Source organism: Terriglobales bacterium (genome assembly GCA_035567895.1).
GTDB lineage: Bacteria > Acidobacteriota > Terriglobia > Terriglobales > Acidobacteriaceae > Gp1-AA112.
In genome coordinates, this window is sequence record DATMPC010000013.1 from 1 (window position 1) to 57,671 (window position 57,671).

The following is a 57,671-nucleotide window of genomic DNA, read 5'->3' on the forward strand; positions in this document are numbered from 1 at the left end:
TAGCGTAGCTCCGCAAGTTGTCGGCGGCCCCGATCATCCAGTCTCATGCCCTGCAGGATCGCAAGCACAAGGTGGGATTCCCGGACCGCAGTCGAAAACCGGACTGCGGCAAAGCGAAGTTGTGCGCGCAACGCTCGCGCGTAATCACCGCATGTTTGAACTCATGCAGGACCCGGCGGTCGATCGCGTGGAGGTTGGACGCAGCGAGGATAATCCGAACGAATCTGCTGTCGTTCTCTTGTTCAATCAGAGGCCGAGGCTTCCCATACCTTCACAAATCGACGGGGTCCGCACCCGAGTGATCTTCAGTCCAACAGTGGCATCTCCGCAGGGAGGACAACACGAGATTGCCGCAGTGATTGCAGATTCGGAACTCAGCAAGGCTCGCACGGCAAAGGAGCAACATGCGGAAGAGCTAATGACAAATGCTGCGATCCTCGGTGTAGGTGTAGGAGCAAGTAACGACAGTCCAGGAGAAGCGGCGTTGGTGGTATTTGTCGAGGCAGGTAAATCCGCAGTTGTGCCAAATTTGATCGACGGAGTTCGCACTCGTGTAATCTCAACCGATCCGTTCCGCACATTCAATTGGGGCAAACGTACAGCAAATGCGTGTTCGCGAAAGTGACTATAGTGGGTGACTGTGCTTAGGACAGCCGGTTGTTTCTGGCCGCGCAGATCAGTTCGCATTTCAAAATCCCCGCATGGGAATTAAGATTAAGCTCGCGAAAGTCTCCGAACAGGCATGATCTCCATCGTCCACCTCACCAGTCGTTCCCCTTCAAAGCTCGGAGACGAACTGAGCTTGGCCGGCTACCGCGTCTTCGAAGCTCTCGCTATTTCGGAAGTACTCCACCTCCAGGAACACGAAAAGATCGACGCTGTGATTATTGGAGCTGATGTCGACGATGCAGAGGAGAAGGCGCGTCAGCTTCGCGGCACGATAACAAGACTCGAGCCTGATGCGACGGCAGCCTACCTGCAATGGGAACTGTCGCTGCTGTTTCCAGGCGTGAACGTCCCCGTCCAATGAAGTCACTGCAAGTAACCAGGTACGCCATTTTCAACCGACGCCGCCCTCAAAAGGAAACTTAGGCTTGGATATTTCGCCACTTGAGACATGCGCTCTCATGGCGGCATCGCACACGGCATAGCCCCAATTAACGAGGCGTTGCTGCAAACTCCTATCCATTTCCTTCAAACGAGTGGGAGTATCAGCGAGTACGCTCGTATTCGCAAAAGGCGCCGGCAATGCGTCAGCCAATTTGTAATTCGCAATGTCCGTGCGGATGCCCCAGTAAGCGCCTTTCCGCAGCCCAATCGCGAAAGAACCGACCACCCAACGTTTGCGTAAGCTGCCAACCTCATTATTTAAGAGCTGCAAGATCCGATAGCTGTGCAGAGCCCAATCGGTATGCGGGTGCGGTTCGTCTGCAGTGGCCCCACCTCCGTCGGAGACGAGTATGGTGTCATATTCCTTCCATGCAGTCTCAAGACCTAAATTGTCGTAGACGCCACCGTCGGTAAGGATTGCCTGCTCCGTGTATGGAGGTTTCTGCAGATCGCCCGCGCTAGGCAGATCGAATTGTTTTGGATCGAGCTTCAACTTGACTGGCGAAAGCACCGGAGGAAATGCTGAGGACGCTCCCACCGCAATCGCCAGTTCTGTCTGAGGATTGAGCACCAAGCCGACACGGTAGTCGCCCATGAATTTTCGACTGAAACGCCACAGAACTTTTGTTTGAACATTAGTCGCATTGATGACAAATCGAGGGCCTTCCGAATCGCTCGGCAGATCCTGCAAGGTGCCCGTACCGAAGAGGTACTTGCGGTAAGCATTCGCTACCTCATCCGCGATGCTCTTAAACGGATTCAGAATCCCTCCGAAAATTGATTTTTCGTCGATAGTGTGGCCGGCAAAGTCCATCACTGGCTTAATGACTTCGTCGACCAGATTGCTAGCGTGCCCATTTTGGTCGAAAGCGAGCTTCTTCCACTTAAGCCCGAGAACTCCCGCAGTAATCGATCCCCCGGAGACGCTTGAGACGCGCACCAACTTCTTGAGCCAGCCGAGTTCGTTGAGGCGCCAAAGTGTCCCAAGGTGAAACACCACGGCGCGGTAGCCGCCTCCAGACAGACATAACGCCAGTCCAGGACGCGGCTGTTTGGCTTGGTCGTCATCGGAAATAAACCGAATGGGATCGAGTAGTTTGCGATATGCATCGGTGTCTTGCGGCATTTGAAATCTATTTCTTCCGCTTCAGATAGCCCACGTATTTATCGGGCCGAGTAGTATCGACGACCACACTCACGAGTTCCCAACTCTGGCCGCCCAAATCGTTTGCTTGGTTAAGTAGGTCCGGAGCGGTAGTCGACGTGATCAACTTGTATTCCCAGTTCTGTCCGGTCGGCTGCGGCGTGGGACCTGGACCAGGCCCGGGCCCAGGACCGGGGTTGAAGCTGATAGAAAGCACTGGATGAATCTCGATGTTGTTCGGCGAGCGGCCAGTCTGTTTGTGCGCGCGATCAAAGAATCCAACGCCTATGATCTCAACGGGTATTCCATTCATTTCATTCCAGCTACCGTTGAAAGCAGGACTCTGAGTTTGTTGTTCGAGCGACTGACGGGCACCGGTGACGTTCAGTGGGTTACCGGACTGAAAGAATGGCGAGCTTGTTCCGAAGGTACCGTTGCGCCCCGAAAGACAGCCCGGGTCAGGAAGCTCCGCTACAAAACTGTGTCCGGTAACCGGAACCCCGTTGTTTTCGTCCGAAAACTGCAGAGTCTCGTCTGTCATGACCAGGTGATAGTCGCTGTCGTCCGTTGCTTGGCAACACTCCTTCTTCCACTTCACCAAGCGTGCGGAAATTCGGTAGAGATGTGTCTCGTCCGGAACCACTCGAGTTGTGTTGTTGGTTGGAATGCTGGGCTGATGAATCGAAAGCAGGTCTGAAACCTGTATTGGCGTGATGTTGTTGAAATTGATCTGCTGAGCGGCTGGATCAGTGCCGTCTTTTACCGCCCATCGCTCCGTGCCCCCGCAGTGTTGGGCTGGAACAATTTGGGCAGAGGATACAACTAGGAACGAAAGGATCAATGCTCGAACTTGCATAGGCCACTCTCCGCTAGGCGTAGTATTCGGGGCCGGTTTGGGATGCACGGCACTCTATCACGGCCGTGCCGATTAGGGAGAAGGGTTCCATAACGGGCTTCTCTGGCGGGCCGCCGCTGACGACCGTAACCGCATCGCTGCTTCTCCTCACCGCCGATGAATCGGGATATCGAGGGTGTCTACCCTTGAAGTGTCGGTCTCGGCCCTGTAGAGCACGTAAGGCCCTTGATGGACTTCTAGCAAATATCGGCCAGGTCTTACTTGAGAAAAACGGAATACGCCCCTCTGATCAGTGTTACCAATCATGCTTGGAAACTTGGAACCGCTTGGCGGTCTCAATTTGATTTCAAGATTTTCAATACCTCGTTTGGTCTGGGCATCGAAAACGCGGCCGGTAAACGACTTGGCGGTCTGTGGATAAGCGAGAACCACGATTAAGCACCCGAGAAAAACCATGATCGTGGCGTTCCTGAACATGCGGTGCCTCACTTATAGCTCGGGGGGGTAGGTGTGTCGGTTGTTTTATATTCCGAAGGCTCTAGAATCGTTGGTCTGAATTTTATTTCGACTTCCCCCTTGCCGGATTTCTTCGCGGTTTGGCTGTCCAAGACATGCTCGTTCGCGATAAGTAACACTTTGTATTCTTGATCGCCTGTTCCTATAAAGGGAACTGGGACGCTGAAGGAATCCCCCTCTCTGGTAACTGCGTATGGAGCCACAGACGCATAAACAAGCGCAGGATAGACGTTCGTGTTCGGGACACCAGTGAGTTTCACCGTGACGACGTGGGGATATTCCGTCAACTTAGACAGCTCGGCGAAGGGATAGATCAACGGAAAGAAGCCCAGAGCAAATAGCGCAAGCGCAGGATAGTTACTCTTGAAAGTGAAGCCCCCCGGCAACCCCACCTCCAAGGGTTGCTGCGATTCCTTGTCGACATAGATCTTCTGCTTGTAGATCAACCAGATGCCACCGGCAACCATCACCAAGCCTGCGAACTCCGTCATGAAAAAGAGCACGATTCTTGCATCCATGTGCTCTCCTTTCGGTTTGCCAATCCGGACTTGATATCGATCAATCGACAATAGTCCAGTGCTAACAACCGGCATGATGCAAGCCACTTGCCAAAGCCACTGCGGGAATAAGAGTTCCCTTAAGTTCTTGACGGCACAAGATCGCTAAAGAGAAATGCCCTTGGATCGAATCTTCCGTATGAACATAACGGTTTGTCTCATCACAACTTTGTAGCCGACTGGTTAACAGCGACGGCTCTTCTAGTCGAAATCGTAGAGGCAAAGACCCCGCTACCCGCAGGCTACAATTTTCAGCGATATGTGCGGACGATATCGACTCACACGGGCAGACCGACTCGACAGGCGGAGCGGCAAATCAAGGCAGCCTTTCCACTTCGGGATGAAAGACGACTCACTGTTTGCCTTTCAGGTATATGGAACAGGTGGAAGCCGCCGGTGGGTCCACTGATCGAGTCTTGCGTCATAGGATTGGTCTGGCATTTGGCTTGCAACATTCCGAATCGGGCTGTAGCTGTAAGTTGAGGGCTGATTTGGTATACGGCCCAAGTAGATTAGGCGAATCTATGGGTTTCGGAACCCCCACATTTCTTCAATGGCGAAGCTTCCCGACATGACAGACCTGCGCCTCCTGACGAGATGCTAACTGCAGCCGAGTATGGCAAGAAGATATTAGCGGTACAGGCTGTAGAAGTTCTTCACCACCAGTCAAACCGATTTCTCTGCCAAGCCACAGAAGCAGAGATCGAGAGAGGATAAGTAAAATGAGCGCCCTTACACATAATGTCGCATTGGTCTCGGATACCCCGGTTGTCGACTCCAGCCAGGTCTCGGCGGTCGCGGCGGCGTTACAAAAGCAAGCTACCCGCGACTTCGGCCCGATTTGGGAGGTCGATGCTACGGTTGCAGCATTCGATGCACTGGAATCGGTGCCCGTCGACTATTGGCCGGTGATCCTGCGGGACGACATCAACCAGCCAGGAGCCGCCGGTTACCACACCGACGATAATGGACAACCCTTCTCGCTCGTTCAGGCCGATGCCAACTGGCCCTTGACCGCGAGCCATGAAGTTCTGGAAATGCTGGCAGATCCATTTGGCAGCCGAACCATCGCCGGAGCCCCTCCGACCGGCGCACCCGATCCAGTCTCGAGCTTCGAGCGTGTCGTCTACTTGGTTGAAGTCTGTGATCCCTGCGAAGACGCGCAATTTGCGTACACCGCCAATGGCGTGCCGGTGTCCGACTTCATCACCCCGGATTACTACAATCCCATTGCCTCCGAAGGAGTCCAGTACAGTTTTGGGGGCAACATCGAGGCCCCACACACCGTACTGGAAGGCGGGTACGTCAGCTTCGGCAACCCAGTCGACAATCACTGGTACCAAGTCATCGTCCGGAACGGTCAAACTCAATTACGAGACCTGGGAGTGATCAGCTCTACTCACGGCAAAAGCCTTCGTGAATTAGTCGATGAAAAGGTTCGCGAAGCCAGAAAGGACGAAAATTACCGGATCATGCCTGCTATGAAGAAGGCGGTCAAAGGATGGCCTCTCGCTAAAACAAGTACTGCACGGGCCAAGGCGTTGCGCAATTACATGAAGAAACTGGCGTAGGATTTGAGGGAGAGCTGCCCCCTCGAGGAGGAACCTCGCAAGAGGTTTGTGATGCCAGACAACCAGTCTCACACCGAACAGGGACAAGTCGAGAGAGCCAAGCGACTGCGTGATCGTATCGAAGGATTGCGGCGTGGAGCACAGGTGCCTGACCACGCACCGAAAAACAAGTCCATTAAAGAACAACTCGATGAGCGGGCGCGAGAACAGGAGCAAGAACCCTAGTGTCGAGTCCGCCCGCTCCTCGCTGATCGACGTTATGCTGTGAATGTTTCTTGGGTTCGCGTCAGCTAGTACCAGGCACTCTGGCTTCGCCGCATTTGGGAACGGTCGACCCTACCCTGCAGGCTTCCTTGATGCTCCCTGTTTCCGCCGATTTCTACCGACCGAGTAAAATCCGTCCATGTGTGGGCGCTACCGATTGACGCGTGCCGATAAGCTCGCGAATGATTTTGATGCCGTCTGCGCCAACGACGGAGATCTAACTCCACGCTACAACATCGCCCCGACCCAATTAGTGCCAATCGTTCGGATGAACGGCTCTACGCGAGTCATTTCTTCCATACGCTGGGGCTTGATTCCATCCTGGGCGAAAGACGCATCTATGGGGCAAATCAATGCCCGGAGCGAGACTCTCTGTGAGAAGCCAGCGTTTCGCGAAAGCGTCGAGCGACACCGCTGTTTGATTCCAGCAGATGGCTTCTACGAGTGGAGGCGGAGCGGAACGACGAAGCAGCCTTTCCACTTCGGAATGAAGGATGGGTCTCTGTTTGCGTTCGCAGGCATATGGGATCAATGGAAGCCGCCGGAGGGTACGTTCGTCGAATCATGTGCCATTCTCACGTTACGAAAACCGTACAAGAAGATCCGTTCCCATTTCAACAAAGGAGGGAACACAAAGTCCGGTGAGCCTGCTACACAGCCGTGCTCATGGACTCTAAGGAACTTGACAAACTCAATCTTGATGTCAGGCAGTTCTTTGACTTCGACAATCACCCGCACGTTTATCACGTCTCTATTTTGAAAAGGAGACTTTTCGTTTCGCGAGAGCTGGAGTGCCGCTAACCACGCCGATATTGTTGCCCGGTTCGAGGCGGCTATCGAATGGATCAAAGTAGTGATGAAGCAGGATAACGAATCAAGTCGTTTCCCGGAATGTGGATCACGGAGGAGCCAGATCGTGAGATACCTCTCTTTCGGCGAACAGTTCTATTGTGGAATGACACCCTCCTATCCGCCATTGACAACTTTCTCGAAATCGACTAACTTCGCTGCCCAATCCTGCTTCACTACCCTGGGCTTTCTTCTCACTGACTTTCCGCGAAAACCAAAGTAGTGGTGTTCTCGGAATCAGCGTCCGTATTCTCAACATGCGAGGGAGGATGCAGAACATGGACCCTTTCGTAATTTCTGCTTGGAGTCGGGCGCTAGAGCGTATAGCAATCGTCGGTCTCTCCGGACTGTCGTTGATCCTTGGTTGGGACTTGTTTCGAAGAGGCGTGCTGGATTCGCAAAGGGCCGAGTTTAAGGCACATACCTGGTCCGCAAGACTTCAACATGTCGGCCCTGGCATTTTCTTCGCTCTTTTCGCGACGGTGGCATTTGTGTCTGCGATCTCCCACCCTTTAGAAATAACGACCGGAAAAAAGGCCGAGGAACAACCGAGAGCTACCGCAGTATCGGCTGTTCCCTCAAGGACAGCAGAGGAAGACAAGCTCGTCTACGCAGAGAAAGCGGGCGCGTCGAATGATCGCGATGTTGTGGCCGCAATAAACACGTTTCATCTCCTTGCGTTGCCCCCCTTATCCCAAAGGCTCGACGAGGGCAACAGAAACGCGATCAATAAGGCCGATCAAACTTTGGATGTTTACAAAAGGTCTTTAATGTTTGCGCACTTCGGGCAGATGAGCCTTCAATTTTATTCCATCCACGATAAAGTTTCGTATGATCCCGCAGTACTGCGACAACAATCGGCTGACTTTCAGAACACATATTCAGAGATCGAGGCCTGGGACCACGACACGTTTCTAAGGAGTCGCTAATGCAATGGCAATGGATTGTTGTTTTCCTTAGCGTTGTAATGCCGGCACTTGATGCGCAAACGTCTCAACCTCCAAGTGAACTTATGTCTCCATCACAGATCAACGCATTGTGGAAGTCGTATGCGCAAAATGGAGATCGCCTCATATCTGACATTCGTCCGAGGTTCCGCCGCGCCTTGAATCCTGAAGACAGATCTCTCGAATCGAGTCTCGACTACGAAATTAAGATCACTGGAAACACGAATGCTTTTTCGTTGCCTAACCACCAAACCATAATCACATCAAGCTTTCTCCAGGTTATAGATTCAATGGCAACAGTCATGGCAGCGGCCCAAGCGTTCAATACACCCGAATGCTTGGGGTCTTATGTGGAGTATTTGGGAGAAGGAACGCGTAATAACACTTGGCTAGTGGCGCACGGTCGACCAGCGGAACCTGTGGCAATGGCATTCGGATATTGGCAGCTTCGAAAAGACATTTGCGGGGGCCTGACTGAGGCGACATTTCGAAGCAATCAGAAAGCCGATGATCTTCGCGAATACCTGATCCAAGGCAGTCTTATCTATCTCATCGGCCACGAATTTTGCCACCACAAATTTCACGATAACACTTTCAGAATGGTGAAGCCCGAGCAGAAAGAAAGGGATCAGGCGAGAGGTTTTGACGTGACTCGCGAAGTGACACCCTCTGAGCAGGTTGCAAAGGAGGAACGAGCTGACCTTTTCGGTTTTCGAAAGATGGTTGAAATGGATTACCCTCCAATGGCAGCCATGCCAGTCCTTGTGTTCTTCGTAGGTATCGAAGGATTTTCACCGGAGGCCTTAGGGGACGACGACGATCACCCAGCGGCAGTAGTTAGATTTAAAGACATGATCGATGAGACTGAGAAGGATTCGGCTTTCATGAAGCTGATAAACGAACACCATTTGGAGACGCAATGGAACGCATTTAAAGCACTCGGAGGACAATTTAATTAGCTACGGAATGCCCGGCTCACCAAGCTGCCCATCATTTATTCACGTCTTTACTACGTCTTTGATCGGCTCCACGTGAAGGTCACGATCTGCTGGACCGTCCGCTATCTTGCGTCCCATCAGCAGCATCACGCTTCCAAAAAACTGACCACACTAGTGACTTGTCCGGCTATCCGAGACAATTCACAATTCGGCTGTGGCTTCCCTCGTCTTGCTCAATACGGTCTCACCTTCGAAGCTGACGAAGTCAGATTCTCCAGCAGAAGATCTTTATGGGAACGAAAGCAGCGACACAACAGGCCTACGAGAAGCCTCAGCAGGCGGAACATGGACCGGACTTATACCAGATGCCCAAAGTTCGGCTAACAGCCATGTCGCTGAATTCAAAGCCAGACAGAATTTTGGCGAAGCACAGTACTCTGCACCCACCCAATACACCGTGCGTTAGGGAACGTTACACGGGTTCCATTTTGGGCATCAGCGCAAATTTGGCTTCCTGCCTCTTTCCTAATTCTTTGTGGCGCTTCGTAAATAGATAAATGTAAACAAAATCGACAGCGGTGGAGATCACTGCTGCGGTCAGCAAAAATGGCATATGCGGATATCGCATGAATACAAAGACGCCGATCATTCCGGTGCCGAGCGTACGAGTCCAAGCTGTCCATCTCGACCAGCCAACCAGGCTCTTCTGACGCAACATAAGCGGGATGTACAGAAATGAAATCGGCAATTGACAGATATAAGCCGACAGGAAGCCACCCACGTCTAGTCCTTGCTTAACAAACGTCCCATAGAAGAACGCCGCGCAGACGAAAACAACAATACAAGCTGGGGTCCAATATCTCCGGAGCAATGGAATCTCCGTTTGCTTCCAACCGTACCTGAGTACCAGATAAAAAATAAGCAAGTCGAGAAAGAACCAGGCCTTGTCCGCCCAAACCGCGAGCAAACCCAGATCGGTTCTGAAGATCAGTGCCCAATTGATCTCCCAACCCAAGTTGCTCGCCGCCGCAAATGCCGGCATCTCCACGACTCCATACTTAAATCCGTTGCGGATGTAGATGAAGTACGCAATGACCCACAGATATGCGCCGACCGCGTAGATCGCGAGCTGCAGGGCGGTGTAGTCCTTAAGATTCAAAAGAGCGTGCATGGATAAAGTGGGTGTGAACAATATCAAGAAAAACTCCCATCCGCTAGTCGGGCACCAGAGCTGGGTGAGCGCCTTCCGGGAATGTCCACTGACTCACGGCTTCAATCCGCTCCCCTAGATTTCCCTAGTTTTGAAAGTTCAATTCTAGATTTCCGGGGCACGACCTGATCCTGAAACGTGACCTATTCGTGACCAATATTTCCGAATGAACCCTCACCGAACCCTCACCAGACAAACTCCCCAAACTTGCAAACAGCCTGTAAATATGCGGGTGTGCTGCACTCTTGAAATATGGGAGGGGGGACTCAAAATGGCCCTATCCTGCGGATACCTCACGGCCGCGGGAGCTTGGAGTTGCCGGGGCAGCTACGCGACCGTCGGCACACAATTCCAGTATTGGTCTGTCATTTTGTCTTGCTCACCGCGTGATAGGCTCCAGCCCAGAAGAAGACGACTCCTGTTACCTTTCCGTTCTCGCGAGTAAAAAACACGCGAATGGGAAGTTCACGGGCGACGAAGCCGTCTTCGGTTATGCCCAGCAATTCGACTGTGCGGCCGTTGGGATTGTTGAGCATGAGCTTCTTTCCGTCGAATGCAATGTCGAACGCCGCCTGCCCACTGCTGGCCGCGTAGTGCCCCGCATATTCCGCATAGATCTCGGGACGAACTCGTAAGGGTACAAGATCAGAAGCTTGCAGCGCAGGCTGTTCGGCTGGCAGCTCGCGAATCCATATATTCCTGAACCGGACGGGATCATGATGATCCTGCAGCGACAACGGAAGTTTGTCCGGCGTCGCGACATAGGGCGGCCGGTCATGAAAGCCGGTCGGTCCGGAGGGCTCCACAGCGTCCTGAACCAGAACACCATTGTGTACAACTGTCAGCCGCGCAGCCTTGGTGAGGTGCCCTGTTGCCTCAAAGCGAGCCTGGCGGAAGAAGATGTCGTATGTCTGCCACTCGCCCGGCGGCTTGGTTGCATTTGCCAGAGGAGGGTACTGCCCATAGATCGCCGCAGTAGTTCCGTCGGCGTATGTCGGGTTCTGCCATGTATCGAGGACTTGCACCTCGAACAACCCCATGAGGAATACGCCGCTGTTGCCCCGCGCCTGAGAGTCGCCCCTGCCCACCGCCGGCGAAGCCCACTCGACGTGAAGCTGACAATCGCCAAAGGCCTGCCGCGTGAACAGATCACCGGAATCAGGCATCACCTCAAAGTAGCCGTCGGCGACTTTCCATCAATCCGCTTGGTGGAAGTCTTGCTGCCTCGGTATGCAGCATCGTGAGGAACTCGTTCGTTAACACTGGACCGCACTCCTCCGGCAAGACTGAGTGCTCCGTTTGCCGTGGTCCTGACTTGGAATTCTCCTCGCCACCGTAGGTCACAGTTATCTCCTTGGGTGCCTCTCTGTTGTACCGTTCCCTCAGAGCATCAAGTGAAATGGCACCCATTTCCCGAATCCGCTTTTGAGCAAAAGGAGTCTTGAGCATCGTGTCAAAAGACGGCACCTCTCTCGGAATTGTCGCGCTCAGCAAAGATGCATTGACTCCGTTCCCCAATTTAAGGCTCCCGTTCTTACACACCGTTATTGGCACGGCGAATCCGTTGTATACCCGGTCGTTTGCAATACGAAATCGTCCAAAAGAACAGTTCACAAATGGACAAACTCGCTGACCGTTTCCTCGCACTAGAAGAATGTCTTCATCTCCTATCCCGAAGAACGGCATGTGATCCACGAAAAGCAGCCGGTCAGAATGATCTAGTCCGCCAAGTGCTCGAATTGTCAAGGTCTCACCGAGTACCCGGCCGCGCACAACTTTCAATATCTTGTAAGTCACAAAAGCATAGGGAAGCGAATCGCCATCGCCCGTTTGATCTGACATTCGGTACTCGATCCGGACGACCTTCCCGTGAATAACTGCGTCAGCCAAACTCACCGAGCGGGCAAGATTCAGCGTGGAATCAGCACTGGCAAACTGTGCTGCACCGTACTGGCCGTCGCTGAGCCAAAAAAAGACGAGTACCGCTCGGCAGATTCGTACCGCCGTAACTAGATAGTTATTCGCCTTATTTGATGAGTGTATTGAACTTCTAGTAGTAGCTTGAAGCAGATGGAAATCTGCCGCGCATTTGCCACCGGCATCCATGGAACTCTCCTTGAAGGAACTTGGGCCGATGAGCCTTCGGGCCGCGCGGACCGTAATGGCACTTCAAAGACGATTCGCGAATGCAGTTTAATGAGGAGATGATGTTGAGTGCGAAATATTACCTCTCTTCAGCGGCTTCAAACGCTCTTTTCGAGCTCGCGAAGTTCGGCCGGTAAACGTGCTTCTAGGCACGGGGCGACATACACAGTGTTGGCAAGGGTCTAATTGGGGAGTGCTGCCGCGGTTGAATCATAATGGGAAATATCCGTTTGTCAAGACGTTTTTTGGTACGGTTTTCAGAACAGCCCGCAACGGACCCACCAGGTGGGTGCCCTACTCTCCGTCCGCCGCGGCGGAGAGGGTAGGCTGCGATGAAGTATGCAACTCCGGGTTGAGTTTTCGATTTGTACCATTTCCGCAAACGGGAACGTCAAAGCCGTTCCGAGCAAGGCATTGCCAGCAGCATGTTAGCCTCACCCGACTTGGGCAAATCTTAAGACTTTCCCGTAGGGTTCCCGTTGTTTCCCGTCGATCTCCCGTTGTCCCCGTAACGGGCTCCCGTCGTTTCCCCGTAACGGGAAAACAGTGGACAACTGAAAGCCAAAATCGGAGACTCTGGTTTCCCCGACAAGCAAGGCACTAGAGAGTTCGCGCACGAGAAGAACACCAAGGCGCCGGAAGGAACGGCAACCGGAGCCGGTTCGGGCGCGGTGATCGGTGGCACTTTGGGCTGGCTGGTCGGAATCGGCGCGCTGGCAATCCCCGGCGTTGGGCCGTTTATCGCGGCTGGCCCGATCATGGCCGCTTTGGCTGGAGCCGGAGTGGGCGGCACAGTGGGCGGCATCACGGGAGCCCTCATTGGCATGGGCATTCCCGAATATGAAGCGAAACGTTACGAGGGCAGACTCAAAGAGGGCGGAATTCTCTTGTCCGTCCATTGCGACGATTCCAACTGGACAAAGAAAGCAAAAGAAATTCTAAAGCGCACCGGCGCGCAGGATATAGCCTCTACCGGAGAAGCGAGTGCCGATTCGGAAAAGAGGGATAAACCTCTACCCAGAGCTGTTTAGGCACATTTCCATGCTAAGGACGAGAGCCCTGCAGAAGCAGGGCTCTTATTTTTCAACCGTTATCGTGCGAGATATCGCTGAGCAACAGTACTCGCTTGAGATGACGACGCATCAGAAGTAAGAGCGACATAGTTCGGTGAAAGCACGCAGAAGAGCAGTTAAAGGAGAAGCCATGAAGAGTTTTTTTGTCGGGATAGGCCTGGGATTCGGAGTAGGTTTGCTGCTCGCGCCCGCAGCAGGTTCGGAAACACGGAAGAAAGTGATGGAGAGACTCACCCCGCTCGCCGATCAGCTGCACGAATCGTCCGAACCTATCGTCAGCGCAGTGCGCGAGTCCGTTGAGAGCCTCACGGACACGGCGAACGAACCGCATCAGCCAGACTCGATCGGCGAAGGTCAGGCGGAAGAAGCCTCTCGCCTCCTGGTGATCCTGAACTCCGCGAGCAAGACGAAGTTAATGAGCGTCTCAGGAATCGGCGATGCCACCGCGCGCCGCATCATCGAGAGCAGACCATACAACTCGGCGGATCGGCTGATAGAGGACGGGATCTTGTCGGAAGTAATCATGACCACGCTTAAGAAGACACTTCTCGTCGACGACGAAGCTGCTTAGGACTGGTTTACCGCGCTGGCGCGAAACCGAGAGGTCCCTCGCTCGGCAACAGAAATCTTTACCTCCAATTGGAAGGACTGAACCGACTCATGAGCGAGGCCTCTTTCGTAGTAGATGTCTATCATCACCCCGGCATCGAGAGCGTGGAAGGCTATCCCAAACGTGCGAATAACGAGGTGAGAGCCCACGCGATCGCTGAGCAGGTAGCTCGTGAACTCCAGTGTTCCGGAAACCCGGGAGAATATCTCGTGACGGTATGCATAGATCAGACCCTAGTGGCGACGCAGGTGGTCTTAGTTCCTGCGTCTTGAGAAACCACCCCAACACGGGAAGCTGTGAAGAGATTAACTGACAAGACTCTTTCCGCGTCCTAAGACTTACTTTGGCTTTTGGTTTTGGTATAGAGTCTTGCGCGCTGTGCTTGCTGAATCGGATGTGCAGCTTCACTTTGTGCTCCACTGAAGTTGCAAAGTGGCTGCAACAGCGAAAAGCTGCGCCAGGTTAAGGCACTGACCCGAACTGCGTAGAAATTCTTTGTCTTTTTCTGCAATTCTGTGCGATCAGCAGCCCTCGACCTTCCAACAGATGCATCCCACGTTCAAGGAGAGTATGGCTTATGAAGATGGAGTCGTTACGGGAACTATTTGTCGAAGAGCTGAAGGATCTGTATTCCGCGGAGAATCAAATCCTTAAGGCTTTGCCCAAGATGGTCAAAGCTGCGTCGTCGAAAGAACTGAAAGAGGGCTTTGAAGAGCACCTGGAGCAAACCAAAGGACACGTGGAGAGACTGGAACAGATCTTCGAGGATTTGGACGAGAGCCCAAAGGGCAAGAAGTGCAAGGGCATGGAAGGGCTGCTCGAGGAAGGCAAGGAGTGGATGGAAGAAGACGCCGGGCCTGAAGTAATGGACGCTGGGTTAATTGCAGCCGCTCAACACGTGGAGCATTACGAGATGGCCGGATACGGCTGCGTGCGCACCTACGCCGAGTTACTGGGCAACAAACGCGCCGCGCAAATCCTGCAAAAAACACTGGATGAAGAGAAGCAAACCGACAGTAAGCTCACGAACTTAGCCAGCAAGATCAACGTGGAAGCGGAGAAGGCGGCTTAGCCGTCCACCCGCAGTAGCTCCTGCTGGTGAGCCCGTCCGCACGGCTCACCTCAAAGCGGCGGCTCGCCAACGTCTTTCAATCGGGAGGCTGGTCGCGGTAATTTTTTTCTGGGGCCTATCGTCATATCGCCAAAATCGCTTTATTTCCGGGTTTAGATTCACTGAGTTGCAGAAGGCCGAGGGAGCACGAGGGAGCAATCCAGCGCTCGTGCCGGCGTATCCCTTAGAGCTGAAGTTGAAGATGTAGCCGCCTAGCGACAGGTCATAGCGGAAGTCGAAGTCGGGGTTAGCGTTGCCGGTGTCGTCAAGCGCCGCCGAGGAATTGATGTTAACGCGCGTCACGTTGACGGCGTGAACGACAATCGACGAAGACGACAGATTGTTGCCGTTTGCATCAGAGAGTTGGAGCTTAATGGGATAGGCGCTGCCGCTCTTCTTCGCGACGTTCTGGTCGTAAAGCGGGCAGATGTGATAGCGAGCCTGTTGGATCGGCGCTAGCCGCTCAGCGACGACGAAACCGATTGCTTTGTTCACCCAACTTTCACCCTCTGCGCTCCACTAATCATCCCTACAGCCGTTATACCCCGCCACTGTCAGGCTTGACAGTGCAGGGCAAGGAACGATGTGCGGCGGTCTTTCCAACCAGGCGATAGCCGCTCACGCCGAAGAGGGCTAGTTTTCATTTCGAGTGACGGGGCGACTCTGAAGTCATGGGTCAGGACGGAGTCCCAGCACGTTGTCCAGAAGTCGGCTTATGGGAAGGTGCTGCAGCTTCCTTGCGTTCGCGAGAGATCTCCTCGAAGCCCGTTTCTGGATAGTTGCCGACGACTCACCCGCTGACCGCCCGATTCTGGAGGTTGTGAGTGTAATGGCGATTTATCAACAGCAATCGCTGCAAGGATCTGTACAAACCTAATAACCAGTGGTCGGGAGACCCATCGACTTCTGCTGCCGCAAGCGCGAATCGCACTCTGGGCCGATGATTTGCTCTTCTTTGGTGACCGACGGACGCAGCCAACGAGAAGAGACCGGAACGCCGGCTCGTAGTTTTTGCTGTTGTATTAACTTGCCGAAATCGAAAAACTGAATGAACCAAGTGGATTCTTCAGACACCCGTGGCATCGGCAACCGCAAAGGATGGGACGAAATATCTGCATCGACCTTTAGTGTAAAGGGTATCCCGTACTCATCGAGAGCAGTGTGCCTGAATCCGGAACCAACAGAAGATCCGTTCGTGGAAATCTTCCCTCCATTCGCCTTTGCTAGGTGCAAGCCTCTGAGTTCTCCAGTGGATTCGTAGTCGGCGGCAACTAGTACGTAATCTGCCTTATTGCGAATTAGTCTGATCAGACTGATGGAGCTGACCGGCGGTAACGCGCGCGGGGCATCAGCAAGCACAGCTGGTGTTTCAAGTCCGGAATCATAGCCGTTGGAGAAAAATGCGATGGCAACCGAGCTGTAGTTGCTCTCGACAGGCCGATTGTAGAAGCACGTCTTCTCGACGTAAACCGTGCCGAAATCTCCGGTGAGGAGCAGATCGGATTTCACCGTTCGATCCAATCGGCCATCGCGTTTGGTTTCCAGATATAGCGATCGGTGGGCGTCAGAATCGCCATGATTCCTTTCCATATGGTCTACCGACGTTAAATTCGCTCCATAGAAGAAGAGGTAGTACGATCCCGAGACCGGCTCGAACAGCGATTCGGAACCAACAGGGATCAATCGTCCATCACGATCAAATTGCATTCCGGGAAAGAAGTGGGCTCCAGTTCTTGTTTGGCAAGATGTGAGAGCAGCGAGCCAAATTAGCGCAATCGAGACTAATACAAACGTTTTCACCGAGGGGTCCCGTCGATGAGCGATCAGAGGAGGTTACGCTCAAAAACGACGGTTGTAAGTGTAATAGCGATGTTTCATCAATCACGGCTATTTCTCGTGCGTTATGCTCAGCACTTTGCCGTCCCTCTGTCTGACCTGGGCGCTTGCAACTCCGCCTACACAGGCATCGGTGATCATGTTGCCATGCTGATCCTTGCAATAAAGCGTTCCCCAGACCTTCCAAATTCCGTCCCGCAAACTAGCTTTGAACGGTCGCTCTGACGCGATCTTCTTTTCACCGTACACTTTTGCTAATGCTTTTTCAGCGACCCTCACCGCAGTTGCCTCGTCGGGAACAGCAACGGGAAGCTGGGCGAGAGCAACTGCTGCGATGGCAGTGAACAGGATCATCAGGCTGACACGCCGTTTCATGCGTGGAACTCTATATCAGATCACGACTTCGTGCATGATGGATGTAGACAGGCAATTTCACTCATTGAGACTTTCCGCCTATGGCCTGCCCCTTCGTGGCAGGTCAATGCCGTACGCACGGTCGCTTCCCTCAGCCACAGCGAAGAACGACACTATTGTGCCCGGCAAGCCTAGAATGAAGGCCAACGTTCGCCAGAGGACACTCCGATTGTTTTGCGCTCGCATACCCGCGAAACTGATGTTGGCCAATATCCACAATCCTGAAATGCCAGTGTCTTGAATTTGAGATTGTGTTGTCGCGCTCACCTGTGCCAAAGCCGCAGACGTGCAGGCCATGCACCCGAGCAGGAGAATCGTTAGATCACGGCCAAAACGGATTTGTCGCATGCACAACTCCGCATAGCACCAGAGACGAACACAGTCGGACTGGTGCTGAATGGAACCTCGCGAAATTTACGCCTAGTTAAGCTGATTGTCGAGAACAGGCGATTACGCTCATTGAGAACTGGATGCCGACCAATCCGAAAGCTATTCCGGGCCAGAAGTCCTCTTATGGTCCTCGAAGCCCGTTTCTGGACCACCTCCGTGTTACGGCAGCTCGCCTTGCTCCAACGCCACTGGGCAGCCAACCAGTCGTGGTTGATGTTCGGATTCCCGAGCGGCTGATGTGAACGCTCGCTTGCGTATGATCGCAATAGGAGTCGTCAATGAGCAGCGTACAAATCGAGCAGAAGAGCTATGAGATGCCCCCGCGAGAGGGGATCAGCATTGCGCATTTTCTCACCGTCGCCGACATCGAGCGATCGGCTCGCTACTACGAAAAGGTCTTCGGCGCTCGCATTCTGAGCCTGGGAGATGGCAACGCGCCTGGGTATCTTCAGCTTGCGAATATCTGGATGATTCTGAACGTTGGGGGCGGGCCGACCCCGGATAAGCCGACGGTAACGCTCAGCGTCCCCGACCCGAATCACATCAACAGCTTTATGAATTTCCGCGTTGCGGATATTCAAGCGTGCTATGAATTATGGAAAAGTCGAGGAGCGGAGTTCATCACGGAGCCGATCCCCAAGTACGGCGAGACGCGCTGCTACATCCGCGATCCTGACGGTTACATTATCGAGGTCGGACAGAGCACTGCCCTCAAGTACGGGTAACGCTCGGCCCGGATGCGATGCGGATTTAGACGCTTACGGATGTCCGCTTAGTGCCGGCCCATTGGCGCGAACATGAGCAGAATCGTATTAGCGATTGTCACTTGTTGTTAACAGCGATTTCACTCATTACTGGGCCCCCAGCATCCCTGATTTTGAGCGTGTTGCGAGCAAACGGAAATATTGCGGGCAAGTCGGCCCTCTGGTCCTCGAAGCCCGTTTGTGGACCGAGGAAGAAGAGCTAAAGGGCTCACGGATTACTTCCGCATTGCCGACGGCCTGCGAGCATTTCCGCTATATCAACGCATCATCTCAACCGGAAAGCCGGTTTCGATGCTTTGGTTGCATGGCCGATAACGAGCCGGCATATCACATCATCGGCTCCCTCAGGTCCTTTCTTCATGATCGTGCCCGATGACGGGCGACTCTGAAGTTATGGGTCAGGACAGAGTCCCAAAGCGCTGTGGGAACTTCGTGAGTGGAACTCAGTAGAAAGCGAATCCGAGGTTTCAAGATGTCCGACCTCCGCTGACAGCAGTGCCTTGCGCAGTTTTGCTCTGCTCTGTCCGCCATGCGAACGAGCAGCTTCCTGCAATGTTTGCAAGAGGCGTGTGCTGGCGACGAGTAACAAACCTCCCTAGATTTATCTCTGCCTTCTACCCGCGGATTCAGACGTTCCGGCACGAGCTGTCGCGTGGCAGTTATGTCATCAGAGTGTACGTGTTTGTCCGGCTGCAGCACGGATTCCGATTACCGACAACTGAACTTCTGAATCAATGCCGCGCAGCAATTCGACTGTGCGGCCGTTGCGCGCATATAGATCCACGGGGGATATGCTCGTCGTCAGTATCGACGAGTAACAAACCTCCCTAGATTGCTGAAGAATACGTTGGAGTTCCACATCTGTATACGGACGTATTGGGATATGCTCGTCGTCAGTATCGACGAGTAACAAACCTCCCTAGATTTTCCTAGTTCGCGAGAACCAATATCTCTGCCTTCTACCCGCGGATTCAGACGTTCCGGCACGAGCTGTCGCGTGGCAGTTATGTCATCAGAGTGTACGGTGCCGGCTTCCTGGCCTTAGTGGCGTTGTCCGGAATTGCACTGCAGGTCTGGCAGGTGTATCGGAGATGAACCGTTCCCTAGATTGCTGAAGAATACGTTGGAGTTCCACATCTGTATACGGACGATACGCGAAGAATGCCCTGAATGCTGTTTGCGCATGCCGACGTATACGTGATCATAAAACTGCCGTCCAGCATCTCAATTGGCCAGGAAGTTGGTAACGGCCTCCCCGTATTTTCAACATTGATTACCAGCCAGTGTGTCTTGGCTCGCTCAATGGTGACGAGATACCGATGCTTGGCCAGGTACTTTTGGAAGCATGGTTCGGAGCGTTGACTGCCGGCTTAGCAGCCCATCCGTGCCCATCAGCAACTGCCAGGATCAAACAGAGGAAAGAGCACAGCATGGTTTTGGGCGTTTGACTTACTGGCTTAGCAGCCAATCCATGCCCATCTTAAACAACCCTGCCAGGATCAACGGGAGAGGAAGGCGACGCGCCAAGAACCTCGAATGGGTGCGCATGAACTCAGGCGGTCGATACCGCAGTCAGACGCTCCCGTAGCTGCCCCGCCAATCAGAGAGGTGTCCGGAGCAGTGTCCCGTAACTGACTACTCGTGTGACATAGCGTGCTTTTTCATGCCCGAGGGCGACTGTAAGTGATTGGGATTTCGTGGCATCACATCGCAGAGGAGAATTGCTAAACCGTTATAGGGTCAAAAGCTCTATCGGGGGTTCGAATCCCCCCCTCTCCGCCAGAAACTTATCGCTCGTCCAAGCGAGCAGCTTCGCTCGGTACGCGAGAATGCCCCGAGTCACTGTGCTTCGTCAGGATCATGCTTGACCCGCGTGTCTGTAGCGATCCAATTCACTTCCCATGTTTTGCCCCCATCATCCGAGAATGCCTGTTCAAAATGGCACGAATCGGGAGTGATGTCTGATATGACAAATCGAACGAGGATTGCTCGCCCGTTCAGTGTTTCCTGGTCGTAGAACTCGCCACGTTTACCTTTGAATTCCCCGATCGTGGGTTGGCTCAGGGTCCCGCTGTTCGCGTTGGCAAAATTAAGCGTCCACTGATGAGACTGCGGATTGTAGAGACGCAGGCTCAACCCCTCAAAATGGCCCGCAGGACCATCGGCTACGAGCTCGACCAGATTGGCGCGGCCATTCCAGACCTTACTGACAACTGTAGTGCCCTCATATTCCACCCAGGTAGTCGAGCCAGTGAGCGGATGCAGCAGGCGCCTGAGATGAGTTTTCCACGTTCCAATTTCGAAGTCGAAATCGTGTTGCCCATCTTGTTCCACGGCTTTTCTGATGTTCGTCGCGCCAGAGTCCGTTTGGGCCAGCATTCGCGCAGAGCAAGGCGCGACAATCAGAGCGATCAGGACTATGTGGCGGAGTTGACAACGCTTGGTTAGGTTCATGTTGGTCGTGTGTCTACTACGATCCGGCTTCGAGCATGCCTCATTCTGTGGTATCTCGGAAGCCCCACTTCTTGCGGCATCAGCGACATCACTTTTAAACACCAAGCAGCGGATAAATGAGAGTTCAGACTTCTGAAATCCTCTACTTAGCCTTTCGATGTTCCGGCCATGCAGTTGCCTGTTTGCGTTCTGAAGACTCGGCTTACTGCGCTATCATGCATTCCAGCTCTCTGCGATGACTTGCTAGCAAAGTCCCCGTGGCCGGACCTATGACTCAGCGCCTGATCGGATCGTCTCTCCCGCGCACGGAAGGTCACAGCAAGGTCACCGGTCAGGCGCGCTACGTTGACGACATCTCATTCCCAGACATGCTGCATGGAGTTACGGTGCGCAGCACGGTCGCTCGCGGACGCATTCGCAAGATCCACTTCGATCCTGCCATCCCGTGGGACGAGTTCACAATCGTCAAGGCTTCGGACATTCCCGGCAGGAATCGCATCGCACTGATCGCCGACGATCAGCCGTGTCTCGCCGACGGCATTATCAATCATGCTGAAGAACCGGTACTCCTGCTGGCACATGCGGATAAGCAGCTCCTGGAGGAAGCCCGCCGCGCGGTGACCCTCGAGGTCGATCCGCTGCCGGCCATCTTCGACATCGACGATGCTTTAGCGAAGAAGGAGATCATCTGGGGCAGTGACAACATCTTCAAGACGTTTCTCGTGGAGAAGGGCGACGTGGACAGCGCATGGGCGGAAGCCTATGCGATTGTCGAGGGCGAGTATCACACCGGGGCGCAGGAGCAGCTTTACATCGAGCCGCAAGGCATGATTGCTCAATACAATCCCGAAACAGGAATCACGGTCTGGGGCTCGATGCAGTGTCCATATTATGTCCACAAGGCGCTCATGCCATTGCTGAATCTGCCGCCTGAAAAAGTGCGTGTGATTCAGACTGAAACTGGGGGTGCGTTTGGAGGAAAAGAAGAGTATCCATCGATAATCGCCTGCCACGCTGCCTTGTTGGCGCGGAAGGGCGGCAAGCCGGTGAAGATCATCTACGATCGCTCTGAAGACATGGCGGCGACTACCAAGCGTCATCCTTCGCGCACACGTCACCGGACCGCAGTTACTCGCGATGGCAAGTTGCTGGCGATGGACATCGAGTTCATCGTGGACGGCGGCGCTTACACTACTCTCTCAACAGTCGTGCTATCGCGTGGCACGATTCACGCGGGCGGCCCGTATGCATGTCCGAATGTCCGCATTCGCAGCAAGGCTGTGGCTACCAACCATCCTCCTCATGGGGCTTTTCGCGGGTTCGGAGCGCCGCAGAGCATTTTTGCCCTGGAGTGCCAGATGGACCGGGTCGCGCAGCAACTCAACATGCCACCCGACGAATTTCGTCGAAGGAACTTTGTTCACGAAGGCGATACCCTCGCCGTAAGCCAGGTAGTGCGCGAGCCCGTAAATCTCGAGCAGCTCATGAATCGAGCTTTCGAATTAAGCGAGTACCGCATCAAGCGAGAGCGATTTGCGCGTGAGAATCAAACGTCACCAGTCAAACGCGGCATAGGCTTCGCTACGTTTATGCACGGCGCTGGGTTTACCGGCTCCGGCGAGCGCTCAATGGGCTCTATCCTCGCTGTCGAGGCTACCAAGGAAGGCGTTGTTCGCGTGCTCGCTTCCAGTACTGAAATGGGACAGGGGACGAACACAGTCTTTTCCCAGATCGCGGCGGAGGCGCTCGGAATCGGGATCGATTCGGTCGAAGTAGTCACGCCGGACACATCAGTCGTTCCGAACAGCGGGCCTACGGTCGCATCCCGCACCTGCATGATCGTTGGCAAGCTCGTGGAATCGGCGTGCCTGCAGATTCGTGAAACTCTGATGCTGAGCGGCTTGCTGCGCTCCGGATATTCCGCGCAGCAGTTCAAGAGCGCCTGCCGGCAATACATTGAACGGCATGGAACACTCAGAGGCCAAAGCCAGTATGCAACGCCACCCGGGATCTACTGGGACGACGACAAGTATCAGGGCGATGCATATGCGACCTATGCCTGGGCAGTCTATGTCGCTGAGGTCTCTGTGGACACGCGCACCTGGGAGACCCGCGTTGAAGATTTCGTGGCGGTCCAAGAGGTGGGCCGGGTAATTAATCCCGTTCTTGCGGCAGGTCAGATCGAAGGCGGAGTGGCGCAGGGCATCGGATATGCGTTGTATGAAGAGGTGGCGTGGCGCGAAGGTCGCATGATCAACAATCAGATGACAAACTACATCATGCCCACCTCTGCCGATCTTCCGCGGATTCGCGTCTATTTCGAAGAGATTCCGTACAAACACGGCCCCGGTGGAGCGAAGGGAATCGGCGAGCTGCCGATCGATGGCCCAGCACCCGCGATTGTCAATGCGATCCACAATGCGATTGGAGTGCCTGTCGACCGCATTCCTGCCACGCCCGAAGTTCTGATGCAGGCAATGGAGGGCGCTCTTGTCTGAGGGACAGCGCGCGACAATACGGTTCAGTGTGAACGAACGGCCAGAGTCGGTGACGGCTCATCCGTTGCGCCGTTTGTTGGATGTGCTGCGCGAGGATCTTCATCTCACCGGTACGAAGGAAGGATGCGGCGAAGGCGAATGCGGTGCCTGCGCGGTGTTGCTCGACGGTGAGGTCGTCAACAGTTGCCTCATTCCGATTCTGCAAGTGCAGGATGCAAGAGTAGTCACAATCGAAGGGCTCGCTCAAAACGATAAGGCCAGACTTCTGCAGGAATCCTTCATTCAGTGTGGTGGAGCCCAGTGCGGTATCTGCACGCCCGGCATGATAGTGGCCTCGTGGAATTTGCTTGAGCGCAATCCACTTCCCACCGATAAGGACTTACGAAATGCGCTGTCGGGAAATCTGTGCCGATGTACCGGATACACGCGGATTTTTGATGCCATCAAGACCGCTTCAGGCAAGCTGGCGCAGGCTGCAGCGAAATGAGATCGTATCTTCCGCGATACGAGATGCAAGCTCCTCGCGACTTGGCCGAAGCGTTCGAACTCATGGCCGCTCAGCCCGGCGAATGGAAGCCCTTTGCCGGCGGGACAGACTTGATGGTGCTGCTTGAGCAGGGCAAGTTGGCGCATCGCAAATTTTTGAGCGTCACGCACATTGCGGAGTTGCATGGCATCGAGATCTCCAGCTCTCATGTGGCGATTGGTGCTCTGAATACTTATAGCCAATTGCAGCGAAACTCTATGTTACGAGATGAGTTCCCGCTGCTCTGTCAGGCAGCCCGCGAAACCGGCAGCATCGCCAACCAAAATCGGGGAACGCTCGGCGGGAACATCGCCAACGCTTCGCCGGCCGCCGATTCGCCCCCGGCATTGCTCGTATACGACGCCGAATTGGAACTCACGTCGAAGCGCGGTGCGCGATGGATTCCCTACGCTCGCTTCCATACCGGTTACAAACAAATGGACATGGCGCCCGAGGAAATCATCTCCCGGATTCGCCTGCCTCGGAGCGGGAAGCAGTGGAAACAGTACTACCGCAAAGTAGGCACGCGCAGGGCGCAGGCGATTTCTAAAGTATGCTTCGCCGGAGCTGCCGAGATTGGTGACGGCAAGATCCGCGACATTCGCGTGGCGCTCGGCAGCGTCGCTCCTACTGTTCTTCGTTGCGTAAAGACAGAAGCACTTTTGCTGAAGAGTACCGGCCCTTCTCGGATCAAAGATGCACAAGAGCAACTCGCAGCCGAGATGAGTCCGGTTGACGACTTCCGCTCCAACGCCCGATATCGAACCTGGGTAGCCCAAAATCTGTTGGCGGAGTTTTTGCTTCAGTTATGAGCGGACTCGAGTGCGTGATTCGCAGCAACCGCGTTGTGCTTCCCAACAGTATTCGGCCCGCGGCAATTGTGATTCGCGACGGAGTGATCGCTGAGATTCTTGATCCCAAGCGCGTGGCATCGGCCGAAGCGCTCGATTTCGAGGACTCGGTTGTGATGCCGGGCATTGTCGATACCCATGTGCACATCAATGAGCCCGGGCGCACGGAATGGGAAGGATTCGAGACTGCGACCATGGCCGCGGCGGCCGGCGGTGTGACTTCGCTGATCGAGATGCCGCTTAACAGCATCCCGGCCACCACAACAGCAGAGGCATTCCGCCAAAAGCTGGCGGCGGGCCAAGGCAAGCTCTTCGTGGACGTGGGATTCTGGGGCGGAGTGGTCCCAGGAAATTGCCCGGAACTCTTGAAACTCTACAAAGAAGGGGTATTCGGCTTCAAATGCTTTCTTGTGCCTTCGGGTGTGCCCGAGTTCGAGGCTGTGAGTGAGTCCGATCTGCGGCTCGCACTTCCTGAATTGGCACGGCTTGACGCGGTGCTGCTTGCGCATGCGGAACTTCCTGGTCCGATCGAAGACGCAACACGCAGGATCGGCGGTAAGAATTCCCGGTCGTATTCGACTTGGCTGCAGTCGCATCCTTCCGTGGCGGAAGACCAGGCGATTCAGTTGCTGATTCGCCTGTCGCAGGAATACAAAACCAGAGTGCACATCGTTCATCTGTCATCGGGGGCGGCTGCTCCGATGATTCACGCTGCAAAGTCTAGCGGAATCAAAGTCTCCGTGGAAACTTGCCCACACTATTTGACGATCGCAGCGGAAGAGATTCCCGACGGTGCCACGCAATTCAAATGCGCCCCTCCGATTCGTGAGGCTGCCAATCAGGAGCGTCTCTGGGATGCGTTGCGGGACGGCACAATCGATTTTGTCGCCACCGATCACTCTCCGGCTCCGCCGCAGACGAAGTGCGCTGAGACCGGGGATTACATGCGAGCGTGGGGTGGCATCGCTTCGCTGCAACTCAGTCTTCCGCTGCTCTGGACGAGCGCGCATAAACGCGGATTCGGTATCGACGATGTCGCGAATTGGTTGTGTCGCGAGCCCGCCAAACTCGCAGGACTGTCGAGAAAGGGCGAAATCGCCCAGGGGCGAGATGCAGACTTGGTAGTCTGGAATCCGGATCAGTCGTTTCAAGTGCAGCCTGAGAAAATGTTTTTCCGGCACAAGCTCACACCGTATTCTGGCCGAACTTTGTTCGGGGTAGTGCAATCGACGTTTCTTCGAGGCAAGGAGATCTATACGTCTGGTAATTTCCCGAATTCCCGGAGCGGACGTGTGTTACTCCAAGGACAGGCATGAGCGAGTTCTCCGATCTGCTTGACCTTGCATCAGAGCGCGTCGGGGGCCGCGTGCTCGCCACAAACGATGACTTCTTTGCTCCCAAAGAAAATCTAATCAAGGCTGCCAAGCCGGTATGGATCGAAAACAAGTACACCGATCGCGGCAAATGGATGGACGGTTGGGAGTCGCGTCGTCGCCGCACTCCCGGACACGATTGGTGCATCCTGCAGCTAGGGATACCGGGCGTTCTATCTCAAGTTGTCGTTGATACCAGCTACTTTCGCGGAAACTTTCCGGAGTCTTGCTCGCTGGAAGCCTGCGCCATCGAGCAGTCGAATGTTGAGTTGGCGGGCGGCACGCCCTGGGCTGAAGTGTTTCCGCGATCTCAACTCAAGGGAGACAGTCAGAACATCTTCGCAATAAACGATCCTCATCGTTATACGCACTTGCGCTTGAATATTTACCCCGACGGCGGCGTCGCTCGGCTGCGAGTTCTTGGCGAAGCTATTCCTGAATTGGAACAGGCACTTAATAATTCCGACCTGGCCGATTTGGCTGCTGTGCATAATGGCGGCCATGTCCTCGACTGCAGCGACAAATTCTTTAGCGCGCCGCAGAATTTGCTCATGCCTGGCTCGAGCTGCGGAATGCACGACGGCTGGGAGACGAAACGCCGGCGCGGTCCGGGTTACGACTGGGTGACCATCCGACTAGGGGTCTCAGGGACAATTCAGGCAATCGAAGTCGATACCTCTTACTTCAAGGGCAACTTCCCTGAGAGTTGTTCACTGGAAATCTGTGCGGCGGGATCCGACGGGTCAGATACCACGAACTGCTCTTGGCAAGAACTGCTTCCGCGCACGGCGCTCAGCGCGGACTCAGTTCATCGATTCGAGGTGGCCGCACAAAAACCCGCAACCCAGGTTCGCTTTAACATCTACCCTGACGGGGGAGTCGCACGGCTGCGCATTTACGGAGTGCCGGACAAGAATGCTCTGGTAGTGTCGCGGTTGCGTTGGCTGAATTCGTTGCCCGACTACGCTGCTCGAAGCGTCTTGTTGAACTGTTGTGGTTCGTTGAAATGGGCTGCCCTTATGACTGAGCGTCGGCCCTTCGCAGATGTTCAACAATTGCTGGATCAGCACACGGCGAGTTCCGAGCGCTTAGCGGCTGAGGATTGGAAGGAAGCCTTCGCCGCTCATCCGAAGATCGGAGAAGACAGAGACACCATCAGCAGCGGACAGGCACAACGATGGTCGCAGCAGGAACAATCCGCAGCGGCCGTCGCTTCTCTCCAGGTACGAAACGCGCTGCAGCGCCGAAATCAGGAATATCATGAGCGCTTCGGCTACATCTTTATCGTGTGCGCAAGCGGGAAGTCCGCCGAGGAGATGTTAGCGATGCTTACCGAACGCCTTCGTAACGATCCCGCGCGCGAGCTTGAGGTTGCCGCCGGGGAACAGAGGAAGATCACGAGGCTTCGACTGCAAAAACTGATCGGGGCGTGACACTTCAAACAGCATGACCAATCATTCCAGTCCGATTACCACTCACGTGCTCGACACTGCGCGCGGAAAACCCGCAGCGGGCATTCCCGTGGCTCTGCACCTGCAGTCGGATGGAAATTGGCGAGAGCTTGCCCGTGGAATCACCAACCAGGACGGCAGAATCACTGACTTGCTTCAGGAATCGAAGTTACAGGCGGGGAAATACCGGCTGACCTTCGACACAGGTGGATATCTTGCCGCCTCCGGCAAGCCGTTTTTTCCCGAAGTGGAAATCGTTTTTGAGATACATGATCCGGCTCAGCACTATCACGTCCCACTGTTGCTCAGCCCCTATGGCTACTCCACCTATCGAGGCAGCTAGCCGATGAGCTTCGAGCTAGTAGCGAATAATTACGGAAAGTCGCGCGTGCGCCTGGTGCGTGTGACCAGAACCGGTCCGCAGCACGATATCAAAGACATCTCCGTCGACATTCAGTTCGAGGGCGACTTCGACGCCATACACACCAAAGGCGACAACAGTAAAGTTCTGCCGACGGACACGATGAAGAATACGGTGTACGCTCTGGCTGCGCAGCAACCCGTGGGTGAGATCGAACACTTTGGCACGCGGCTTGTGTGCCACTTTCTTGGCAATAATGCGCAGGTCACGGCCGTGAAGGTAGGCATCTCTGAACATCTTTGGTCGCGTATTGGCGCGGAGGCAAGGCCGCACCCGACCGCGTTCGTTTCTGGCGGGAATGAGCGCCGCACGGCTAGTGTGACTGGAACTCGGGAGAGAACAACCGTGTCTGCCGGAATCGAAGGACTGCTGGTGCTTAGAACAGCGGGCTCGGCTTTTGACGGCTACCTGAAAGATCCCTATACAACTCTCCCCGAAACTCGCGACCGCATCTTCGCAACAGTCGTAAGAGCGGACTGGGATTATGGAGTGGAAGATGCCAGCTTCGGTCTGTGCTGGAGGACAGTACGTGGGGCGTTGTTAGAAACTTTTGGTAATCATCCCAGTGAGTCAGTACAGCACACTCTCTATGCGATGGCGGAAGCCGCGTTGGAACGATGCGACCAACTCAGCGAGATCCGCCTGTCGATGCCCAATAAGCATCATCTCGCCTTCGATATTTCCCGTTTTGGTATGGAGAGCCGTAATGAAGTTTTCGTTCCCACCGACGAGCCCTACGGACTGATCGAGGCGACTCTGCGCAGAACCTGACGAATCGCACCGATAATGGGGCTGAAAATCTAGCAATCACGATGAGAGTAAAATGCTCTGCGGTGCTCCAGGAGGTGCCGTATGCCTCGCTATGAATTCTTCTGCGAAGATTGCCAGAAGCCCTTCGAAGTCATTCTCACTCTCTCAGAGTACGAAAAAGGCGATGTAGCCTGCCCTGGTTGCGGGGCAAAACACGTTCACCAGGACGCCACTGCATTCTTTGCGGTGACGTCGAAAAAAAGCTGAGCTGTCGCAAACCTGATTTTCTTTCTGCTGTCAGCGACTCGATCGAGGCTCTGCCGCCGTCGAGACTGGTTTCTCTCGCCGTGAGGTTCTCGATTGAACGCTGTCGGTATTTGCTCTCCCCAGGCCTGCTCCCGCCTTGCGCTTCAGACATACGACTACAATGATTCTCGACGGCTATTCGCAGCCAAATCGAGTATCGTTTGTGAAAACCAGCGTTTTTGAAATCTTTAAGATCGGTGTTGGGCCCTCAAGCTCTCATACCGTGGGTCCCATGCGGGCTGCGCGAGACTTTGTCGAACGCATCGCGAAGGCTCGAAAGCTTGCAAGCGTTTCGCGCCTGGCTACGGAACTCTTCGGCTCACTTGCGCTTACCGGCCGCGGACACGCGACAGACCGCGCGATCATTCTCGGGCTGCTGGGCGAATCACCCAGCGAGGTGGATCCGGGCAAGATCGAATCAATGGTTGACGAGGTTCGACACAGTGCAACCATCCAACTGCATCATCGTCATCCGATCAGGTTCGATGAGAGCAGCGATCTGGTCTTCCGAACCACCGAGACCCTGCCAGGTCATTCCAATGGCATGCGATTCACCGCCTTTGCCGCAGACGGCTCCGTCGTAGACACACAAATCTATTACTCCGTTGGAGGCGGTTTCATCAGCAGGGAAGGCGAGAAGCCAGCCGAGTCCAATGAAGGAAAGGCGGCAGTACCGCGTCCCTTCTCGAGCGGAGCCGATTTGCTGCGTATCGGAGAAGAGAATGCCATCTCGATTTGGGAAATCGCATTAGCGAACGAAAAAGCCTGGAGCAGCGAGGCCGAAATCAGACAGCAACTCAGCCAGATTCACCAGACGATGGAAGCATCTATCGATCGTGGTTTGCGCACTGAGGGCATTCTTCCAGGTGGACTGAAAGTTCGACGCCGCGCGCCGCGCCTGTTTCAAAAACTCAGCAAGCAGAGTAGCTCCGATCCGCTTGCTCCCATGGATTGGGTAAACGCCTTTGCCATGGCCGTGAATGAAGAGAACGCCGCCGGAGGGCGCGTGGTAACTGCTCCAACAAATGGAGCTGCCGGCATTATTCCCGCAGTGGGCCGTTATTATCTTCGCTTCATTCCCGGAAGCACAGCCGAAGGCATCTTTCATTACCTGCTGACTGCGGGTGCGATTGGAATTCTGTACAAGGAAAATGCATCGATTTCGGGAGCGGAAGTCGGATGCCAGGGGGAAGTTGGGGTTGCCTGCTCAATGGCCGCCGGCGGACTGGTAGCCGCACTTGGCGGCAGTAATGCGCAGATTGAATACGCGGCCGAGATCGGCATGGAACACAACCTTGGCATGACATGTGACCCCATCGGCGGACTCGTCCAGATTCCCTGCATCGAGCGCAATGCAATGGGATCGGTGAAAGCCATCAACGCAGCCCGGATGGCGATGAGCGAAACCGGAGAGCACAAAGTCTCGCTCGATCAAGTAATCGAAACCATGTACCGCACCGGCCAGGACATGCAGTCTCGCTACAAGGAAACCTCTCTGGGCGGGCTGGCACTGAATATTATCGAGTGCTAGAGATTAACTCCCGCACCGTTTGATGGTTCCTCCCCACACGTAATCATCCTGTAACAGATTGGCAAAAGAGTTGGCACCATACACCGATGGTGCCCCTCTGGCTGGCAACTTCCCAAGCTGCTGCTCCATCCGAGAACTCAGGACATAAGAATCGGGTTCTGAGGGCCGAGTATGGGGCAGTTCAGTCTTTATCGCACAATTAGCGCGGTCGCATTGTCGATTGCGCTCCCGCTTTTGGTTGGCTGCATGGCTTTGACCGGCAGCACGAAGAACAATGGCGGCGGAAACCCGGGAAGCCCGAATCCAACCGGAAGTATCACTGTGACTCCCGCGTCGGTGCAGCAAGGCGGCACAGTTACCGTCAGCTGGCAGACTCAGAATGCCACCTCCGTAGCTCTCAGCCAAAACGGAACTTCTGTGCGCCTAGACGGCAACCCTCTAAGTTCGGCGGGAATGCAGTTCACGTTGAATACCGTGGGGACCACAACCTTTACCCTCACCGCTACAGGAGCGGCAGGAACAACAGCCGCCACTGCATCGGGCGCTGCTACGGTCACCGCGCCTCCTCCGACTGGGGGACCAACCGCAACACTGACCGCCACTCCGACGACCGTAACTGCCGGGCAGTCCGTGACCCTCAAGTGGACAACGACCAACGCGACCAGCGTTAGCCTGACCCAAAATGGGACGAATGTACCCATCGGCTCGGGACAAACGTCGACGGTAGTGACCTTGAACGCTGTCGGAACGGCGACATTCATTCTCACGGCAACGGGAGCGCAAGGCGCTGCGGCCACAAGCCAAGCCTCAGTGCAGGTGACTCCTGCGACGTCGCCCGGGGACATCACCGCGGTAAATCACATTATCTTTCTCTCACAGGAGAACCGAAGCTTCGACGTTATCTTCGGCAAGCTCAACGAATACCGCGCCACGTTTGGGCTACCCCCAGACATCGATGGATTGCCTGACGACTGCAGCAGCGCGAACTCCGACTGGACTAAACCCTGCGGAGCGATGAATAAAGCTCCGAACTCTGCAGGAGTTCCTACAAATCCGATCTACGCGTTCCACCTGAAGACGATGTGCATTGAGAACACCAGTTCAGATTGGATCGTCTCGCGATGGGCCTTTAACGCAGAAGATCCCGCGTCCGATACTCCGCTCATGGATGGGTTCGCCATCGGCGTGGCTAGCGCAACTCCCGCACCAGCAACATCGAATCCCACGATTCCCGATAAGCAGGGCATTCGCGCGATGGGATTTTATACGGCACCGGATCTCGAGTATCACTACTGGCTGGCGACACAGTTTGGCGTTTCGGACCGTTGGTTTGCTCCAGCGCCCACACGCACCGACTCCAATCGGTACTACCTGGTCGGAGCAACGTCCGGAGGATATGCGTATTCCATCGCAGGCGACGAGCCTTTGATCCAGTCGCAGACGATCTTCGATCGGCTGCAAGCGGCGGGCGTTTCCTGGAAAATCTATAGCAACGAGCTGTACACCTCGGCCTTCTCGTTCTCAGGATTCATGGCGGGGTTTGGACCAAATGGCGCGAGTCCACACATATTCCCACTCTCGCAATTCGACGCCGACGTTGCCGGTGGAACTCTTCCCGCCGTCGCCTACATCGAGCGAGTCGACAACGACGAGCATCCAGGACTTGGCGGCAACGTCCAGGCGGGAGTGAAGGACACCGCGCACTTCATTAACGAGGTAATGAACAGTTCCGCGTGGAAGGATTCTGTCTTTATTCTGACTTTTGACGAGGGAGGCGGCCTATATGACCACGTTCCCCCACCGACTAACGTGCCCAATCCTGATGGCATTAAGCCAGTCGACCTCTGTACAGGTGCTTCCGATCCGCGCTGCGCGAATGCAAAGTTCACGCATGGGACTCCTCCTTACGATCCGCCCGGCGATTTCAACCGCTACGGCTTCCGCGTTCCGACGGTTGTGATTTCGCCGTTCAGCAAACCACACTACGTCTCGCATCAGCTGACGGATTCGACCGCGTGGCTGGCATTCGTCGAAAAGAGATTCAACTTGCAACCCTTAACCGCGCGCGACGCAGCCGCCTCGAACATGCTGGACTTCTTCGACTTCACGAATGCTCCGTGGAAGACACCACCGAGCAATCCGCCCGCGACTCCGATTGGTCCGTGCTACGACGGCCTGCCGTAAGGCAGGAGGGCAGAGACGCAGCATGCTGCAAATTAGCTTCGCAGAGAAACGGTTTTGAAGGGGCACGGCTTGAGCGAAGCGCAGCCGTGCCGATAAGACGCGGGTTGAAACTCGGCTTCAGCCGCTGAGGGACTTTTACTAAATGGCAAAGATTCCCTCGGAGGCTAAAGCCAGTTGTTCAGGTTGCGCTAACGGCACGGCTACGCTGCTGAAGCCGTGCCCCTTCAAGCTCGTCTTTCTGCGAAGCTAACTGCTTGCAGCATGCTGCGTCTCAACAATTGAAAGGATCAAGCGGAGATCGCTGGATTCAGCTTGGGCGGATGTTCCTTCGGCCTTGACTCCGCGGCAGCCGCCTGGGTCTTCAGTTCCTGCTCAGTCAGCGGCTTCATTTTCTGGTAGGTGTACCACATGCGATGAATAACCGTGATCGTAGAGAGTACGGCGATTACCCACAACACAGGCGCCATGCGGTTGAACAACGCGCCGATAAGCACGAGCACAATGCGCTCTGGCCGTTCGAGGAAGCCGACCTTGCAGCTCGGGATCAGCGACTCGGCACGAGCGCGCGTGTAGCTGACCATCACCGAAGTGGTCATCACAATTCCAACCAGCACCACGTAGAAGAAGTGATTGGCGCGCGCGTAATACACCAGCAGGCCGAAAAACAGCGCGATATCGCTATAGCGGTCGATGACCGAGTCAAAAAAGGCGCCGAAGGTAGTGACCTGGTGGGTAGCGCGGGCGACGCGCCCGTCCACCATGTCAAAGATGCCGGCGGCAAGAATCACCAGACCGGCATAAAAGAAGAGCCGAGGTTGCCGATCACCGCTGGCGTATCCAAAAAGAACTCCGGCGATGATGTTGATGACCAGCCCGGTGAAGGTGAGTATGTTCGGCGAAATGCGGGTGAGCGAAAGTCCGCGCACAATGGCGTATAGAAGCTTGCCGCATGCGCGCCCGAATGCGCCGGTCCAGCTCATCTAGCGTCCGCCTGAAGCGCCGTTGGTCTCGGCTTGCTCCTGATCGTGGATGGTTGCGAGCTTCAAAATCTCCAGCTCGCGCCTGCCGGTGGGCGTTACAACCTCGACTACATCCCCAACCCTTTTGCCCATAAGGCTCTTGCCGATTGGCGAGGTAGTTGAAATTTTACCGTGGGTAACGTCGGATTCTTCGCTGGTAACCAGGGTGTATTCGATCTTTTCGTCCTTGGTGCTATCGAAGACCTCGATCACCGAGCCGAACGCAACCCGATCTTGCGGAATATTATTCAAGTTCACGAGCGCCAGCTCGCCCATACGCTTCTTGAGCTGGCCGAGGCGCGCGTTGACGAACTCCTGGCGCTGCTTTGCCATGTGATACTCAGCGTTCTCGCTGAGGTCGCCGAGTGCGGCCGCCTTTTTTATTTCCTTGGGAAGCTCGTGAGTGAGCTCATGCTCGAGAGCCTTAATTTCTTCCAGCAGCTTCTTCTTTACGTGTTCAGGCATGGACCTCGCCATTCCATCCGCGCCTGAGTGACACGGTGGGGATCAGGAATTTAGGACGATCTGGACGATGACTCACCCTCCGCACTGGGAGGGGCGCGCAGTGTCGACAGGTTCCAGCAGATTATACTCCGCTCCTCGCGGATGAGCCTGGCCGAAGTGATCCAGATTTGCTCAGCCCAAAGGACTTAACTCGCCTGTCAGAAGTTGGCGTTGCAGGAAATAAAAAATGCTCCTGAGGTTCGCCCGTAAGACCGTGGAAAACATTGACTTAACGGCATTTCCGCGATATCCTTGGATCGTTGTAGTGTCCCGGTTCCCCCGCCCAAAGGTGCCTCAATGAACCATGATTTCCACATCGGTGACAAGGTTGTTTATCCCAACCACGGCGTAGGCATAGTAGAGCAGATCAGTAGTCGAACAATTGGCAGCATGGTGCAGAAGTATTACGAGCTGCACATCAAGGCCAGTAATCTGAGAGTTACGATCCCATTCAGCAACGTGGCGGCAGTGGGACTTCGACGAGTCATTAAGAGCGCCGATATCGAGCAAATCCTGGACATTCTGATCAACAGCAAATGCGAGAATCACGCCGACTGGAAATTCCGGTTCAAAGAAAACTCCGAAAAGATGCGCACCGGATCGCTACTGGACGTGGCTTTTGTCCTGAAAAGCCTCCTGGTTTTGAATCAAACCAAGGCGCTTTCCTTCCGCGAGAAGAAGATGCTGGAACGGGCGCGGTATCTGCTGGTAAGTGAGATGGCAATGGCGAGAAATGTCGACGAAACGGAAATGGAAGGGCTTCTGAATCGCGCCCTGGCCAAAGTAAAGCTGAAGTTCCCAGAAGTGACAGCCGACGCGTAGGAGTGGGCTGTTAGCGTTGAGACAGCGCTTGTAAGCTCAGTTATGGCTTCAGGCGGTTGCTTTCTGCTTCTTGTTGTCGGTCCCCTCTCCGAGCAGTTCTCCAAATGGTTTGAGCCCCGTGATGTTGTCGCAGACGATCTTGATTGCTCCCACCACTGGAACAGCAAGGATCAGTCCCATGGCTCCCCAAATCCATCCCCAGATCATCAGACCGACCGTTACGGCCAGCGGGTTCAGTTCCAGCCGTCCACCGAGCACCTTGGGGTAAAGAACATTCATCGCGAATACGTGCAACCCAAGAATGATCGCTGCGACTAGCAGCAAGCTGCTGCTATGCAGCACCCCCGCACCCGAAGCCACTGGCGGCAAAATAGCGAGAACTATTCCTAAGTACGGAACCAGGCTTAAGAACCCGCTGATCAGACCTATGAAATAGAAATAAGGCAGATGCAAAAATGCAAAAACGATTGCGCTTGCGACCGCCAGAAACAAGCCAATAACGAAGTTTCCAACGATGAAGCCCTTCATCATTTCGGAGATCTTGCCTAGCGTTTGATACGCCGCCATCCGCTTCTCGGGCGGAAAGAGACGCACAGCAGACCTTCTCACGTGCTCCTGCCAGGTAAGCATGAAATAAACGAGGAAAGGTATGAAGGTGATGGTGAGCAGTACTTCACCAAAATTGGCAATCTCCTCGCCCCCCACAAACGAAGCAATTCCCCGGTCCTCCTGGACTCTCACTGGAACGGCATTCCGATCCTCAGGCTTGGGCGGAATTACGTTTTGCGCAGATTTGCGAATCTCGGCCGCATTTTGCTGATATTTCCCAACGAGTTTCTTGATCTCACCGGACATCTTGGGCAGCTGATGTGCGAAGTCCACGGCTCGCTGGTAGAAAAAATAGCTCAGGCCGTAGAACAGGGCGAAAACCAGCAACACAGCCAGAGCCGAACCCACGCTTCGAGGAATGCGGATTCTTGCGAAGAAGCCAACCAACGGCTCCAAAATGAACGCGATCAGGATCGAAGTGAAGAGGGTAACCAGGACTAGCTTTGCGACATAGCAAATTGCCAGAATCGCCAGCAGCGTGAGCGTAATTTGCCAAATGGTGGCTTTGCGAAGTTCTTCATGTACCTCTTGCACACCCTCTTCGAGATCCGTCAGCTCCGCCGTTGGTTGCGAGACACTAGCCTCATTCTCCACCGCCATGGGGCTTTGGCGTCCTTGTTGCCTATCTCGCTTTTGCCAGCTCGGCAATGAGGGCATGCTCACGCCTCCGAAGAGGGTAGGATGCGGCGCCCGCCTATAATCGCAGCATGACTGCGGGTCAAAATGCCGCTTCCAATGGCGCAGGCCGCATTTTGGGACTCGATGTAGGAGCGCGGCGCATCGGGATCGCCGTCTCCGATCCTTTGGGCATCACTGCGCAGGGTATTAACACCTTGCACCGCCGCAATCGGCGTCATGATCTGTCTGAGCTGCGAAAGTTCATCGCCGAGTATGGAATTCAAGAAATAGTGGTGGGCAATCCGTTGCGAATGAGCGGCCATACTGGAGCCCAGGCAGAGAAGATGGCTGATTTTGCCAGGCATCTTGAAGATTCGTTCGAGCTTCCTGTTCATCTTTGGGACGAGCGGCTCAGTACCGCCGAAGCTCATCGGCTATTGGATGAGACTGGGATTCGCGACTCACGTCGAAAAGAGGTCATCGACAAGATGGCGGCAGTGCTGATTTTGCAGTCGTTCCTGGATGCGCGGGCAGCGCAGCGTTAAGACCGGGGAAAGGCGAACACGAAGGTCACCAAGGAAAAGGCAGAGGTCACGAAGAGAGCGCCTGTCCTCTTCGTGACCTTCGCAGTTGCCTTCGTGACCTTCGTGTTCGCCTTTCCCCGAGGCTTTATCCTCTTTTCTTGAACACATCGACTTTAACGATCCCTTGTCCCTCTTTCACGTGAACTACGCGATCGACATCGATGTCTTTCAGCTCATCTATCTGCCCGCTTGGCCAGCGTATCTGTAGCAGGTCCACTTTGCTCGCTTTGCCCAACCCGAAATGGACGCGAAGGTCGTTTTGGGAAAAATAGCTGCCACCGCTGCGCACCTCATCTATTTGCTCTACCGGTTTTTCAACCCTGGGAATGCGCGCTACGCACCTGATGCGTGCGCCAATGCCGCTGCGGTTTGACTTCGTACCTATCGTTCTTACTTTGATCCAATGGTTTCCTGTGCTCGAATCACAGCGAATGAGTTGCGGGAGATCATTCACGCAATTCACGACTATGTCGATGTCACCGTCGTTGTCGAAATCGCCGAAGGCCGCTCCCCGTGCCGGCGCCGGCGTCGAGATTCCGGGCCCGGCTTGCATTGAGACATCGTCGAAGTGGCCGTTGCGCATATTGCGGTAGAGCAGCTTACGTTGGGCGTAGGCGGCCTCGGTGCGAAGCTGTTCTACTTCGGGATAGACATGCCCATTGCACACGAGAATGTCTAGCCATCCATCGTTGTCCATATCGAAGAACCCGCATCCCCAACCGAGATACTTCGTGTTCAGGCCGAGGCCCGCTTGAAATGTAGTGTCGTCGAAGCTGCCGGCGCCAAGATTGCGATAGAGCGAATGTGTGTCGCCGGCGAAGTTCGTTTTCACGATGTCGAGATGGCCATCATGATCGTAGTCCCCAGCTGCCACGCCCATGCCAGCCTGAGGCTTGCCATCAGGGCTCAGCGCGGCTCCGGCGGCAACCGCGATGTCGTCGAAGTGGCCGTTCTTGAGATTGTGAAACAGAGCGCTGGCCGTGGAGTCGTTGGCCACGTAGATGTCGGGCCAGCCGTCTTCGTCGAAATCGGCGGTGAGCACGCCTAAACCGTATGTACTTGCCGTTTTGGTAATGCCAGACTGCTCCGAAACATCCGTGAACGTGCCGTCGCCGTTGTTGTGATAGAGGATATCCTTGCCGCCATTCAGTCCTGGCGGCCCGCAGGCGACCATCACGCCCTTGTAGAGACACGGACCCGATTCGGGAACAGGCGCTGTCTTTAGATCAAGGTCGATGTAGTTGGCGACGAAGAGATCGAGATGACCATCGCGATCGTAATCGAGAAAGGCACAGCCGCTATTCCAGCGTGTTATCTTCTGTGTGAGACCGGCCTTTGCGGTTACATCGGTGAACGTGCCGTCGCCGTTGTTGTGATAGAGCGCATTCTGCCCGTAGTAGCTGATGAATAGATCGTCGTATCCGTCGTTGTCGTAATCGCCGACACAGACGCCCTGGCCCCACCCTGAGCGCGCAAGACCAGCTTTCACGGTTACATCGGTAAACGTGCCGTCGCGATTGTTCTTAAAGAGATGACAGGTCGGCTCTTCGCCTTTGGGAAATCCTTCGAGGCGCCAGCCGTTCACTAGAAAGATATCCAGCCATCCATCGTTGTCGTAGTCGTAAAACGCGACTCCGCAGCCGGTCGTTTCCAGGAGATACTTGTTCTTCTTCACTCCTCCGAAGATCGTTTTCGCGTTCAGCCCGGCTTGCCGCGCGACGTCTACAAAAGAAACTCCGAGCGCACTCGAACTTTCCTTGGCTGCTTCGGACTTCGGAGCGGGTGCGGCCTGGCTTCGAAGATCCAACGCGCCAAAGATTTGATCGAAGCTCAGAACGAGAGCGGTGCGGCTGAGTGTCTTGAGAAAGTTACGACGGTTGAACTGCAATGGGCGCCTTTGGACGTGTTAGGATTTCTGCCGCTTTTCGAATCATTTAAGCACAAGACACACAGGCAACACACGACACGGATCGCACGGATTAGACGGATTACACGGATAAATCCTTAATGATTGAAAGACAACCGCATAGACCCTCAAACATCCGTGTAATCCGTCTCATTCGTGCGATCCGTGTCGTGTGTTGCTTTTTGGTTCTCCCGGTCTGGGCTCAAAGTCGTGATTCAGTTCAGATCGGCACGCACGAACTCTCGCGTCCCGCGCGCCCATGGGAGTTCCTGGACGCCGTCGGCAAGCGCGCGGGCCTCTTTGGCAACGAAGCTGGACGCTTCGAGGCTTGGGTCTATCCACTAAAGCTCTTTCGCGACTTCGAAGTCACGTTCGTGCTTGATGACCGGCGCATCCCCGCCTCTGCACTCGTTCGCAACCTAGTGATGCGTCCGGAAGGACCAACGCTCACTCTCTCCTCAGATTCGTTCAGCGTCAACGAAACCTGGCTCTTACCGCCGGATGAGAGCGGAGCGATCATTCGCTTCGAAATCAGCACCTGGCAGCCGGTTGCGATCGAGGCATCGTTCACGCGCGATTTTCAACTGATGTGGCCCGCGGGGTTAGGCGGAACTTACATGAGTTGGAATCCTGAGCTGCACGCCTTCACGCTGGGGGAAGAAGGCCGGAAATTCTCCGCAGTTGTGGGATCCCCGTCAGCCGTTTCGGCAAACCCGGAATTCTCTTCCAATAGCTACGCCAGCACTCGCAGTAGTTTTCGCCTCGACACGATCCCGAAGGGCACAGCAGTGCGGTACATATTCATCGCCGGGAGCACTACCGGACCGGGCGAAGCGCGCAAGAGTTACGATCGACTCTCGGCCAATCCGGGTGAGCTCTTTTCCGCAGCGCGCAAATACTACGACGACTACTTGGCCAAGACGCTCTCGGTCGAGCTGCCCGATCCGAAGCTTCAAGCCGCATATGACTGGTCGCGCATCAGTATGATTCAGGGATTGGTGGCTAATCCGTTTTTGGGAACGGGGCTGGTCGCTGGCTATCGAAGCTCGGGAGAGACGGCCCGCCCAGGATACGCATGGTTTTTCGGCCGCGATTCACTCTGGACCGATCTCGCCCTCGATTCGATCGGCGATTTCGCCACCACTCGCACTGCACTCGAGTTCATCGCCAAGTATCAGCGCGCGGATGGAAAAGTCGAGCACGAGATATCGCAGACCACCAGCCTGGTGGATTGGTGGAAAGGATTTCCATACGGTTTCGCCTCAGCCGACGCAACTCCACTGTTCATCATTGCGATGAACGATTACGTCACCTCGTCGAGCGATGTCGGATTTGCCACGGAGCACTGGGACAACGTCTGGCGTGCCTATCAATTCATAAAGTCGACCTACAACCAGAACGGCCTTCCACGGAACTTTGGTATCGGACATGGCTGGATCGAAGGTGGTCCGCTGCTTCCGGTTGAGACTGAGTCTTACCAGAGCGGTCTCGTGGCCGCGGCGCTGCAGTCGCTAGTCTCGTTGGCAACTGCGGCCGGAAAGCGGCAGGATGGCGATGCCGTTTCGAAAGATTTCGGCGCGCTGCGAACAAAGATCAACGACGCGTTCTGGGACGCAAACGATCGCACCTTGGTCTTCGCCGTGGACCGCGAGAACAAACAGGTGCGCACCCCCACCGTGCTCAGCACTGCGCCGATGTGGTTCGACGTCTTCGAGGCTCAGAAGGCGAACGCCACTATCGATCACATTGCGAATTGGGATCACGCCGCCGACTGGGGCATGCGCATCATCTCAGAGCAGCATCCGCTCTATGGTCCGACCGGCTACCACTTCGGATCGGTCTGGCCGCTCTTTACTGGGTGGGCCGCAGTCGCCGAGTATCGCAACCACCGGCCTCTGGAGGCATATGCAAACCTCTACGCGAATTCGTCGCTGGCACTCGATGGACCTCTCGGGCGTGTAACAGAAGTCCTCTCCGGCAGCTATTACGAAGGACTCGGTACGTCGTCGCCACACCAGATCTGGTCTTCGGCGATGGTGATCAGCCCCATCGTTCGGGGAATGCTTGGGCTAGCCGTGCATGAGACCAAGAAAACGATTGATCTAGCTCCACACCTTCCAGCGGCCTGGGATCACCTCGCTCTGCACAGTATTGCGTTCTGCGGCGGACAGGCGGAGATCCTTTACTCACGCCGCGACGACGGCGTCCATCTTCAGGTGAAAACGGGCAAGACAGGCGATTGCAACCTGCGGTTCTCTCCATCGTTCAGCAAGCACGCTCGCGTCCGCGGCGTCACATGGAACGGCAAACCGGCTAAGTACACCGTTGAACCAAATCGGAATGACCAGCACGCTGTGATTTCGCTTCCTTGGTCAAGCGGAGAAGTAGTCGTTCGCGTGGACGACGATTTTGGGTTACAGGCTGATGAATATCTTCCGTCGCTTGGTTCCGCGAGCGAAAATCTCAAGATATCGCGAGAACAATGGAGCGCGAATAATCGCGACTTAAAGGTGCGCGTCGCAGGAATCGCCGGCAAACGATATGCATTGCATAGTTATGGCGCAAACATTGCTTTTGTTGATGGTGGAGAGTTGAAACGACTCGCGAATGGAGTGCAAACCATAGAGATCACCTTCAGCGCTGCCGATCGGCCTGGGCAATACATCGAGCGCGAGATAACCATTCACTTCTAGAAGTGAACGTCTGTCAAGAATCTCAGAGCCTGGCGTCGAAGGACAGGCTACCTTTTAGCTGCAAAGTACTTGACACGATCATCCTCGCTGAAGCATTCTCCTTACCATGCAGCAATGCCGCAATCCGCGCAGGCGCAGGTACGTTCCGACGAACCCCGGGGTTGAAGAGCCAGCGCCTCAATCCAGCGACGCGCTCGACCAGCTCCAGTTCATCCGGCACACGATGGAGAGTGCGACATCGTTTACAGCGGTTCCGGGCTGGGGAACAGTCATCCTTGGCCTGACTGCAGTTGCTGCTGCGTTGGTGGCCAGCAGTCTGGATTCGCGTGTGACCTGGGTTCTGTTGTGGCTCGGAGAGGCACTGCTCGCCGCAATCATCTCCCTGGTTGGAATGGTCAAGAAGACGGGAAGTCTGGCGAAGCTTGCCACATCCATACCCGCGCGTAAGTGTGCGCTCAGCCTGGTACCGCCGCTTGCTGCGGGCGGCGTGCTGACTTTGATCATGATGGAGCAGCACTTGTACGCGATTCTTCCAGGCATGTGGCTGATGCTATACGGGGTCGCGGTGATTACGGGCGGAGCATTTTCGGTTCGCGTGGTCCCGGTAATGGGAATCTGCTTCGCCGTCTTTGGAACCATTGCGCTGGCTCTGCCGGCAAGCTGGGCCAATGGAATTATGGCCGCTGGTTTCGGCGGCTTGCATGTGTTCTTCGGGTTGCTAATCGCTCGGAGACACGGAGGTTAGTGAGGTTGCGTCAAGCGAAGTTGAAGTCCAAATCTACTATTCACGAGAATGTCCGCTCTTCTGCGCGCGCAATTGCCGTTCACAAGGAAGCGTCTGCCTCGGAGCTCGATCCTGTCATTCACGAGCGCATGCGCCTGGGCATCATCAGCGCCCTTGCTGTGCGTGACGCACTTACATTTTCGGAGCTGAAGCGCCTGCTCGAGGCTACGGATGGCAATCTGAGCGTCCATGCTCGCAAGCTTGAGGACGCGCATTACGTGATTTGCACCAAGAGCTTCGAAGGACGGGTTCCGCGTACTGAGTATCGGATCACCTCTGCGGGGCGCAAGGCTCTGGAGCGGTATCTCGACCAGATGGAGCAGATCATCCACCAGACTCGCGGTAACTGATTTCCTGCTCCTTCCCGAACGACACCGAGTCGAGTCTTGCATCACTGCCCAAGTCTCGCACTCTCAATTATCATTTGTCCGGTCTCCAGCTACTCACATGAGTGATCGGCGCAAAACCAAAACCACGCCCGCCCTGGAGCGCCGGAAGCGGAACCGGCGCGCTTTTGCGCGGTGGCCATTTGAGTTTGATGTTCGCTTGAACTGGGGTAAGCAAACCGTGCTTTGCCGTGGATATGAGATTGCAGAAGGCGGGCTTTCATTAGTCTGCGAGATACCGCTTCCCAAAGAAACCGAGATTGAGGTCGAGTATCGCCTGCGTCCAGATGCCACTCCTGTAGTGGTTAAAGGGATGGTTCGTTACGTGGAAGGAGTTCATTTTGGACTCGAATTCCTGAACCTTGGATTGAAAGACCGGCTCTCACTCGTCGAGCACTGCGAGAAGCTGGATCCTGTCTAGTTCTTCGCTCCGGCAGCAGCTCCACTGCAAGCTCGTTAAGAACTTCAATCCGTTGCAAACACGCCGCTCCAGTCTCACATCCAAGTCACTAGTTCTGAGGAGTCGCAAAAGACCCGCAGGAGGGTGAAATGGCAGATCCTTTACAAAAGGACGATTTTCTCTATTCGTCAGTAGGCGAGGAGCTGGAAGAGAGTCGTGGGAACGTGATGGCCTATCAGGCGCTGCGCCAAGATCCCATTCGGAGACGCGCAACATTTTCTGAAATCGATATGGGCTTAGACATCGCCAGCCCGGACCGACAACTACCAGAGCACGGAAACTCTCGCCTGAATCGGGCGGCCGAGCAGGTGGGCGGAGCAATGGGAAGAGCAGTTTCACAGGCGCGCAGTGTTCAGGATTCAGCCTGGCAGCGCCTTCACGTTGTTCGCGATCATGCGCAAGAAGTGGGCAGTTCCGCGGCAGATCGCATTTCCGGTTCAGCGTCTTCACTGGCCGAGGCGGCTGAACAGCGGGCCCGAAACCTGGCAACGAAAGCTCAGGAGAAAGCTAGCGATCTCATGGACCGATTCGAAGAGCGCGGACGAGCTGCACTCGATGAGGTCGATCAGTTAAGCAAAAAGGCCGCTGCGCGTGTCGACCAATTCAAGGAAGAAGTCGAAGAACGTTCGCGGGAATTGCGGATGAAGGCACGGCTCCATGCCGAACAGATGCGCATGCGCGGCGAACGCATGATTCAGGAGCATCCCCTAGAAGTCTTGGGCTGCATCGCGGGCGCGGCATTGCTAGCAGGTATTTCACTGCGGATTGTGAGGGCTCACAATGCACGTCGTGACTGAAAACAATAAATCAATTGGCCAAGTCGTAAGCGAACTGAAGAACGATGCTCGCGACTTCATCTCCACGCGGCTCCAGATCCTCACCCAGGAAATGAATGACAAGATGAAAGTATGGAAGGTCGCGATTCCGATGCTGGTAATCGCGGGACTTCTCGGCGGAATTGCCGTGCTCGTCTTGACGTTCGCGATCGTCGCATTTCTCGCAGCCGTATTCCAGCCAAGCTCCTACGCGTGGTGTTACGGCGCTCTCATCGTGACAGCCTTCTACATCATCGCGGCATTTGGACTCTTCTACCTGGGCAAGCGTGAGTTGGCGCACACCGGCATCGCGCCGACGCGAACTCTGCGCGTGCTCAAGCAGGACCAGATTTGGATTCAGAATGAAGCGAGGTCACAGGTATGACGCAGCCAGTTCTTCCAACCGAGATCCTCGAGCAGCGCGCAGCCGAGCAGCGGCGCGCGCTTCACAATGACGTTCAGGAACTTCGGTCAGTCGTTCGGGCTGAAGTGCGCGAACGCACTGACGTGAAGCGAATTGTCCGTATGAATTTCGCGCCTGTCGCGGGAGCGGTCGCTGTTGTGGCGCTCGCGTTCGGCTACGGCGTGGCCAGAATCTTCACTCGAGACTAAGCTAGCGCAAGCTTTGCGGGGAGACGCAGCGTGCTGCGCCTCTACTTCCTATTTCTTTGCGGCGTTTTCTAGCATTGCCAGATAGTTATCGATCGTCCGCGTGTGACCCATGATGAAGCGCGAGACGAAACGAAACACTGGATTGTAGACTTCACCATCTTCGGTAATCGTTACGGCACAGCCGTCGCTCTCGGGCTGGATATTCCACGTCCAGCTTCCTCCGAACGGAAGGTTCTTGTCCGCAATCGTAGTCTTGCGCAGCGTAGGTGGCTGCGACTGTACGATCTCGTACGTGATCGTTTGACCGTGCTTGTCGGTGTCCCGCTGCATGTGACGGCCGCTTTCGTCGAAGAATTTGTATTCCTTCAGGTCGGTGCGCCAATCCTGCGGGCCTGAAATCAGAGCGAATACTTGCTCAGGAGTAGCTTTGATGATCGCGGTGCGCGAAGCCGTGTGGCTCTTCGGGAGAAGCGCTCCTACAACCACGACAGCCGCAATGGCGAAAATGATAACGCCAAGAACAATGAATAGGATTTTCATCTTGCTTTTCTCCGCCCGCGAAGCCTTCGCCTGTTCATGAGCTTGTCCGCAGCTTCCGCCAGCAGATCAAGCCCGCTCAAAGCGGCTTCTACATCGCCCGGACGCAACAGCGAAATCATTTCTCTGACCAAATCGCGATCAAGCACTGAATTCTGCTCCTTGATTCGCTTGCCTCGCGGCGTGAGCACCACGGACACGCGCCGGCGGTCCTGAGTATCACGGAGTCGTAGAACGTAGCCGGCTCGCTGCAGCTTGTCTATTTGGAGCGATATCGTGGATTGGGTGACATCGAGGTGTTTTGCAAGTGAAGAGAGCGTGAGCGGCGGCTGCGTATCGAGGTGATCAAGGATGCTGCCAAGACGCGGGCTCAACGACTTGCCTGTTTCGTCGTCGCGCACATGGCGAGTGTGGCACGCCAGATAGATTTTGGGATAGCTCTGAAGCACGCGCTGCATTCCGCTGCTGAACATAGCAGGATCATGAGCGAGATACTTTGATTCGTCAAAGAACCTGTTTGGCGATTAGAGGGCAGGCTTCAGGAGAAACGGAGGAAAGAGTGACGGGAGATCAGTACGCGCCGTCGGCGCTGGCAATGGAGACTGGCTGGGAATCGTCCGCGCTGGAAATTTGCGGCTGGTAGTCACGGTGAACTATGTCAACTACGGCCTTGCCGACTAGCCGCGTATCTGCCTCAGAATGAGTGTGAGTTGGCAAAGTGAATCCGGCGACGGTCGTATAGTCCTGCGTAAACTTGATCCTCTTGACAAAAAAGGATGGCGTTTTTGTAATGGTCCCCTGCGCTCGCAGCAGATGGCCGGTAGTGTCTTCGAGGTAAATCCTGCCCTTGAAGAGGCCCACGCGTTTCTGGCGAGGTTTCACCTCATAAACATGCACGGGAATTCCGTTCAAGTCTGATGTTCCCTTGTAATTGAACTTGTAATTATCGGAATCGATTGCGGTTTGCGATTGCTCTTGCTTGCGCACGTGGTCCACTTCAGATTGCAACAGGCGAACAATGACGTTGCTCTTCACAAACTTATCGCCAGTCGAGTTCAGCGGAGTGAATTCGAGCACCGAGGGGGCGGCGTAGTGCTGTTTCACTTCGAATTCAGCTTTTTGGGCGGAGTCCGGCAATTCGGCATCGATTACGGTGGTTGCGGTGTAGCCGGCCAGCTCGCTCGATTGCTTTCGCAATCCTCTCTCATAGGCGACCAGAGCTAATTCCTGAGAGAGGCGAGGAGCCACACCGGTAACGCCAAAGTTCGGAACGTCTCCAGCAGCAAACGATGACTTTGGAATCGTTTCATCCTGAGCGAATAAGCCAAGGCTGAGCGCGCACGCAAACATTACAACAGACGAAATGAGGCGCAAGGGACGCATTTAAGGAGCTGTTACAGAGTCCTCCATAACCAACCTACCGCAAAAGTAACTGAAGTAATGAAGCCGCAACTTCGTAGTTACGCTCGTAATTCTTATGACTAATGGATGCCGCACGTCAGTAAAAGTTGCGGAAAGTGCTGGTTTGCTCTCCCCAAAACCCGAATGGCATGCACGAAGCGAAGGCCTCAGCAGGGCGGTTCTATAATGAGTTCACGTCATGCCAAAAGTAGTTCATGCCGCGTGCTCGCACGATTGTCCAGACTCCTGCGGCGTGCTCATCACTGTGGATGATCTCGGCCGCGCTACGCGCTTACGAGGCGATGCGAATCATCCCGTCACGCGCGGCTTTCTTTGCGCGAAAGTAGCGAAATATCTGGATCGGGTGTATTCCCCTGACCGCGTGCTGCGTCCTATGCGACGCGTTGCGGCAAAAGGACAAGGCGTGCGCAGCGCCGCTGACGTTGCGCGCATTTTCAAACAAATCTCCTGGAATGAAGCCTACGATGAAATCGCACGCCGCTTCCGGCAGATCAGCGAGGAGTTTGGACCCGAGGCGATTCTTCCGTATTCCTATGCGGGCACGACTGCGGTCCTCAGCTACGCATCTATGGATCGCCGCTTCTTTCACCGGCTCGGCGCGTCCCAACTCGACCGCACGATCTGCGCGACCGCCGGCGGAGAAGCCCTGGTCTCCGTTCTCGGACGCAAGCTGGGGACCGATACGGAACTGTTTCCGCGAGCGAAGTACATCATTGCCTGGGGCGCAAACATTCACGGCACCAATGTGCACCTATGGCCGTTCATCGAAGAAGCGCGCCGCAATGGCGCGAAGCTGGTCGTGATTGATCCATATAAAACGCGGACGGCGCAGTGCGCGGACTGGTATCTCCCGATCAATCCCGGCACCGATGCGGCGTTAGCGCTGGGGATGATGCACGTGATCATCGCCGAGCGCCTCTACGATGCGGATTACGTAAGCAAGCACGTCAACGGTTTCGACGAACTCACGGAGCGCGTGCGGGAATATTCCCCGCACCGAGTTGCTGGATGGACAGGCATTTCTGCTGAAGATGTAGTAAGGCTTGCGCGAGAATACGCAACCACCAGTCCCGCAGTCATTCGCGTGAATTATGGTGTACAGCGCAGCCAGAACGGCGGAACCAACGTCCGTACGATTACGATGCTGCCGTGCATCATCGGCGCGTGGAAGCACGCCGGCGGCGGCATTCAGCTCTCCTGCAGCGGCGCGTTCAAGCTGAACAAGGAATATCTCGAACGGCCCGACTTGATGAACAGCAGCCCGCTCGCAAGACCGGCTCGCGTTGTGAATATGTCCGAATTGGGACGCGCTCTTACTGCCCTGGACGATCCGCCGGTCAAAGCAGTGTTCGTTTACAACTCCAATCCCGCAGCGATTGCTCCGAACCACAACGATGTAGTGCGAGGTTTTCTCCGGCCTGATCTGTTCACAGTCGTGCACGACCAGTTCTTTACCGACTCGACCGACTACGCGGACATCGTTCTGCCGGCTACAACTTTCTTTGAGCAGAAAGACCTGCAGCAGGCGTACGGTCACTATTACCTGCAGATGTCAGAGCAGGCGATTGCGCCTATGGGCGAATCCAAGTCCAACGTAGAGATGTTTGCCGAACTCGCGCAGCGCATGGGCTTCACCGAGCCTTGCTTCCGGGAGTCAGTCGACCAGATGATCGATGGCGCTTTGGATTCCCCAGACCCATGGTTGAAGGGAATCACTCGCGCTCGGCTCGAACAAGAAGGGCACATTCGCCTTAACTTTGGAACTGATGAATTCCTACCCTTTGCCAATGGTGGATTCCCGACTGCCGACGGAAAGGCCAGAATCCTGAACCAGGAGTTAGCGAAGCTAGGCTTGGACCCGGTGGCCAAGTTTGAAGCTCCGGTGGAATCGCGTCATTCCAAACAGGCCAACAAATATCCGTTGGAGCTGCTTTCGCGCAAGGCTGACAATTTCCTGAACTCAACTTTTTGCAACATCTCCTCGCTTGGTCCGCTGGAGCCAAAGATCAACAAGCTCGAAATGAGTCGGCCAGATGCCGATGCACGCGGCATCGTTACGGGCGACCAGGTCCGAGTATTCAACAATCGGGGCGAAGTGCGTTTAAGCGCTCTCGTGGATGGCACGGTGCAGTCCGGAGTAGTTGCCACCCGCCTTAATTGGTCGAAGCTGATGCCCGATGGCATCGGCATCAATGCCCTGACTTCCGAACGGCTTACCGATCTGGGAGGCGGACCGACGTTTTACTCGTGTCTGGTAGAAGTCGAGAGGGTCGAGGATCGATATAAGTAGCTAACAAGACGTTCCCTGATACTTCCCTGTTCATTTGTTGAATCTCAAGCTAAACAGCCCTAAGTCTTGTGTTGATAGCGACTTAGAAAGATATCCACAGAATTGCCTGTTAAATCCCTGGTTTAAGAGGAAATTTTCAATATTCGGGCAGAATTCAATAACTTCCGGTTTGAATTCGAAAGCACCCCTGCTAATTTCCCTCTTCAGTACTTGGTTGGGCTGCCGCGCCTTGAAAACAAGGGTCATGTGCGCAGCGCGTAACCCTGACTGTCGTCTCCGCGACGATTTGGCGAAAACTAACCAGGCTCTGAAGTCAATTCACTGAAAACTGACGACTTAAATACTTGCAACTGCTTTTCCCGCCACATCATCGCAATGTGCTGACCGCAAATAGACGCTTGACATGGCGTCTACTGAGGCTAAAATCAGCCGAACCGGACCAGAAATCATCCCGGACTATGAGTACTACCCATCCCGCTAAATTTCCACCCCAGAGAATCAGTATGGAACAAGTCTGCAAGCATCCTCGCGTGCGTGTGGTTGCGCGTGAGGAGGACGCGGAATTTGTAGAGTGCCAGGAATGTGGAGAAGTCTTCGATTCCAGTGAATTCAAAGACATGGCCATCGAAGACCAAGCCCGCGCCGCCGAACTCTAGAACACCTTCCAGTTCCGTCGATGATTCCCAGATTGGACAGCTGAAGCCGTTAGTGTGCCTAGAGAGCGCCCAGAGATTTTGGTGGCACGGCCGCCTCGGCTGTGCCACAGGTTGAAGGTCGAATCTTTACGGCGAAGTCAAAATCGTCCCGTGCGGATCCACGACGAGCCTTCGTGTTCCAGCCGGTACAGTAAGCGTGATAGCCGTGTCTTCGCCGTCGGCGAAAACGCGGCTCACAAATCGCAAATCGCCTTTAGCCGCTTCTGCATAGATCGGCACGGCGGTTACAAGATCTCCGGGAGCGTCTTGCTGTAGCAGCTTTCCGGACGCGCGCAGAGCGGTTCCCTTCCGCTCGAAGTGCACACCAGAAAGTTGATATTTCGGCATGGCCGTTCCGTTCACCCAGCCATTGAAGAACCAGGCGAGAGAAGGTTTTCCTTCGTGATAGAGCGACTTTGGCAGAGCGCGCTCGAATGCGCGCTGCATATCGCGAGTGCTCATTTGCTTGCAAGAATAGTCCTGTTGCAGGGTGTGCAAGACCGAAAAAAACAGATCATCGGCATTTCCGCCCGATGCACGTGTCCCGTCTCGCAGCAACTCCCGCAGCATGTGCATTAGCCATGTTCCACGGCCGTAGGCGATGAGATCGAAGCCTCCGGGAAAGATGGATGAGTTCAATCTGTTTCCGAGCGTCACCGGTCCAGCTTCGCGATTGAATTTACCTTCCGGACCTTTCTCCGCCAGACGGGCTCGATAGTAGTCCAGTACCGTCCTGAAATCCTTGGGATAGTCAGCCTCGAAGCTGAGCATGGCTGAGTAGTTCGCGAGCGCCTCAGAGATCCAGCGATCGTGATAAGTGGTCCAATACACTGAGTCGCCCCACCACTGATGAGCGGTCTCGTGCGGCACCATAAGCCGATCAAACAAGACGCGATCGAACTCAGATCTCGCGGCACCTCGCTCGCTCCGCGGTACGAATGCATAGCTCGAGAGGAATACCAGGCTTGGCCAGCCTTGGCTCACATTTCCCGGAAGCTGCGTTAACGAAAGCGCGCTAAACGGATAAGGTCCAATTCGAGGACTCAGGTAGTCAATTGTCGCTGCCGCACTCGTGGCGGCGGCTTCGCCTGCCGGTCTTGGTGTGGGGAGCGGTATCCGGACGGTTTCTTGCTGCACCGACCGGCGGGGGACAATAACCGGCTCTACGACCGTCTGCGTCGCTGCCGGAAAGCTGCTTTCCACGCCAGCAGCAGCAAAGCTGGCGACTTTTACGTTACCGGCGGTCACTTCTGATTGCTGGTAATGTCCCAGGTTAAAACCGGCCACCGGCATGGCTCGCTCCGATACCCACCGTGAAACCTGCATCCCATCCGCTGTCTGAAACGAAGTTCTCTTTCCGGTCGCAACCAACGTCCACTCCGGTGGATAACGAAACTCGAGATCGAACATGGCCATGTTCAATCCCAAATTGGGATACCAATTTCCGCGTGATCCGACATAGAGCAGGCCGTTTCCCGCATCTGCGAGCACGGTTCCCGAATACACGAAGTGCAGCTTCACCTTGTCGCCTCTGGCCATCGCCTGGGGCAGAATCACCGCGACATAGTCGTTCCCGTCGCGGGCAATCCGCGATCCTTCTACCGCCTCATTCTGAAGAAACTCCAGCGACCTGCCATCCATGGTGACGGACGAAACCTTGAGCAATCGAGACAATTCGAAGAGCACGGCTCGCGTACCTTGCTGCAAAACTTCGAGTTCCAATTCAGCATCGCCGTCAATCGTTTCCGGGGGGTGAACATTCGCCTTTATGCGAAAGGATTTTGGCAGAAGCGATAGTCCCGCAGTAGCTGAAGGTTCTTCTTTACGGTGTGACTGTGAAGCGAAGGATGTCCACACGTTATAGAAAGCGAACCCGCCTGGCGCATGTCCGACTTGGCCGACACCGATCTGTTCCGGAGCGGCTTCGTCGTAGAAAACATCGAAAGTTCCGTGATTCGCTCCAACTACCCGCGTATGCATGAACCTGGCGGTACTCCCAGCGTTCCCGGGCGCATTCAGGTAACCCAGAAGCAAGCGCAAGGCGTCTGTCTTTGCCAGCTCTTTGGCGGCGGAATTTGCCTTGTCCAGGATCTCGGGATTTTCTCCCTTACGCAGAGCAGGTTCGAGTTCTTCAAGAAAGTGATCGTCAAGGAAGCGAAAATAGGCGGACGTAAACTTCTCTTCCAGGACTGCAGTGTTGAGGAAGAGCGCCAACGAGGCGCGTTCGCCCAGATCGGGCGGAATCAAGAGAACCTCTGCGTCGCCGACAAAGAAAGCACCAGTGACATGCCCTGCGACTTGTTCGCCAACGATGAGCCATCCGTCGTTGAGCGCGAAGTGTAAATCCTCACGGTCGAAGATCACATCACGTACGCGATAGACCTTTGTAGGATCCAGCCCGCAATCCCGCAGACTGCGATAGAGCGTTGCAGACGGCCCTGGAGTCGACTCCTGAGCGCACATTGTGGCTGAAAGTCCCAGAAAGCCGAACATTGCAACCAGCCCAACGCACAGGACGCGATCCCATGTCCTTCGAATTATGGGGTTTCTGGTTACCAACGTCAGTCCCTCGGCAAGAACGCCCTGACAGCTCACGAAGGTCCGTTGCTAGAATGCTGCCCTGTGCGTCTGCGATTCGCCATCTGCCTGTGCCTGCTCTCCTGCGCATCGGCCGACACCATTCACCTGAAGAATGGGGGGACCATTCACGCCGACAGTGTCCGGGAAAATGGCGAACGTGTGGAGTATGACATCGGGGAAGACAGTTACGCTATTCCTAAATCCTCGGTAGATCGCATCGATAGCGGCCTGAGTACTTCCAATTCGTCTGCGGAAGGAAACATTGGGGCGAATATCGCAGCTCCGAAGCTCAATCCCGGCAGCCTCGGTGACATTGCTCCAGACGGAAAAATAACCCCAGAACAGCTGGCCCGAATCGAGGCGAGCGGTAACAAGTCGTCTCTTGCTTCTGCTCTCGTTCTTCTCGGGATACAAGAGCAACAACACGGCAAAACCGACGATGCGCTCTCCCACATGGAACGTGCCCTCAGCCTGGAGCCAGACAGCGGAGACATTGAAGCCACATACGCGTGGTTGCTGCTGAAGCAGGATCGAGCCTCGCTGGCGCAAGGCTATGCCGAAGACGGTGTACGCAAGAACCCTAGCTCCGCGTTTGCTCACAAGATTCTGGCCCTCGCGTATTACAAGAACGACAAGATTCAAGCCGCACTCGAGGAGTTCAGGAAAGCCAAGGAACTCGACCCCAAGGATCCCGAAGTGGACGCGTACCTGAAGGCAGTCTCACGGCAAGCAAAGGCAGAGGCAGACTTTCGCAGCGACGCAAGCACACACTTCAACATGCGCTACGAGGGCGAAAAGGTTGCGCCGAAGTTACGCGAACAGATCCTTCTGGTACTGGAACGGCACTTCGATGATCTCGTCTCCAGCATGGGACTGCTTCCCCGGGATCCCATCGTGGTGGTGCTCTACACAAATCAAACCTACTTCGACGTAACGTTGGCCCCAAATTGGACAGCGGCCCTTAACGACGGCAAGCTGCGAATTCCCATCGAGGGTCTCACCTCGGTCACGCCCGATCTCTCTCGCGTCCTGAAACACGAGCTTGCTCATTCATTTATCCGTCAGGCGACGAACGGAAGATGTCCCGTGTGGCTGAATGAAGGGTTAGCGCAATTGCTCGAACCCCAGTCTGCCGCAAAATATCGCACGCCGCTGATCAGCTTGTTCCAGAACGGGAAGCAGACTTCTTTGCAGTCGATGGAAGGAAGTTTTATCGGGTTGGACTCAAAGCAGGCGGCCATCGCTTATATCGAGTCGCTGGCATACGTCGAATACATTCGCGACTCCTACGGCATGAACCGAATTGCTGACATCATGCGCTATTTGAGCGAAGGCCAGAGTCCGGAAGAGTCCCTGAAGTTGGCGATTCACGACGATTATTCGCAATTGGAAGAAGAGTTCGCGCGGCATTTGCGGTGAAGTTCCTTCCAGTGGGACACACCCAAGGAGCTGTAAGCACGGCTCGAATAACTGACCGACCCAACTAGAATTCGCGCCGAGGCGCGGCCTGATCAGCTCCGACGCGACCAGCACTAATATCCGCTACGAAGTAGTTCTCACCCTTCACAGGCGAACCAGCCAGGCGACGCAGGACCGCGATCTGACCGACATGAGTAAGGGCGTCGGCAACCGGGCCTTGAAACAGCTTTCCAATCGGAGCGTGCAGCGGCTCGTCCGATGCAAGATAGGCGTCTAATGCGGCTAACGCAGCGTGAAACCGCTTCACATCCTCGTGCCAGTGTTGGACGTTGGAGGCGTTCCACTTCTCTTTGCCGCTAACCGTGGACAATCCCCAATCCAGCAAATCTCCGATGTGCGCGAGGATCTGGCCTGCGGAGCGGCATCCCCCACCGCACGTGAACGAAGAGAACCCATCCGGCGCGCCTCGCAGCGCTTTGCTTCCGCGATACGCCAACGTCGCGAGAGTATGACGAAGGAGCTGGCGAGCTGGATCGGATTGGGCTGATGGGACAGGATTGGCCGCGCTCATGATCCAAGCATTGTATTCGAGCGTGACTCCCGCTTACGTGGTTCCGGCCGCCCTCGGCCGGTTCTTAGCAATTTTGTGATTTAGCGATTTCGTGATTTGGTGATTTCAAAATCGCGAAATCGCACAATCACGAAATCACAAATTCCTCAGAACTCTCGTCCCTGATTGAACGCCAACACCTCGTCCACGCTCAGACGCGGCCTGCGTGGCGCATTGCCTGGAGCTGCGTGGCCCAGAGTTATAAGCATCACGGGAACATAGCGGTCAGAAATGCCGAATGTCTTTTTCACCTGCTCAGGATCAAAGCCAATCATTGGTCCGGTGGCGTAGCCGCGGGCTTGTGCCGCGATCATCAGCGTCATACCAGCCAATGCACCCGATCGAATCGCCTCGTCACGCTGGAATTGGGGGTTATTCACATAAGGAGCAGCGGCGCGTTGTGCGGTGCTGCTCGCCGCTTCTTGAGATATGGCGCCGGCTTTCACGAGCGGAGCAAGGATCTTGTTCACCTTCTCGTATCCGCGCAGGTCGCCGAGTACGATGATTGTGGCCGATGCCTGTCCCACCTTCGCCTGATTGTGGGCCGCAGCCTGCAACTGCTTCTTCTTCTCAGGATCTGTGACCGCGACAAAACGCCAGTGTTGGATGTTGAAAGACGACGGCGCCTGGATCGCATCGGCTACGATATCGCGAATCTCAGCTTCGCTGGTCTGCTTGCTTGAATCGAAAAGATTGATCGACGTCCGCTCTCGAATAACCGCCAAGGCATCTTTCATTCGGTGTGCTCTCCCAGCTGTTTTGACAGCTAGACAGGAAGAATGCTGCCAGAGACATGAAGGATGCAGCAATTCACGTCTGGTTCTGAGCTTCGTTTACCATAAAAGGTTTGCGTGCCGTCCTAAGGAGGCTCTGTGAATCCCAAGGTTCTCATTATTATCTGTATTTTTTCTTGCGGGCTGACCGCGATTGCTCAGAAGGGTGCTCCCCAAAAGAAGTCTACTGCTCCCGAGTCCACACTAGTCGACAGGATTAGCGATACCGGGTTTATTCAGATCAAGGCTGAGAGCTTTCGCTCACTCAACCCCAACCAGCAAGCGCTTGGGTATTGGCTCTCGCAGGCGGCAATCGCCATCGATCCCATCATCTATGACCAGCTCTCGGCGTATGGCGTGCGTGAGAAGCGGTTGCTGGAAGAGATCGTTGCGCGTCCGCAAGGCATCAGTCCGGAAGCGATGAAGAAGATCACGAGCTACGCCAAGCTCTTCTGGGCGAACCGCGGCAATCATAACGAAAACACAGCGCAGAAGTTTCTTCCGGATTTCTCTTTTGATGAACTTAAACAAGCCGCACTAACCGCGCAAAAGAACGGAGCATTCAAAACCGCCTACGCCGACTTGGAGCCGCTTTCCTCAGAGGATGCGCTAAACAAAGAGCTAGATGATCTCAAGGTAGCAATCTTTGATCCAAACTTCGAGCCCATGAATACGGCCAAGAGCCCGTCCGGCGGCAAGGACATCGTTCAGGCGAGTTCGAACACGTTCTATCCCGGCCTCTCGTTAAACGATCTGAAAGACTTCAAGGAATCGCATCCGTTGAACTCACGGGTCGTGCGCGGCAGCGATGGGCAGCTACAAGAGCTGGTGTACCGCGCAGGAACTCCTGACGGCAGCGTGCCTCCAGGCTTATATGCAACGTATCTGAAGCGCGCGAATGAGTATCTCGAAAAGGCCAAGGCAGTTGCTGATCCGACACAGGCAAAGGTCATCGCCGATCTTATTCGTTACTACCAAACCGGTGATCCTGCCGACTGGCTAAAGTTCGGAAGCGATTGGGTACAGAACAACGCAACTGTCGACTTCGCAAACGGCTTCATCGAAGTCTATCGAGATGCACGCGGAGCGAAGGGCAGTTCGCAGGCGTTCGTGACCGTCACTGACAAAAAGGTAACCGATGCCATGATCAAACTGGCGCAGAACGCCGAATACTTCGAGCAGAAAGCGCCTTGGGACGACAAATACAAGAAGACTGCGTTCAAACCGCCTGTTGTGAAAGCCGTTGAGACGCTGATTGAAACAGGCGACTTCCAGGTGAACACGGTTGGCGACAATCTACCGAACGAGAATGAAATCCACGAGAAATACGGCACAAAGAATTTCCTCTTTACGGGAAGCAGCCGCGCGCTGAACGACGCCGCGGGAACCACTTCGCTGGAGGAATTCGGCGCGGATGCGGAAGTGATTGCGCGTGGAAAGAAGTATGGAGATGAAGCCGAAGACTTATTCACGGCGATGCACGAAGTGATCGGCCACGGCTCAGGCAAGCTGAGTGACCGTTTGAAGAGCGGTTCCGAGGCTTATCTCAAGGAATATTTCTCCACGCTCGAAGAAGGGCGCGCAGACCTGATGGCGCTGTGGAACGCGTTTGATCCGAAACTGAAAGAACTCGGTCTGATTAGCAATCAAACCGAAGTCGCAAAGGCGATGTACGACGGAGCCGCCCTGGCCCCACTCACACAACTTCGCCGCATTCCGAAAGGCGACACCATCGAAGAAGACCATCAGCGCGATCGCCAGCTCATTGCGCGCTACATACAAGACAAAGTTCCGGGATCGATCGAGCAGTTTGATCGCAATGGGAAAACCTACATCAGGGTGAAGGACTACCAACTCATGCGCAAGGGCGTGGGCATGCTATTGGCGGAGATCATGCGCATCAAGGCCGAAGGCGACTACGAGGGAATCAAAGCACTCGTCGATAAGTACGGCACGCGTTTCGATCCGGCCCTTCGCGATCAGGTAGTGGCTCGGTTCAAAAAACTAAATTTGCCGACTTACTACGCCGGAGTGAATCCCATGCTTACCGCTGCGGGAAATACGGCAACGGTACTGGTTGAAATTGGCTACCCACGCGATGCGGTGGAGCAGTATCTGACGTACGGGGCCATGTACGACGAGGGCTTGAAGAGTGCGCTGAAGTCTGAGCCGAAACAGCCTGCACCGAAGCAGCGGTAGAGACTCTCTGCCTAGTCATAGGAAACTTGTCATCCTGAGGCCCTCTTTTGGCCGCAGGATCTCCCGCGATGCATCGAACTTATTTGCCGCCGTGCGCCACTTTGGCCCAAAACCCGGCTCTTGGTGAAATGCCGTACGGGCTGCAATTAAGTCCTCAATATCCCGGGAGATCCTTCGCCAACAGGCTCAGGATGACAGAGTTGTGAAGTCTCTATTTTGGAATTAATCCGCACCCACGCCTTCGTACTGCTGCTGTGAGCTCTGCGCCATCAGCTCTTCGCGCAGCTTGCGTTCGTACTCTGCAAGTTGTGCGTCGATGCTGTTCACAGCCTCGCGTTTCTTGACAAGGTCTTCACGATAGCGGCGCAAGAAGTAATCGATGGTCTCTACGCGAATTCTGATCGAGCCGGTCGGCTTATTTTCATCGAGATCCTTGAAGGCGAAGTACGGAGTACCCGAATTCTCGATGATGTCCTCAATCACGGAATAGATCGGGGCATCGTGACCGCACTTGAAGTTGGAGATCTCGAGGGCCACAAGATTCGGGTGTCGCGCGGTGAACTTGGCCGCCCAGATCTTGTGATTGGTGCTGGCGGAATAGGCGTTCTTCCAGACGTCGGTGATGTCCAGCGGATCTTTGATCACTCCGGCGCGAACTTCATCGCCGAAGAGCCGGTCGAGTAT

The 57,671-nt window shown here is 55.0% G+C and carries 53 protein-coding genes (1 of these 53 running past the window's edge); 32 read left to right on the forward strand and 21 right to left on the reverse strand.

The genetic code is table 11. The features are described from left to right. A partial coding sequence (locus tag VNX88_03905; protein HWY67782.1) for a hypothetical protein occupies nt 1-625 on the forward strand: 625 nt, incomplete at its 5' end. Between the two features lie 117 nt (nt 626-742). Continuing rightward, nucleotides 743-1,030 carry a hypothetical protein gene (locus VNX88_03910; GenBank protein ID HWY67783.1) on the forward strand — a complete coding sequence of 96 codons (288 nt, stop codon included), beginning with the start codon at nt 743-745 and terminating at the stop codon, nt 1,028-1,030. Nucleotides 1,031-1,060: 30 nt separating this feature from the next. On the opposite strand, the gene VNX88_03915 is transcribed toward VNX88_03910, so the two are convergent. The 3 genes from VNX88_03915 to VNX88_03925 all read right to left on the reverse strand — a co-directional run bounded on the left by VNX88_03915 (nt 1,061) and on the right by VNX88_03925 (nt 4,144). Further along, nucleotides 1,061-2,236 carry a patatin-like phospholipase family protein gene (locus tag VNX88_03915; GenBank protein HWY67784.1) on the reverse strand — a complete coding sequence of 392 codons (1,176 nt, stop codon included), beginning with the start codon at nt 2,234-2,236 and terminating at the stop codon, nt 1,061-1,063. 7 nt (nt 2,237-2,243) lie between these two features. Continuing rightward, nucleotides 2,244-3,110, reverse strand: a complete 867-nt coding sequence (locus VNX88_03920) for a hypothetical protein (protein HWY67785.1) — start codon at nt 3,108-3,110, stop codon at nt 2,244-2,246. Between the two features lie 485 nt (nt 3,111-3,595). Further along, nucleotides 3,596-4,144, reverse strand: a complete 549-nt coding sequence (locus VNX88_03925) for a hypothetical protein (GenBank protein HWY67786.1) — start codon at nt 4,142-4,144, stop codon at nt 3,596-3,598. 761 nt (nt 4,145-4,905) lie between these two features. On the opposite strand from VNX88_03925, the gene VNX88_03930 reads away from it, so the two are divergent. The 3 genes from VNX88_03930 to VNX88_03940 all read left to right on the forward strand — a co-directional run bounded on the left by VNX88_03930 (nt 4,906) and on the right by VNX88_03940 (nt 8,773). Further along, the gene (locus tag VNX88_03930; protein ID HWY67787.1) at nt 4,906-5,754 is read left to right on the forward strand and encodes a hypothetical protein; all 849 of its coding nucleotides are present in this window, start codon (nt 4,906-4,908) and stop codon (nt 5,752-5,754) included. A 51-nt stretch (nt 5,755-5,805) separates the two neighbouring features. Next, a complete protein-coding gene (locus VNX88_03935) occupies nt 5,806-5,979 on the forward strand; it encodes a hypothetical protein (protein ID HWY67788.1) in 174 nt (57 codons plus the stop codon). Nucleotides 5,980-7,795: 1,816 nt separating this feature from the next. Further along, nucleotides 7,796-8,773 carry a hypothetical protein gene (locus VNX88_03940; protein ID HWY67789.1) on the forward strand — a complete coding sequence of 326 codons (978 nt, stop codon included), beginning with the start codon at nt 7,796-7,798 and terminating at the stop codon, nt 8,771-8,773. A 451-nt stretch (nt 8,774-9,224) separates the two neighbouring features. Here the strand turns inward: VNX88_03940 and VNX88_03945 are convergent, their stop codons facing one another. From VNX88_03945 to VNX88_03955, 3 genes are all read right to left on the reverse strand, one after another. Next, entirely contained in the window at nt 9,225-9,923 is a 699-nt protein-coding gene (locus tag VNX88_03945; protein HWY67790.1) for a hypothetical protein, read from the reverse strand. Nucleotides 9,924-10,327: 404 nt separating this feature from the next. Then, nucleotides 10,328-11,128 carry a DUF1080 domain-containing protein gene (locus VNX88_03950; protein ID HWY67791.1) on the reverse strand — a complete coding sequence of 267 codons (801 nt, stop codon included), beginning with the start codon at nt 11,126-11,128 and terminating at the stop codon, nt 10,328-10,330. Between the two features lie 4 nt (nt 11,129-11,132). After that, nucleotides 11,133-11,804: a hypothetical protein gene (locus VNX88_03955; protein ID HWY67792.1), complete on the reverse strand. Its 672-nt coding sequence runs from the start codon at nt 11,802-11,804 to the stop codon at nt 11,133-11,135. A gap of 974 nt (nt 11,805-12,778) precedes the next feature. On the opposite strand from VNX88_03955, the gene VNX88_03960 reads away from it, so the two are divergent. From VNX88_03960 to VNX88_03975, 4 genes are all read left to right on the forward strand, one after another. Further along, complete coding sequence (locus tag VNX88_03960; GenBank protein ID HWY67793.1) at nt 12,779-13,138, forward strand: hypothetical protein; 360 nt, start codon at nt 12,779-12,781, stop codon at nt 13,136-13,138. Between the two features lie 172 nt (nt 13,139-13,310). Further along, nucleotides 13,311-13,751 carry a YtxH domain-containing protein gene (locus VNX88_03965; GenBank protein HWY67794.1) on the forward strand — a complete coding sequence of 147 codons (441 nt, stop codon included), beginning with the start codon at nt 13,311-13,313 and terminating at the stop codon, nt 13,749-13,751. Nucleotides 13,752-13,840: 89 nt separating this feature from the next. Then, nucleotides 13,841-14,062 (forward strand): hypothetical protein, encoded by a 222-nt coding sequence (locus VNX88_03970; GenBank protein ID HWY67795.1) that lies wholly within the window; start codon nt 13,841-13,843, stop codon nt 14,060-14,062. Nucleotides 14,063-14,367: 305 nt separating this feature from the next. Beyond that, a complete protein-coding gene (locus VNX88_03975; GenBank protein ID HWY67796.1) occupies nt 14,368-14,862 on the forward strand; it encodes a ferritin-like domain-containing protein in 495 nt (164 codons plus the stop codon). A 45-nt stretch (nt 14,863-14,907) separates the two neighbouring features. Here the strand turns inward: VNX88_03975 and VNX88_03980 are convergent, their stop codons facing one another. The 3 genes from VNX88_03980 to VNX88_03990 form a co-directional block, all read right to left on the reverse strand. Further along, on the reverse strand, nt 14,908-15,396 hold the full coding sequence (locus VNX88_03980) for a hypothetical protein (GenBank protein HWY67797.1): 489 nt from the start codon (nt 15,394-15,396) through the stop codon (nt 14,908-14,910). A gap of 378 nt (nt 15,397-15,774) precedes the next feature. Then, nucleotides 15,775-16,701 carry a hypothetical protein gene (locus VNX88_03985; GenBank protein HWY67798.1) on the reverse strand — a complete coding sequence of 309 codons (927 nt, stop codon included), beginning with the start codon at nt 16,699-16,701 and terminating at the stop codon, nt 15,775-15,777. Between the two features lie 87 nt (nt 16,702-16,788). Further along, on the reverse strand, nt 16,789-17,112 hold the full coding sequence (locus VNX88_03990; GenBank protein HWY67799.1) for an NTF2 fold immunity protein: 324 nt from the start codon (nt 17,110-17,112) through the stop codon (nt 16,789-16,791). A 707-nt stretch (nt 17,113-17,819) separates the two neighbouring features. Between VNX88_03990 and VNX88_03995 the strand changes: the two genes are divergently transcribed. Beyond that, the gene (locus tag VNX88_03995) at nt 17,820-18,266 is read left to right on the forward strand and encodes a VOC family protein (protein HWY67800.1); all 447 of its coding nucleotides are present in this window, start codon (nt 17,820-17,822) and stop codon (nt 18,264-18,266) included. A gap of 1,878 nt (nt 18,267-20,144) precedes the next feature. On the opposite strand, the gene VNX88_04000 is transcribed toward VNX88_03995, so the two are convergent. Beyond that, nucleotides 20,145-20,759, reverse strand: a complete 615-nt coding sequence (locus VNX88_04000) for a hypothetical protein (protein ID HWY67801.1) — start codon at nt 20,757-20,759, stop codon at nt 20,145-20,147. Between the two features lie 269 nt (nt 20,760-21,028). On the opposite strand from VNX88_04000, the gene VNX88_04005 reads away from it, so the two are divergent. The 9 genes from VNX88_04005 to VNX88_04045 all read left to right on the forward strand — a co-directional run bounded on the left by VNX88_04005 (nt 21,029) and on the right by VNX88_04045 (nt 32,650). Then, on the forward strand, nt 21,029-23,257 hold the full coding sequence (locus VNX88_04005; protein HWY67802.1) for a xanthine dehydrogenase family protein molybdopterin-binding subunit: 2,229 nt from the start codon (nt 21,029-21,031) through the stop codon (nt 23,255-23,257). Continuing rightward, nucleotides 23,250-23,744 (forward strand): (2Fe-2S)-binding protein, encoded by a 495-nt coding sequence (locus VNX88_04010; protein ID HWY67803.1) that lies wholly within the window; start codon nt 23,250-23,252, stop codon nt 23,742-23,744. Before VNX88_04005 ends, VNX88_04010 begins: the two co-directional genes overlap by 8 nt. Continuing rightward, on the forward strand, nt 23,741-24,595 hold the full coding sequence (locus VNX88_04015) for a xanthine dehydrogenase family protein subunit M (protein HWY67804.1): 855 nt from the start codon (nt 23,741-23,743) through the stop codon (nt 24,593-24,595). Before VNX88_04010 ends, VNX88_04015 begins: the two co-directional genes overlap by 4 nt. After that, entirely contained in the window at nt 24,592-25,950 is a 1,359-nt protein-coding gene (gene allB, locus VNX88_04020) for an allantoinase AllB (GenBank protein HWY67805.1), read from the forward strand. Before VNX88_04015 ends, allB begins: the two co-directional genes overlap by 4 nt. Next, nucleotides 25,947-27,440: an allantoicase gene (gene alc / locus VNX88_04025; protein ID HWY67806.1), complete on the forward strand. Its 1,494-nt coding sequence runs from the start codon at nt 25,947-25,949 to the stop codon at nt 27,438-27,440. The genes allB and alc overlap by 4 nt, the downstream gene beginning before the upstream one ends. Nucleotides 27,441-27,453: 13 nt before the next feature. Then, entirely contained in the window at nt 27,454-27,801 is a 348-nt protein-coding gene (gene uraH / locus VNX88_04030; protein ID HWY67807.1) for a hydroxyisourate hydrolase, read from the forward strand. Between the two features lie 3 nt (nt 27,802-27,804). Next, a complete protein-coding gene (pucL, locus tag VNX88_04035) occupies nt 27,805-28,650 on the forward strand; it encodes a urate oxidase (GenBank protein HWY67808.1) in 846 nt (281 codons plus the stop codon). 448 nt (nt 28,651-29,098) lie between these two features. Next, nucleotides 29,099-30,466, forward strand: coding sequence for an L-serine ammonia-lyase (locus VNX88_04040; GenBank protein HWY67809.1), 1,368 nt, complete (start codon nt 29,099-29,101; stop codon nt 30,464-30,466). A 171-nt stretch (nt 30,467-30,637) separates the two neighbouring features. Next, nucleotides 30,638-32,650, forward strand: coding sequence for an alkaline phosphatase family protein (locus VNX88_04045; protein ID HWY67810.1), 2,013 nt, complete (start codon nt 30,638-30,640; stop codon nt 32,648-32,650). Between the two features lie 287 nt (nt 32,651-32,937). On the opposite strand, the gene VNX88_04050 is transcribed toward VNX88_04045, so the two are convergent. Together VNX88_04050 and greA are read right to left on the reverse strand one after the other, a co-directional pair. Continuing rightward, the gene (locus tag VNX88_04050) at nt 32,938-33,630 is read right to left on the reverse strand and encodes a CDP-alcohol phosphatidyltransferase family protein (protein HWY67811.1); all 693 of its coding nucleotides are present in this window, start codon (nt 33,628-33,630) and stop codon (nt 32,938-32,940) included. Continuing rightward, nucleotides 33,631-34,134 (reverse strand): transcription elongation factor GreA, encoded by a 504-nt coding sequence (gene greA, locus VNX88_04055; GenBank protein ID HWY67812.1) that lies wholly within the window; start codon nt 34,132-34,134, stop codon nt 33,631-33,633. 336 nt (nt 34,135-34,470) lie between these two features. Here greA and VNX88_04060 point away from each other — a divergent pair, with 336 nt between their 5' ends. Beyond that, nucleotides 34,471-34,995, forward strand: coding sequence for a CarD family transcriptional regulator (locus VNX88_04060; GenBank protein ID HWY67813.1), 525 nt, complete (start codon nt 34,471-34,473; stop codon nt 34,993-34,995). 48 nt (nt 34,996-35,043) lie between these two features. Here the strand turns inward: VNX88_04060 and VNX88_04065 are convergent, their stop codons facing one another. Then, nucleotides 35,044-36,261 (reverse strand): AI-2E family transporter, encoded by a 1,218-nt coding sequence (locus VNX88_04065; GenBank protein ID HWY67814.1) that lies wholly within the window; start codon nt 36,259-36,261, stop codon nt 35,044-35,046. Between the two features lie 50 nt (nt 36,262-36,311). Here VNX88_04065 and ruvX point away from each other — a divergent pair, with 50 nt between their 5' ends. Continuing rightward, nucleotides 36,312-36,767: a Holliday junction resolvase RuvX gene (gene ruvX / locus VNX88_04070; GenBank protein HWY67815.1), complete on the forward strand. Its 456-nt coding sequence runs from the start codon at nt 36,312-36,314 to the stop codon at nt 36,765-36,767. 124 nt (nt 36,768-36,891) lie between these two features. Here the strand turns inward: ruvX and VNX88_04075 are convergent, their stop codons facing one another. After that, the gene (locus VNX88_04075; GenBank protein HWY67816.1) at nt 36,892-38,694 is read right to left on the reverse strand and encodes a CRTAC1 family protein; all 1,803 of its coding nucleotides are present in this window, start codon (nt 38,692-38,694) and stop codon (nt 36,892-36,894) included. A gap of 119 nt (nt 38,695-38,813) precedes the next feature. Between VNX88_04075 and VNX88_04080 the strand changes: the two genes are divergently transcribed. The 7 genes from VNX88_04080 to VNX88_04110 all read left to right on the forward strand — a co-directional run bounded on the left by VNX88_04080 (nt 38,814) and on the right by VNX88_04110 (nt 44,462). Continuing rightward, the gene (locus VNX88_04080; GenBank protein ID HWY67817.1) at nt 38,814-41,405 is read left to right on the forward strand and encodes an amylo-alpha-1,6-glucosidase; all 2,592 of its coding nucleotides are present in this window, start codon (nt 38,814-38,816) and stop codon (nt 41,403-41,405) included. 106 nt (nt 41,406-41,511) lie between these two features. After that, on the forward strand, nt 41,512-42,150 hold the full coding sequence (locus VNX88_04085) for a hypothetical protein (GenBank protein HWY67818.1): 639 nt from the start codon (nt 41,512-41,514) through the stop codon (nt 42,148-42,150). Between the two features lie 20 nt (nt 42,151-42,170). Beyond that, nucleotides 42,171-42,539, forward strand: coding sequence for a transcriptional regulator (locus VNX88_04090; GenBank protein ID HWY67819.1), 369 nt, complete (start codon nt 42,171-42,173; stop codon nt 42,537-42,539). Between the two features lie 97 nt (nt 42,540-42,636). Further along, nucleotides 42,637-42,996: a PilZ domain-containing protein gene (locus VNX88_04095; GenBank protein HWY67820.1), complete on the forward strand. Its 360-nt coding sequence runs from the start codon at nt 42,637-42,639 to the stop codon at nt 42,994-42,996. A 128-nt stretch (nt 42,997-43,124) separates the two neighbouring features. Then, nucleotides 43,125-43,832, forward strand: a complete 708-nt coding sequence (locus VNX88_04100) for a hypothetical protein (protein ID HWY67821.1) — start codon at nt 43,125-43,127, stop codon at nt 43,830-43,832. Beyond that, complete coding sequence (locus VNX88_04105) at nt 43,816-44,235, forward strand: phage holin family protein (protein ID HWY67822.1); 420 nt, start codon at nt 43,816-43,818, stop codon at nt 44,233-44,235. The genes VNX88_04100 and VNX88_04105 overlap by 17 nt, the downstream gene beginning before the upstream one ends. After that, on the forward strand, nt 44,232-44,462 hold the full coding sequence (locus VNX88_04110) for a hypothetical protein (protein ID HWY67823.1): 231 nt from the start codon (nt 44,232-44,234) through the stop codon (nt 44,460-44,462). Before VNX88_04105 ends, VNX88_04110 begins: the two co-directional genes overlap by 4 nt. Before the next feature lie 48 nt (nt 44,463-44,510). Here VNX88_04110 and VNX88_04115 read toward each other — a convergent pair whose 3' ends face one another. From VNX88_04115 to VNX88_04125, 3 genes are all read right to left on the reverse strand, one after another. Then, entirely contained in the window at nt 44,511-45,002 is a 492-nt protein-coding gene (locus tag VNX88_04115) for an SRPBCC family protein (protein HWY67824.1), read from the reverse strand. After that, on the reverse strand, nt 44,999-45,457 hold the full coding sequence (locus VNX88_04120; GenBank protein HWY67825.1) for a MarR family transcriptional regulator: 459 nt from the start codon (nt 45,455-45,457) through the stop codon (nt 44,999-45,001). The genes VNX88_04115 and VNX88_04120 overlap by 4 nt, the downstream gene beginning before the upstream one ends. A gap of 112 nt (nt 45,458-45,569) precedes the next feature. Then, entirely contained in the window at nt 45,570-46,382 is an 813-nt protein-coding gene (locus tag VNX88_04125) for a hypothetical protein (GenBank protein HWY67826.1), read from the reverse strand. Nucleotides 46,383-46,599: 217 nt separating this feature from the next. Between VNX88_04125 and VNX88_04130 the strand changes: the two genes are divergently transcribed. Both VNX88_04130 and VNX88_04135 read left to right on the forward strand, forming a co-directional pair. Next, nucleotides 46,600-48,711: a molybdopterin-dependent oxidoreductase gene (locus VNX88_04130; GenBank protein HWY67827.1), complete on the forward strand. Its 2,112-nt coding sequence runs from the start codon at nt 46,600-46,602 to the stop codon at nt 48,709-48,711. Between the two features lie 503 nt (nt 48,712-49,214). Beyond that, on the forward strand, nt 49,215-49,367 hold the full coding sequence (locus VNX88_04135; protein ID HWY67828.1) for a hypothetical protein: 153 nt from the start codon (nt 49,215-49,217) through the stop codon (nt 49,365-49,367). Between the two features lie 126 nt (nt 49,368-49,493). On the opposite strand, the gene VNX88_04140 is transcribed toward VNX88_04135, so the two are convergent. After that, nucleotides 49,494-51,899 (reverse strand): M1 family aminopeptidase, encoded by a 2,406-nt coding sequence (locus tag VNX88_04140; GenBank protein HWY67829.1) that lies wholly within the window; start codon nt 51,897-51,899, stop codon nt 49,494-49,496. Between the two features lie 129 nt (nt 51,900-52,028). On the opposite strand from VNX88_04140, the gene VNX88_04145 reads away from it, so the two are divergent. Beyond that, nucleotides 52,029-53,405: a peptidase MA family metallohydrolase gene (locus tag VNX88_04145; protein HWY67830.1), complete on the forward strand. Its 1,377-nt coding sequence runs from the start codon at nt 52,029-52,031 to the stop codon at nt 53,403-53,405. A 64-nt stretch (nt 53,406-53,469) separates the two neighbouring features. Here VNX88_04145 and VNX88_04150 read toward each other — a convergent pair whose 3' ends face one another. Continuing rightward, complete coding sequence (locus VNX88_04150; GenBank protein HWY67831.1) at nt 53,470-53,976, reverse strand: hypothetical protein; 507 nt, start codon at nt 53,974-53,976, stop codon at nt 53,470-53,472. A 146-nt stretch (nt 53,977-54,122) separates the two neighbouring features. Further along, on the reverse strand, nt 54,123-54,752 hold the full coding sequence (locus tag VNX88_04155) for a nitroreductase family protein (GenBank protein ID HWY67832.1): 630 nt from the start codon (nt 54,750-54,752) through the stop codon (nt 54,123-54,125). Nucleotides 54,753-54,887: 135 nt separating this feature from the next. Between VNX88_04155 and VNX88_04160 the strand changes: the two genes are divergently transcribed. Further along, a complete protein-coding gene (locus VNX88_04160) occupies nt 54,888-56,987 on the forward strand; it encodes a hypothetical protein (protein ID HWY67833.1) in 2,100 nt (699 codons plus the stop codon). A 222-nt stretch (nt 56,988-57,209) separates the two neighbouring features. On the opposite strand, the gene VNX88_04165 is transcribed toward VNX88_04160, so the two are convergent. Next, nucleotides 57,210-57,671 carry the end of a BadF/BadG/BcrA/BcrD ATPase family protein gene (locus tag VNX88_04165; protein ID HWY67834.1) on the reverse strand. 3,156 nt of this gene lie beyond the right edge of the window, so 462 of the gene's 3,618 nt are visible here — the last part of the coding sequence; the start codon falls outside the window, past its right edge — the gene reads right to left on this strand; it ends in the stop codon at nt 57,210-57,212.

Coding starts and splice junctions, on each gene's coding strand:
- VNX88_03940 (HWY67789.1), top strand. CDS start 7,796: ATGCAATGGCAATGGATTGTTGTTTTCCTTAGCGTTGTAATGCCGGCA.
- VNX88_03910 (HWY67783.1), top strand. CDS start 743: ATGATCTCCATCGTCCACCTCACCAGTCGTTCCCCTTCAAAGCTCGGA.
- VNX88_03970 (HWY67795.1), top strand. CDS start 13,841: ATGAGCGAGGCCTCTTTCGTAGTAGATGTCTATCATCACCCCGGCATC.
- VNX88_04130 (HWY67827.1), top strand. CDS start 46,600: ATGCCAAAAGTAGTTCATGCCGCGTGCTCGCACGATTGTCCAGACTCC.
- VNX88_04135 (HWY67828.1), top strand. CDS start 49,215: ATGGAACAAGTCTGCAAGCATCCTCGCGTGCGTGTGGTTGCGCGTGAG.
- VNX88_03965 (HWY67794.1), top strand. CDS start 13,311: ATGAAGAGTTTTTTTGTCGGGATAGGCCTGGGATTCGGAGTAGGTTTG.
- VNX88_03920 (HWY67785.1), bottom strand. CDS start 3,110: ATGCAAGTTCGAGCATTGATCCTTTCGTTCCTAGTTGTATCCTCTGCC.
- ruvX (HWY67815.1), top strand. CDS start 36,312: ATGACTGCGGGTCAAAATGCCGCTTCCAATGGCGCAGGCCGCATTTTG.
- alc (HWY67806.1), top strand. CDS start 25,947: ATGAGCGAGTTCTCCGATCTGCTTGACCTTGCATCAGAGCGCGTCGGG.
- VNX88_04120 (HWY67825.1), bottom strand. CDS start 45,457: ATGCAGCGCGTGCTTCAGAGCTATCCCAAAATCTATCTGGCGTGCCAC.
- VNX88_03955 (HWY67792.1), bottom strand. CDS start 11,804: ATGTCAGATCAAACGGGCGATGGCGATTCGCTTCCCTATGCTTTTGTG.
- VNX88_04150 (HWY67831.1), bottom strand. CDS start 53,976: ATGAGCGCGGCCAATCCTGTCCCATCAGCCCAATCCGATCCAGCTCGC.
- VNX88_03930 (HWY67787.1), top strand. CDS start 4,906: ATGAGCGCCCTTACACATAATGTCGCATTGGTCTCGGATACCCCGGTT.
- VNX88_04095 (HWY67820.1), top strand. CDS start 42,637: ATGAGTGATCGGCGCAAAACCAAAACCACGCCCGCCCTGGAGCGCCGG.
- VNX88_04080 (HWY67817.1), top strand. CDS start 38,814: ATGATTGAAAGACAACCGCATAGACCCTCAAACATCCGTGTAATCCGT.
- VNX88_03990 (HWY67799.1), bottom strand. CDS start 17,112: ATGAAACGGCGTGTCAGCCTGATGATCCTGTTCACTGCCATCGCAGCA.
- VNX88_04005 (HWY67802.1), top strand. CDS start 21,029: ATGACTCAGCGCCTGATCGGATCGTCTCTCCCGCGCACGGAAGGTCAC.
- VNX88_04085 (HWY67818.1), top strand. CDS start 41,512: ATGCAGCAATGCCGCAATCCGCGCAGGCGCAGGTACGTTCCGACGAAC.
- VNX88_03975 (HWY67796.1), top strand. CDS start 14,368: ATGAAGATGGAGTCGTTACGGGAACTATTTGTCGAAGAGCTGAAGGAT.
- allB (HWY67805.1), top strand. CDS start 24,592: ATGAGCGGACTCGAGTGCGTGATTCGCAGCAACCGCGTTGTGCTTCCC.
- VNX88_03915 (HWY67784.1), bottom strand. CDS start 2,236: ATGCCGCAAGACACCGATGCATATCGCAAACTACTCGATCCCATTCGG.
- VNX88_04140 (HWY67829.1), bottom strand. CDS start 51,899: ATGTTCGGCTTTCTGGGACTTTCAGCCACAATGTGCGCTCAGGAGTCG.
- VNX88_04045 (HWY67810.1), top strand. CDS start 30,638: ATGGGGCAGTTCAGTCTTTATCGCACAATTAGCGCGGTCGCATTGTCG.
- VNX88_04065 (HWY67814.1), bottom strand. CDS start 36,261: ATGCCCTCATTGCCGAGCTGGCAAAAGCGAGATAGGCAACAAGGACGC.
- greA (HWY67812.1), bottom strand. CDS start 34,134: ATGCCTGAACACGTAAAGAAGAAGCTGCTGGAAGAAATTAAGGCTCTC.
- VNX88_04115 (HWY67824.1), bottom strand. CDS start 45,002: ATGAAAATCCTATTCATTGTTCTTGGCGTTATCATTTTCGCCATTGCG.
- VNX88_04015 (HWY67804.1), top strand. CDS start 23,741: ATGAGATCGTATCTTCCGCGATACGAGATGCAAGCTCCTCGCGACTTG.
- VNX88_04000 (HWY67801.1), bottom strand. CDS start 20,759: ATGAACCTAACCAAGCGTTGTCAACTCCGCCACATAGTCCTGATCGCT.
- VNX88_03935 (HWY67788.1), top strand. CDS start 5,806: ATGCCAGACAACCAGTCTCACACCGAACAGGGACAAGTCGAGAGAGCC.
- VNX88_04105 (HWY67822.1), top strand. CDS start 43,816: ATGCACGTCGTGACTGAAAACAATAAATCAATTGGCCAAGTCGTAAGC.
- VNX88_04100 (HWY67821.1), top strand. CDS start 43,125: ATGGCAGATCCTTTACAAAAGGACGATTTTCTCTATTCGTCAGTAGGC.
- VNX88_03945 (HWY67790.1), bottom strand. CDS start 9,923: ATGCACGCTCTTTTGAATCTTAAGGACTACACCGCCCTGCAGCTCGCG.
- VNX88_04060 (HWY67813.1), top strand. CDS start 34,471: ATGAACCATGATTTCCACATCGGTGACAAGGTTGTTTATCCCAACCAC.
- VNX88_03925 (HWY67786.1), bottom strand. CDS start 4,144: ATGGATGCAAGAATCGTGCTCTTTTTCATGACGGAGTTCGCAGGCTTG.
- VNX88_04050 (HWY67811.1), bottom strand. CDS start 33,630: ATGAGCTGGACCGGCGCATTCGGGCGCGCATGCGGCAAGCTTCTATAC.
- VNX88_04125 (HWY67826.1), bottom strand. CDS start 46,382: ATGCGTCCCTTGCGCCTCATTTCGTCTGTTGTAATGTTTGCGTGCGCG.
- VNX88_04155 (HWY67832.1), bottom strand. CDS start 54,752: ATGAAAGATGCCTTGGCGGTTATTCGAGAGCGGACGTCGATCAATCTT.
- VNX88_03950 (HWY67791.1), bottom strand. CDS start 11,128: ATGCCTGATTCCGGTGATCTGTTCACGCGGCAGGCCTTTGGCGATTGT.
- VNX88_03995 (HWY67800.1), top strand. CDS start 17,820: ATGAGCAGCGTACAAATCGAGCAGAAGAGCTATGAGATGCCCCCGCGA.
- VNX88_04110 (HWY67823.1), top strand. CDS start 44,232: ATGACGCAGCCAGTTCTTCCAACCGAGATCCTCGAGCAGCGCGCAGCC.
- uraH (HWY67807.1), top strand. CDS start 27,454: ATGACCAATCATTCCAGTCCGATTACCACTCACGTGCTCGACACTGCG.
- pucL (HWY67808.1), top strand. CDS start 27,805: ATGAGCTTCGAGCTAGTAGCGAATAATTACGGAAAGTCGCGCGTGCGC.